Genomic DNA, 55,660 nt, shown 5'->3' with positions numbered 1-55,660 from the left:
CTTTCACCTTGGTCCTTGGATTGTGCAGATAGTCGCGCAGATGCGCCTCATCCCAGACGAGTCCACCCTTGCCGGCATCGATCATCGCCGGTGAGTAGCTGAAGTCGGCATGAGTGCCTGCCGTTCGTCCGAACAGATGGTTGAGCGATGGCCCAACCTTGTTGGTGTCGCTGTCGGCCACATGACAGACGGCGCATTTCTTGAAGACGGTGGCTCCGGCGGCCGCATCGCCCTCTTGCGAAAGGGCAGCGAACGGACAGAGCATCGTTGTCGAAAAGGCAAGGGCAACAACAAGAATTCGCATGACACTTCCTCAATATCGCCGGGCGCAGGCAAGGAAGGCTATCGTCAATCTGTCGTTTTGGCGGTGCTTGCTTCTCTTAAGTTGGCGCCACGGCGGTTGATACTTGCGACACGACGACGGTACGCCTCGCTTTGTGGAAGTCAACCGGCGCAGCCGGCCGGTTTGCCGGATGCGCCTAAATTTTCGCCATGTCGCTGCCGGCGCTCAGACGCGATTGCCGTCGGCGTTGAAGAAGTGCAGCCGCTCGACCGGCAGGCGTACGGGCAGCGAGCCGGAAACGTTGAGGAACCGGCGGTCGTTGGTAAACGCCTTGAAGCCGGCACGGCCGAAGGAGAGGTGCAGGATGATGCCGAAGCCCGTCGGTTCGACCAGGTCGACATTGGCTTTCAGCGCATCCGGGCCTTCGACGCCGATCTCGACATGCTCCGGCCGGATGCCGAGCGTCGCCCTGGCGCCGTCCGTCAAGGCAGGATGCGGCTGGGCCGGAACGATGATGCCGCCTTCGGTCTCGAAGCGCGGGGCGGTGCCGTTGCGATAGGTTCCCTCGAAGAAGTTCATCCCTGGCGACCCAATGAAGCCGGCCACGAAGAGATTGGCCGGGCGGTCATAGAGATCAAGAGGGCTTCCGACCTGCTGGACGAAGCCGCCGTTCATGGCGACGATCCGGTCGGCGAGCGTCATCGCCTCGATCTGGTCGTGGGTGACGTAAATCGAGGTGGCGCCCAAGTCCTTGTGCAGCTTCTTGATCTCGGCGCGCATCTGTTCGCGGAGGCGCGCGTCGAGGTTGGAGAGCGGCTCATCGAAGAGAAACGCCTTGGGTTCGCGCACGATGGCCCGGCCCATGGCGACGCGCTGGCGCTGTCCGCCCGAAAGTGCACGGGGGCGGCGTTCGAGCAGCGGGTCGAGACCGAGCTTGGCGGCAGCGCCCGAGACGACGCTTGCGATCTTTTCCTTGGCGACCTTCCTCAGCCTCAGGCTGTAGCTCATATTCTTGGCGACCGACATGTGCGGATAGAGCGCGTAGGACTGAAACACCATGGCGATGTCGCGGTCCTTCGGGGCCAGTTCGTTGACGCGTTTTCCGGCGATGCGGATTTCGCCCGAGGTCACGCTTTCGAGCCCGGCGATCATGCGCAGAAGCGTGGACTTGCCGCAGCCTGACGGGCCGACGAGCACGACGAATTCGCCGTCGCCGATCTTCAGGTCGACATCGTGCAGGACCGGGTGGATGCCGTAGGATTTCTGGATATTGGCGATATCGATGGAAGCCATGAGAACAATCCTCAGCCTTTGACCGCGCCGGCCGTGAGGCCCTGGACGAGATAGCGTTGAATGAGCAGGAAGAAGAGGCAGGCGGGGATGAGCGCGAGCACGCCGGCGGCCATCATCTGCCCGAAGTCGACGGAGAACTTCGACACGAAGGACAGAAGCCCGACGGGGAACGTCGCCTGATCGTTGCCGGAGATCAGCATCAGCGAGAACAGTAGCTCGCTCCACGCTGCGGTGAAGACGAAGCCGAGCGTTGCGGCAATGCCGGGCAGCGTCAGCGGCAGGATGATCTGGCGGAAGGCGACGAATTGAGTGGCGCCGTCGATCATCGCGGCCTCCTCCAGATCCTTCGGGATGCCGTCGAAGAAGGACTGCATCAGGAAGGTGGCAAACGGCACGTTGAAGGCGGTGTAGACGATGACGAGCCCGGTCAGGCTGTTGGTCAGCCCGAGCGGCGAGAGGATCTTGAAGATCGGCGCCACCAGCATCACCAGCGGGAACATCTGCGTCAGGAGCATCAGCGCCACCAGCCAGTACTTGCCGCGGAAATTGAAGCGCGACAGGGCGTAGCCCGAGAGCGAGGCGAGGATGGTGACGATGACGGCGGTGGAACCCGAGACGATCAGGCTGTTCTTGAAGAACACCGGAAAGGCGCTGTGGCGGAGCACGAAATCGAAGTGCTCAAGACTGGCGCGCGACGGCCACATTCGAATGCCTTCGGAGTAGAGCAGATCGTTGGGCGTGACGGCGACCTTCAGCAGCCAGTAGAGCGGGAAGAGCGCAAACGCGATATAGGCAAGGATTGCCAGCCGGTGCGCGATCATGAGGAAAAGAGGTTTGACGCGCATCGGTTCAATCCTTGCTCAGGAGCCATTGCCGCAGGATGACGATCAGCATCGAATAGGCGAGCAGCAGCGCCAGGAGCACGAGCGCGATCGCCGAGGCGTAACCGAAATCCAGCCGCTTGAAGGCCTGGGTGAAGATGTAGCTGGCGACGATCTGGGTGCGGTCGGCCGGTCCGCCATTGGTCATGACGATGATGAGATCGGCGAAGTTGGAGATCCAGACGGTGCGCAAGAGGATGGTGATGGCGATCGTCGGTGCAAGGAAGGGGAGGGTGATCGACAGGAAACGTTGCACTGGGCCGGCGCCGTCGATGCTGGCGGCCTCGTAGAGGTCGCGGGGGATCGCCTGAAGGGCGGCCAGAAGCGTGATCGCGAAGAAGGGTATGCCCCACCAGACATTGGCGATGATCGGCCCCCACATGGCAAGCTGCGGGTCGGACAGGATGTTGTTCGGCTCGCTCATGATGCCGAGGCCGAAGAGCCAGTGCGGCAGGGGGCCGACGACCGGATTGAACAGCCAGGCCCAGTTGAGGCCGGCGAGGAAACTCGGCACCGCCCACGGGAGGAAGACGAGCGCCTGGGCGAGGCCGCGGCCGTAGAAGGGCTTGTCGAGCAGCAATGCGAGGATCAGACCGAAAACGAACTGGAAGAAGACCGAGGCACCGGTCCACCAGAGCGTATTGCGCAACGCCCGATAGAAGGCCTGGTCCTCGGACAGCGCCCGGAAATGATCAAGACCGATATAGGCGCCGGAGAACGGGTTCAGGAGCTGGATATCGCGGAAGGCGTAGGAGACGCCGAGCACCAGCGGCACCAGCATCACGGTGACGATCAGGATCAGCGCCGGCGCGCTATAGAGATAGGGTGCGGCGCCATCGGCGATGCGCTTCTTCAGCGGCGTCCTGCTTGCCGGCAGGCCGCTTTGGCGGGCGACATAGGCCATCGATCGAAATTTCCCCTGTGCGGCCGCCGGTTTTTCGGGCGTGCCTCGATTCTAGGTCGGAGCGGGAAGGGCGGAGACCGCGCACACTTCATTCCGCTCAAAGAGTTATGAGGGCCGGCGGCGGCGAACCGCCGCCGGCCAAAAGCTTACTTCTTGCTGGCGAGGAACTTCTGCTGTGCCTTGGTGAGGTAGTCGGCCCACTGGTCGGCGAGTTGCTGCGGCGTGATATCGCCGAGCAAGGCTTCCTGGGTCGTCTTGATGGCAAGCGAGTCCTTGAAGAAGGCGAATTCCTCGAGGTAGGTCGGCATCACAGTCAGGACGACGTCCTTGTCGGCAAGTTCGTCGAACCAGCCCTTGAACTGCGCGCTGGCATAGAAGGGATCCTTCTCGGCCGACTTGTGTACCGGAAGCGCCCCAGTGCGTTTGTTCCACTCGATGTTGCCTTCCGGCCCTTCGAGCGTCTCGATCAGCTTCCAGGAGAGGTCCTTGTTCTGGCTTGCCGACAGCATCGACCAGCCGGCAAAGCCGATGGTTGTGAAAGCCTTGCCGCTCGGGCCCTTCGGCATGGTGGTGACGCCGAAGTCTTCCGATTTCATGCGCTCGGCAATCGCGATCAGAGCATCCGGGTCCTGGTCGAGGAAGGCGCAGGTGCCGCTGTAGAAACCGGCGACGATTTCATTGAAGCCCCAGTTGACGCTGTCCTTCGGCGCCAGCCCCTTCTTGTAGAGATCGATCACCCAGGTGAGGCCCTTGACCCAGCCTTCGCTGTTCATGGTCGAGGTGCCGTCCTCATTGAAGAAGGTGTTGCTGCCGGCCATGGTGGCGCCGAACATCACCCAGCCGTTGAGTCCACCCGGGCCGCCGCGCAGGCAGTAGCCGGACTTGCCCGGAAGCTTCGAGACGGCTTCCGACGCCTTGACGAAATCGTCCATGGTCTTTGGCGGCTCGTTGACGCCGGCTTCCGACAAGAGCTTCTTGTTGTAGAACATGGCGCGCAGGTAGAAGCCGTAGGGCAGCATGTAGGCGGTGTCGTTGACGTCGCGGCCGAGTTCGAGCGCGCGTTCCGTCAGGCCGCCGGTGTGTTCCCACTTGGCGAGGTAGGGCTCGAGGCTTTCGAGCATGCCGTTGTTGGCATAGAGCGACAGCCAGGTGTCGGGCATTTCCATCACGTCAGGCAGTTCGCCGGCCGAAACCATGGTCGCGAACTTCTGGAAGGCTTCGCCCCAGGGCAGGGAGATGATCTCGACCGTCGTGCCGGGGTTGGCGGCCTCGAACTTGGCGACGATCGACTTCAGCGTCTCGGTGCGCTCGGGGCTGGTGATGACCTCGACGAGCTTCAGTTTGGTGTCGGCGAGCGCGCTTCCGGCCATGAGGCTGGCGAGAAGCGTGGCAGTGATCAGTTTCTTCATTTCTGTTCCCTCTTTTCTTCGTTGGTTTTGGTTCAAAGTGGGCGGACCGGGATCCTGATCCCGCTCCAGTCAGTCAGTCGAAGCGACGGCGAGCGCCGCTTCGAGATCGCTCCAGAGGGCCTCCGTTCCCTCCAGACCGACATGGAGCCGTACCGATCGCGGCGAGATGCCGAAGGCGGCCGCGGAATTGGGCTGGGCTTTCTGCGACAGCACGACTTCGCCCGGCACGATGAGGCTTTCATGCCCGCCCCAGGACACGCCGAGCTTGAAGAGTTCGAGATGGTCCGCGAAGCGCCTGACGTCGACGCCCTCGCGGAAGATGAAGGAGAAGAGGCCGGAGGTGCCGGAAAGGCCCGGCGGCAATGTGTTGCCAAGGCCGGGGTGGCAGACGGTCTCGACCAGCGGGTGAGCCTGCAGGCGGCGCGCGACTTCAAGCGCCGAGCGCTCGTGCGACTTCATCCGGATCGGCAAGGTACGCAGACCGCGGATCAAGAGCCAGGCGTCGAAGGGCGAAAGCTTGCCGCCGAGATAGGGATAGGCTTCGGAACGGATGCGGCCGATCAGTTCCTTTGATCCGGTGACGACGCCGGCGACGACGTCCGAGTGGCCGCCGAGATATTTCGAGGCCGAATGGATGACGAGATCGACGCCGAGCGAGATCGGCTGCTGGAAGATCGGGCTCGCCCAGCTGTTGTCGATCGCGGTGATGATGCCCTGGTCCTTCGCCAGGCGGGCAAGGGAAGCGACGTCGTGGGTGTCCATTACCCAACTCGTCGGGCTTTCCATGTAGAAGAGCTTGGCGCCGGGCAGCGCCTTGGCGACCGCTTCCTCGTCGCGGCCGTCGACATAGGTCACTTCGATCTTCATGCGCTTCAGATGCGTGCCGAACAGGCGGAAGGCATCGGGATAGACATGGTTGACGGCAACGATCCGGTCGCCCGGCTCGACGAAGGAAAGCACGGTCGAGGAGATCGCCGACATGCCGCTCGCAAAACCGATCGCGTCCTCGCCGCCTTCGAGTTTCGCCAGCATCTCCTCGAACATGCGCACAGTCGGGTTGAGGCCGCGGGTATAGATCGGCCGCACGCGCTCGCCCCGGTAGGAGGCGACCATGTCGTCATAGTCCTTGAAGGTGAAGAGCGAGGTCTGCACGATCGGCGGCACGACGGCGTCGAAGGCGTGGCCTTCGTCATGCGCGACGATCAGCGAGGCGTGGTCGAACGGATCGAGGCCGTTGGTCATTTGGACATTTCCTTGATGTCTTCCTCGACGATCGCGAGGATTTTCAGCGTTTCTTCGCGCGCGGTCTCAGGGTCCTGAGCAGCGATCGCGTTGAAGAGGGTGCGGTGGAACGGGAAGGAGCGACGGGCAAAATCCGTTCGGTCGAAAGGATGGTCCCAAAAGCGCTCGAAGGCCTCGCGCATTTGTTCGAGCAGCTGGCGAAAGAGCGGATTGTGGGTGGCGTCGTAGATCGCCAGATGAAAGGCCAGGTCTTCCGGCCCCGACGTGCCCTTGGCGATATGCACGCGCTCCATTTCGTTGAGCCTGATTTCGATGACCTTCAGGTCGTCTTCGGTGCGCCGGCGGGCGGCGACCATGTTGGCTTCGACTTCGATGCCGCGGCGCACTTCGAGCGTCATCAACAGCACGTCGCGCAGGTGCGCCGCGTCGAGTGTGAGCGGCATATGGACGGTCGCGCCGGAGATCGTGCGCAAGAGATAGGTGCCGCTGCCCTTGCGCGCCTCGACGACGCCGAGTGCCTGGAAGTGGCGAATGACCTCACGGATCGTGGAGCGGCCGACGGCCAGCGCCGTCATCAGCTCGCGCTCGGCCGGCAGGCGTTCGCCGGGTTTCAGGCCCGATTGTTCGATGTAGTCAGCCAACGCGGCAATCACCTGCTGAGCCCGGTCGGCCGGGGGCAGGGGCATCAGTGCCGCTCTTGCCGGTTCATTCATTCGGCTCCCTCCCCAGAGGCCAAATTGGTCTGACATCTCACCAATATGATCAAGCCAGTTGGGGTCGTCAAGCAAGAACTGATAGACGCACAACTGTTGACCCCGCCCGCCTCAGGCGTAGACAAGGGAGGCAAGGAGCTCTGGTGATGATGAAATCGGAATATCAGTTCGTGGTCGCAGCCGTGCTCGGCGCGTTCTTCGTCATGGTGGCGGCTGCGGGGGATGCCGAGGCTCAGATGCGGACGCGGAAGGGCGAGTATTACGAGGGGATCCAGCGCAGGCCCTATGGCTATTACTGGATCTGGCCACCAGTCGAGCAGCAGCAGCCCGTCTACAAGAAGCAACCCGGCAAGAAGGGGAGCGAGCTCGCGAAGCCGCGCAAGCGGCCGGTTCTATAGCCGCAGGGCCCGACGAAGAGCGCAAAGAGAAGCGGCGCCCTGGAGCGCCGCAACTTTGATCAGGCCTTCGCGACGTGAACGTCGCGGGGGAGTAAGGAGAGAACCTCCGGCCCATCCTCCCGGAGGATAACGATATCCTCGAGCCGGATGCCGAAGCGGCCGGGGAGATAGATGCCAGGCTCGATCGAGAAGACCATGCCTTCTTCGAGCACGGTTTCCGAGGTCGCGGTGATATAGGGCGGCTCGTGGCCGTCGATGCCCATGCCGTGGCCGGTGCGGTGGACGAAGTACTCGCCATAACCGGCGTCCGAAATCACCTTGCGGGCAGCAGCATCAACCTCCTTGGCGAGCACGCCCGGGCGAGCCGCCTTCAGTGCCGCCTGGACGGCCCTTTCGACGATCGTGTGGATCTGCCCGTAGCCTTCGGGCGCGCGGCCGACGATCGCCATGCGCGTAATGTCGCTCGGGAAGCCCTGCTTGCGGCCGCCGATGTCGATAACGACGGCATCGCCTTCCTCGATCACCCGCTCGCTGGCGGAGTGATGCGGGAAGGCGCCGTTGCCGCCGGCGCCGACGATCCAGAAGGCCGGTGCGGCACCTTCCGAGGCGAAGTGCCCGCGGATCTCGGCGGCCAGTTCCTTCTCGGTCATGCCCGGGCGGATCTTGGAGAATGCCGCCTGCATGGCGCGATCGGCGATGCCGGCATTCATCTTCAGAAGCGCGTACTCGCTCTTGTCCTTGCGCATGCGGAGTGCGCCGAGCGTCGCCGGGGTGAATTCGCGCGCGGTATCGGCGGGCAGCGCATCGATCAGCAGCAGCGCAAAATCGGCGCGCATGGTTTCGTCGAGCACGACGCGACCGGGCTTTGCGGCGCCGACATCGGCAAGCGCTGCGGTCAGGGCGTCGCTCGGGCCAACGTCATCGGCCCAGTTGTGGAAGGCGATGTCGGTGTGCTCGCGCGTGCCTTCGGCGTTGAGCGCCGGCATCAGGAACGCTTCCTTCTCCGGGCCGATGAGCAGTAGGCACGGGCGTTCGTCGGGATGCGGATGGTAGCCGATCAGCCAATCCATATGCGATCCCGGCGCCAACGCGACGAGGCCGACATTGCTTTCGGCCATCGTGCGGCGGAGTGCTGCAAAACGGCTCTTGGTGAGTTCCTTCATGGTGTTTCCAATTCTGGCTTGAGAAATCAGATGCCACAGCCGGTCATGCGGCCGTGGCCGAAGGTGAGGGGGAAAGGAGCACCGGAGATCGGCGCGTCGTCGGCTACGGGGAATGCTTGAGGCCCGCGCCTGTCTTGCGGCGGGACTTGGATCTTTGGCTCTTCAAGCGGACACCTCCCCCCTCGAATGCACGAACATGAGGCCGGGAGGCTGGTCGCTTCCCGTCGCTATGCGTCTGTATTTGCACGACTTTGGTGCTGTGGCTGAGCGTTGTCAATATGGAATTTTAGTCACACTAAAATTTATGACGGCATCGCCTCAGGCAGCCAATCGCAGCAACCGTGCAACCGCCTGCTGGTCGAAGCCGCCGATACCCTCACGGATGTCGGCAGCGACCGCGTCGGCAGCAGCGTTCTCATCGCGGCGCCTCAGCGCCTCGATTGCCTCGCGGTGGCGGTCGACCACGTAAAGTTCGGTCACGTGTTCCATGGCGATGCCGAGGATCGGGCCGAGCTGTAGCCAGACGCTCTCGATCAGCGGCACGGCGACCGCATCGGGATTGGCCGTGTAGATCATCCGGTGAAACGCCTGGTTGGCGATCAGCGCCGCCACCTTGTCACCCCGACGGATCTCCGTCTCGATGCTGTCGTCGATCGCCGTGATCTTCTCGATCTGACGTTCGGAAAGATGAGCGACGGCCCGGCGAGCCGCATGGCTTTCGAGCGCAATGCGCAACGAGATCAGTTCTTCGAAGCGGGCGGGCGTGATGTGCGGAACCACGATGCGGCGGTTTTCGAGGAACTGCAGCGCGCCGATCGAGGTCAGCTGTCTAAGCGCCTCGCGCACCGGGGTCGGGCTGCTTTCAAGCGCCTCGGCCAGGCCGCGGATGGTGACGGAGGTGCCGGGTCGGAACGCGCCGACCATGATCGCCTGGCGCAGCCGGTGAAAGGCATAGTCATGCGTGGTCATGCCGTCGGGGCGCGCAAGTGGCGGTAAGACAAGGGGTTTCAAGTGCGCATGTCCTTTTGCCCGAATTGCGATGGCTTTCTCATCAGCGAGAGCGGTGTTTGGCAAACGCCTGCATACACTTTTCCGCGTCCCGCTCTACGTCAAACGCCTGATAGCACTGCCGCTGCTTGACTCCAATTCCCGAATTATGTCAACTTTCTGAAAATGTGATCACAAAAAGAGATTTGCGATATGTCGCTCGACGCGGAAGATCCCAGCGCATTCAAGGCATGGCTCGAGCAGAACGGGCCGATCGAAAGCATCCAGGCCGTCGTCTGCGACCTCAACGGCATCATGCGAGGCAAACGCGTGCCGGTGGAGCAGGCGGGCAAGGTGCTCGGCGGCGGCATCCGCATGCCGCTCTCGATTGTCGGTGTCGACGTATGGGGCGAGGACATCATCAACAGCGAGCAGGTGTTTGCGAGCGGCGACCGCGACGGCATCTGCGGTGTCACCGGCCGCGGCGCGCTGCCGGTGAACTGGACCTCGCGGCCGAGCGCGCTGGTGCCGCTCTGGCTGCAGCTTGAGGACGGCAAGCCGTTTCTCGCCGATCCGCGCCAGGCCCTTGCGGCGGTCGTGCGGGAGTACAAGGAGCTCGGCCTTCGCCCCGTCGTCGCGACCGAGTTGGAGTTTTACCTGATCGACCCGGAGCCGGACAGCGCAGTGCCGCCGATCTCGCCCTATACCGGCAAGCGTCTCGATTCCGATGCGATCCTCTCAATCGACGAACTCGACGATTTCGGCGAGTTCTTTTCCGACGTCTACAAGGAATGCGCCCGGCAGAACGTGCCGGCGGATGCGGCGATCGCCGAGAACGGCATCGGCCAGTTCGAAATCAACCTGCTCCACACCGACGACCCGCTGAAGGCGGCCGACGACGCGATCTTCTTCAAGCGCATTGTCAAGGGCGTGGCGCGCAAGCATGGGCTCGCCGCGACCTTCATGGCCAAGCCCTATGGCACCCGTTCCGGCAATGGCATGCATATCCATTTCAGCCTGCTCGACGAGGAGGGCAACAACGTCTTCAACGACGGCAGCGACGAGGGCTCGCCGATGCTGAAGAACGCCGTCGCCGGTCTACTGCGCGGCATGGCCGAGACGACGCTGCTGTTTGCGCCGCATTTCAATTCCTACCGGCGACTGCGGCCGGATACGCACGCGCCAACCGCCGTCTGCTGGGGTTACGAGAACCGCACCTCGGCCATCCGTATTCCCGGCGGCAATCCTGCCGCGCGGCGTATCGAGCACCGCGTCGCCGGTGCCGACTCCAATCCTTATCTCGTCATCGCCGCGATCCTCGGTGCTGCCCTGGTCGGCATCCGCAACAAATGGAAGCCGCCGGCGCCGGTTTCGGGTCGGGCCTATGCAGCGGAGAAATTGCCCAAAATTCCCTCGGAATGGGGGCAAGCGGTCGACAGCTTCGAGGCAGGACCGATTGCCGCCGAAATCTTCGATCCCGTGCTGCGCTCGATGCTGATCGCCTGCAAACGCCAGGAAATCGCGGGCTTTGCCGAGCAGGTCACGGACTACGAATTCAGCGCCTATCTGGAAATCGTCTGATGCTTACCAAACAGAAATCCTATGCCGGTGACGGCAGCTACCCGACCAGCTACTACGCCGCCTCCCGCAACATCATCCGCACGCCGGTCCGGCTGCAGGGCCGGGTCGAGGCCGATGTCTGCGTCGTCGGCGCCGGCTATTCCGGTATGTCGACGGCGATCCACCTTGCCGAAAAAGGCTACAAGGTCGTCGTCATCGAGGGCGCGCAGGTCGGCTGGGGCGCTTCGGGCCGCAACGGCGGTCAGGTGGTCAACGGCCTCAATGCCAGTCTCGCGACCATCCAGCGCTGCTACGGCGAGGATGCGGCGCGCTTCATCGGCGGGCTGGTGCAGGAGGGCGGCAAGATCATCCGCCGCCTCGTCAGCCAGTACCAGATCGAATGCGACCTGAAGCCGGGCAATATCTACGCCGCCTATACGCCGGCGCATATGAAGGAGCTCGAAGCCAAGCAGGCGCTCTGGCGCAAATATGGCATGGACGATCACCAGTTGCTCGACCGTGACGCGCTCGCCAAGCTCGTCAAGTCGGATGCCTATTGCGGCGGCATGCTGGACACGACCGGCGGCCACATGCATCCGCTCAATTTGGTACTCGGCGAGGCCCGTGCCTTCGAAAGCATTGGCGGCACGATCTACGAACAGTCGCCGGTGACACGTGTCGACCACGAGGCGGCGCGGCCGACCGTCTATACTGAAGGCGGCGAGGTTTCGGCGCGCATCGTCGTTCTCTGCGGCAATGCCTATCTCGGCGACGCCGTGCCGAAGCTCGTCTCGCGCGTCATGCCGGTTTCGACGCAGATGATCACCACGGCACCGCTCGGCGAAGAGCTTGCCCATTCGCTGATCCCGAGCGACATGTGCGTCGAGGACGTGCGCTACATCCTCGACTACTTCAGGCTCTCGGCCGACAAGCGCATGATCTTCGGTGGCGGTACCGTCTATGGCGGAACCGATCCGGCCGATGTCGTCGCCAAGCTGAAGCCCAATCTCGAAAAGGTGTTCCCCGCGCTCAAGGGCGTGAAGATCGACTATGCCTGGAGCGGCAATTTCGCGCTCTCCTTCACCCGCGTGCCGCAGATGGGCCGGATCGGCAGCAACACCTATTTCGCCCATGGCTATAGCGGCCACGGCGTTACCGGTTCGCACCTCTTCGGCCGCACGCTCGCCGAGGCGATCGACGGCGACACCACGCGTTATGACGTCTTCGAGAAGCTGCCCTGGTATCCGTTCCCGGGCGGGCGCATGTTCCGGGCGCAGTATTCCACCATCGGTTCCTGGTGGTACCAGTTCAAGGACGCGGCCGGGCTCTAGGAACAATCCGCGCGCAGCGGCGTTTTGGCCGGGCGGACCGCCGTCTCGGCGGCGGTCAGCGGTCGATCTCGCGTCGAATGTGTTTCCGTCCTGATTAGCGATGCGATAGTATCGACCTTCTGCGGCAGGGGTCCGCCATCTCAAAGTGGGCCTTTGCGTCTCTGCCCTGTGACCGCCCGCATCTGGCGCTTGCTGAATCGGTCACCAAGGATCGCCCGCCTGTCGCTGCGGGCAAGCAAACGGGGAGCCTATCGCTCCCGATTGATTTCCTGGGAGACCTCGCGATGTTCGTGCGCTTTGGCTATGAAATCGGCATTCGTTGCCCGCAGCCGACCCCGATGATGACCTATCTTTCCGTCGTGCCGGAACGGCGCTCATGCCTGCGGCGCGAGCATGGTCCAGTCTCTTCGCCGATCGTGAAGATGGAGCAGATCACTGATCCGCATGGCAACACCTGCTTCCGGATGACTGTGCCCGAGGGCGATTTCAAGCTCTGCTATGATGCGGTGATAGAGGATGACGGCAGGCTCGACGCCACGGACCCATTGGCGGATGCGGTGCCGGTCGAGAACCTGCCCGCCGAGTGGCTGCCTTATCTTGCAGCCAGCCGCTACTGCGAAACGGACCGGCTTGGCGCGCTTGCCTGGCGTCTGTTCGGCGATGTGCCAGCCGGCTGGGAGCGCGTCCAGGCGATTTGCGATTATGTCCATGAACGCCTCGTTTTCAGCTACGGCTATGCGCAGGCGATGCGCACGGCACTCGAGGCGCATGAGGATCGCGTCGGTGTCAGCCGCGACTACGCCCATCTGGCGATCACCCTCTGTCGCTGCATGAACATGCCGGCGCGCTACGTGAACGGCTATATGGCCGATATCCCCGCGAGCGAACATCCTGCGCCGATGGATTTCAATGCCTGGTTCGAGGTCTATCTCGGCGATCGCTGGCATACGTTCGACGCCAAGAACAACCAGCGGCGGGCGGGGCGCATCGCGGTTGCCCGCGGCCGTGATGCCGCCGACATTCCGCTGATCCAGACCTTCGGCAAACATGAGCTCACCGCTTTCACCGTCTGGACCTGCGTCGAAACGGATAGCGCGCTCAAAGGCTCGCATCGCGCCTCCGACGTTTCGCTGCTCACCCCATGGTTCAGCGAAACCTGGGCGAAGCATCTTCAGGACCGCGACCGCAACCGCCATTGATGAGCGCGATGGCGGCGAACCGATTTTTTACGATTTATGCGATTTGCGGAATTTAATATCTACAAACTCTATGGAAAATATAGGAGAACAAGACAGTCGATGGGCCGTGGCCCTCGCAGGAACGGAGAGACGCGATGAACGCAGCGAAACCGATGATCCAGTCCCGCTACGCACTCTACGGGACCACACCGCAACGCCGCTCACATGTTCATCTCGTTCCGCACGCAATTGCCATCGTTGCCGCCTTCTCTTTCGTCAGCGCCGTCGTGGTCGGCGCCTTCTGACGGCAGCCTCAGCTTTGCCGTGACAGATGCTCGTGCACGGCAAGCCACTCTCCTGACGATTTCCGCTCGAACACGATCGTTTCCCGTTCGTCCGCGGTTGCGGGCTCTCCATTGAATTCCAGTTCGGTCTCGACCCGGTGGGTGAAGACCGCGACATTGCCCACCGTCTGCACATTTCGCTCGCTCGACCGGCAGGCGCGCACGCGAAAACCGTCCCGTTCCTCCCAAAGCGACCACTCGGCCTCGTACTCCGCCCTGCTTTTCAGCGGTCGGTCGAGCGTGTGGAAGATGAAGGTCGCATCCGGCGCGAACGCGGAGAAATAGGCTGTCCGGTCATGCCTGGCGAAAGCGGCAACCAGCCGGTCGGCGGCCTGAAGCACCGACTGTTCGAGATTTTTCATGGGGTTCCCTCTTTATCCGGAAGCAGACTGCTCCGGTGGTCTTCGTGATGGTCAGCGCACTGCAATGAGCGTCGCCAGCGGGCGGTTCTGCCGTGAGACGCGCGCTTTGAGATCGTCGAGCGACATGGTTTCGCGCTTCGCGAACTCGGTGAACATCATGTTGAGATTGTTGAAGAACATCTCGCCGACCGCCTCGGCATCGACATCAAGTGCGACGACGCCCTTGGCCTGAAGTTTGCGGATCAGCGTCGAAACCTGCTCGCATAGCCGACGATCGAGTTCGGTGTAGCGCTTGCTGAACGGGCTCTCCGGCTGCTGGATGGCGATCGCCATGGCGGTGCGCCACATCTCCTTGCTGAGATAGTGGAGCGAGTGATCGTAGTATTCGCCGATCAGCGCATCGAGTGCGCCCATGACGGAGGCGGGCGGGTTGTCGACGATCGATCCGCCGCCGGCGAGCACCTCCTCGACTTCCATCGATACGGTGGCGAGCAGGATGTCGCCCTTGTTTTCATAGTAGTTGTAGAAGGTTCCGACCGAAATTTCAGCGCGCTCGGCAATGTCCTCGATGCGTGCGCTGTCGTAGCCGACTTCGCGAAAAAGCGCGGCGGCGGCGTCGAGAATTCGCCTGTTGCGATCCGCCTTTTGCCGTGCGCGCAGCCCTGTCATTCCAGTGTTTCCCCGAATTATGAATTGGTTCAAAATTGAGATTGACTTAAAAAATGAATTCATTCAATCTTTTTTTGAAGACGCCGAAACGAGCGTCAAAACAAGAGGGCAACAGCATGATGCAGTCAGTTCGTGACGGTGCGCGCCTGCGCCGTTTTTTCTCCTCCACGGCCGCAATCGCGATCGCCGCTCTGTCGACGGTCGCGGCCCCCGCGCCGGTCTTTGCCCAGGAAGAGCTCAATGCGCTCGTCTGGTGCGACCACACCGATCCGGCGCTTCTTGAGCCGTTCGAGAAGGCCAATGACGTGAAGGTCAACGTCAAGGTTTATGAGGGTACCGGGGCAGGGCTCTCGATCCTCGACCAGTCGCAACCGGGCGACTGGGACGTGCTCGTGATCGACGGCGTCGACGTGCACCGGGCCATCGACCTCGATCTGCTTGCCGAAATGCCGGCCGATGCGTTGCCGACCGCCGACATCTTCCCGGAAGTGCGCATGGAGGCCAACAACACCAAGGACGGCAAGACCTACGCCGTCACCGAGAAGTTCGGCTACAACACGATTTCCTACGACAAGACCAAGGTCGACCCGAAGGACATGCAGGACCTTTCGGTTATCTGGTCGGATAAATACAAGGGCCGCATAGCGCTCTACGACTACTATCTGCCGATGATCGGTCTCGTCGGGCTTGGCCTCGGCAAGAAGACCGCCGATCTGAGTGACGCGGACATGCCGGCGATCAAGGAAAAGCTCGCGGCAATGCGGGCCGTTTCCAAGCAGGTGAGCGACGTCGTCTCCTCGCAGACCGCGCTTGCGACCGGCGAAGTCGACATTCTCGTCGGCGGCGGCGAATGGATCACCGCTGTTCTCTCGGCCGACAAGCCCAGCCTCGACTGGACCATCCCCGAGCAGGGCGCTGTGCGCTGGGCGCAGTCGATCGGCGTGATGAAGGATTCGACCAAGCAGGATCTGGCGCTGAAGTTCGTACAGTACATCGTGAGCCCCGAGGGCCAGGCGCGGCTTGCGACCTCATCCTGCTATTGGGCGATGCCGGCCAATGCCAAGGCGGGTGAACACCTGACCGACCAGCAGAAGGCGGCACTGCGCTTCAATGAGCAGGCCGAATATCTGAAGAAGACGCAGCTCTATCCGATCCCGTCGGCCGAGCTCGACCAGCAGTTCCAGGACGCCTGGACGGAAATGCTGCAGCAGTAATGAAAGCAGCGGGCGCGATGTGTCGCGCTCGCCCTTCTTCTTCGCTCGCCGAAATCCTTTGATCTGGGACGGTAATGGCAGACACCGCTTTGACATCAGCGACAGCGCTTGAAGACGCCGACCGGCGCAAGGCCTGGGGCTTCGTTGCTCCAGCGCTTCTGTGGACCGTCGCCTTCTTCGTCGTGCCCTTCGCCTTCATGGCGGCGATGAGCCTCTGGAAGCGGGAAGGGCGGGACATCGTCCATGCCTGGAACTTCGACAACTACGTCCGCTTCTTCTCCGAAAACGCGCTGTTCCGGGGGCTCGTCAACTCGCTCGAGATCACCGTTATCGTCACGGTGATCTCGGTGCTGCTCGCCTATCCGCTCGCCTGGATCATCGCCGAGCGCGTGCCGAAGCGGCTGCAGCGCATGGCGCTGATCCTGGCGATCCTGCCGTTCTGGACCTCCTATGTGGTGCGCTCCTATTCCTGGCTGCTGGTGTTATCGAAGAACGGTGTAATCAATCAGGTCTTCATGAGCATCGGCCTTATCTCCGAGCCGCTGGAGCTGGCGAGCACGCGCACGGCCACGGTCATCGGTTTCGTGCACTTCTTCGTCATGCTTTTGACGCTGACGATCTATTCCAACCTGATCCAGCTTTCGCCAAACTACCGCCGCGCGGCCGCAGACCTCGGCGCCAATGCCTTCCAGACCTTCTGGCATGTGGTGCTGCCCTTGACGCTGCCCGGTATCATGACCGGCGCCTTCCTTACCTTCGTGCTTTGCATCGGCGACTATGTCACGCCGCAGATCCTCGGCGGCAACAACGAGCTGGTGCTGCCGCAGATCATCATGCTGCAGCTCGGGCGCCGGGCGGATTTCCCGATGGCAGCGGCGCTGTCGATCGTGCTGATGCTCGCCGTCACCGTCGCCTATCTCGCCTGCGCTCGCTGGCTGAAGATCGAGAGGGCCTGACGATGCTGCGCCAGATCTCCGCAAGCGTGCTCTCCTGGACCTATCTCGTCCTCGTCTATGCCTTCATCTTCCTGCCGGTTGCCGTATTGGTGCTGTTCTCGTTCCAGGATGGTCGCCTGCCGGTGCCGCCGTTCAACGGCTTTTCGCTGCAATGGTACGAGGCGGTTTTCGCCGACCGCAAGCTGATGGCAGCGCTTGGTAACTCGATGGTCGTGGCGCTCGTCTCCTCGGTCATCTCCGTGCTGCTCGGCTTTCTCGCAGCCTATGCGCTCGCGCGCTACAAGCTGCCCGGCTCGGCGCTGCAAAGGGGACTGCTGATCGCGCCGATGACGGTCAGCTACCTGATCATCGCGCTTGGCCTTTTGTCGCTCATGAACGCGCTGCATATCCCGCTGTCGCTGATGACGGTCGGCATCGGCCATGTGGTGATCAACCTGCCGCTCTGCTTTGCCATCATCTATGCCTCGATGGGGGATCATCACATCAACATCGAGCGGGCTGCGCGCGATCTCGGCGCCAACGATTTCAAAGTGATGGCGCTGGTGACGGCGCCGATGCTGATGCCGTCGATCCTTGCTGCCTTCTTCCTTTCCGTCACCTTCAGCTGGGACGAGTTCATCATCGCCTTCCTGCTGTCGCGCTTCGACGTGACGCTGCCCGTCGAGATCTGGAGCATGCTGCGCTCCGGCCTCAACCCCAAGACCAATGCCATCGGCTCGCTGGTGTTCTTAGCCTCTGTCGCCGTGCTCCTCATCCTTGAGCTTTCCCTGTTCGGAAGGACGAAAAAACAATGACCGCTCCTGTCTCGATCGAAAACGTCAGCAAGATCTTCGGTGCCTTCACGGCCCTGGATAACGTTTCCCTCGATATCCGGGCTGGCGAGTTCATCGTGCTGCTCGGGCCGTCCGGCTGCGGCAAGACCACGCTTCTGTCGCTCCTTGGTGGCTTTCAGTCGCCAAGCGCGGGGCGCGTGACGATCGCCGGGCAGGACATGACCTATGTGGCGCCGGCCAAGCGTCCGACGACGACGATGTTCCAGGACTATGCGCTGTTTCCACACATGCGCCTTGTCGACAATGTCGGTTTTGGCCTCAGGATGCGCGGCCTTGCCAAGGCCGAGCGGGACGAAAAGGCGCTCGGTTTCCTCGATCTCGTCGGTCTGAAGGCTTCCGCCGGCAAGCGGCCGCACGAGCTCTCGGGCGGCCAGCGCCAGCGCGTGGCGCTCGCCCGCGCGCTTGCCGTCGACCCGGATGTGCTGCTTCTCGACGAACCGCTCGGCGCGCTCGACCTGAAACTGCGCCGCCAGATGCAGGACGAGCTGAAGGCGATCCAAAAGCGCGTCGGCACGACCTTCGTGCACGTCACCCACGACCAGGAAGAGGCGATGGCGATCGCCGACCGGATCGTGGTGATGAACCAGGGCCGTATCGAGGATTTTGGCCCGCCATCGGAGGTCTATATGCGCCCGCGCTCGCTGTTTTCGGCGGGCTTCATGGGCGAGGTCAATTTCGTTTCCGGCCGTGTGGCGGCGGCGGACGCCAGCTCCGCCCGTGTCGAAACCCCGCTCGGCAGCCTGGCGCTGCCGACCGGCAACTTTACCGCATCGTCGCCGAAGGCCGGCGACCGGATTACGCTCACCATCCGGCCGGAACACTTCCGCGCTGACGACAAGGCAGAGGGTCCGACAGTGGCGCTTGGTGAGGCGCGGGTTGCCGGCAGCGCTTTCTTCGGCACGCATTACCGCTGCCACCTGCAGCCCTGTGCGGCGGATACGAGGGCGCTGGTCGCGCACCTGCCGCAATCGGCAAGCGTGCGCGAGGGCGAGATTGTGCCGCTTGCCGTGCGCACCGCCGACGTCGTAGCCTTGCCCGCCACGGGTGGACATGCGTAGCATGATGCAGAGAATTGCACCTCAGGACTGGTACCGGGCGAGGCGGCTCGACGACGGCGTCACCGCTATCGATGAGCCCTATATCCAGGAATTCTACCGCTGCAACATCTGGCATGTGCGCGGCCGCGACCGCGATATGCTCGTCGATAGCGGCATGGGTGTCGTGTCGCTCCGGCAATGGGTGCCCGTCGTCACCGAACGCGCCTTGGACGCCGTCGCCAGCCACACCCACTTCGACCATATCGGCTGCCATCACGAGTTCGAGTGCCGCTGCGTGCATTCGGCCGAGGCGGAACTTCTGGCGCATCCGACGCGCAAGAACACGCTCGCCGACCCCTACGTCGCCGACGAGATCTTCGACGCGCTGCCGCCCGAGCCCTACGCCTCCACCACCTATGCGGTGAAGGCGGCGCCGGCGACGCGGCTGCTCGAAGACGGCGACCATATCGATCTCGGCGACCGCGTCTTCGAGGTGATCCACACGCCCGGCCATTCGCCCGGCGGGATTGCGCTCTTCGAGGCGAAGACCGGGATCCTGTTCTCCGGCGACATCCTCTACGATGGCCCGCTGATCGAGGACACTTATCATTCCAACGCCGACGACTATCTGGCGTCGATGGAACGGCTGCTGAAGATACCCGCGCGTATCGTTCACGGCGGACATTTTCCGAGCTTTTCGGGTGAGCGTTACCGAGCGCTAATCCTTGAATGGCTTGCTGAAAAACAAAAGACAAACTGACGGGAAGGAGGAGCGAATGCTCGACAAACGCAAGTTCTACATCAACGGCAGCTGGGTGGATCCCATCGTCGCCAACGACCTCGAGGTCCTGAACCCGGCAACGGAAAAGCCGGTTGCGGTGATCTCCATGGGTACGGCCGCGGACATCGACCGGGCCGTTGCTGCGGCCAAGAAGGCCTTTGCGACCTATAGCCGGACGAGCGTCGAGGAGCGCCTGGTGCTGCTTGAAAAGCTGCTTGCCGTCTACAAGCGCCGCTATGACGAGATGGTCGACACCATCACCATGGAACTCGGCGCGCCGAAGACTATGACCCGTGAGCAGCAGGCCGATGTCGGCGTCGGCCACCTGCAGGGCTTCATCGATGCGCTGAAGCGCCTGAAGACCCGCGACCGGCTGCCGAACGGCGACGTGATCCTGCGCGAGCCGATCGGCGTCTGCGGCCTGATCACGCCCTGGAACTGGCCGATCAACCAGATCGCGCTGAAGGTGGTGCCGGCGCTCGCGACCGGCTCGACCTGCGTATTGAAGCCGAGCGAGTTCACGCCGCTCAATGCCATGCTTTACGCTGAAATGGTGCATGAGGCGGGCTTCCCGGCCGGCGTCTTCAACCTCGTCAACGGCGACGGCATCAACGCCGGTGCCGCGCTGTCGAAGCATCCCGACATTGACATGATGTCGTTCACCGGCTCGACCCGCGCCGGCATCGCCGTCAGCAAGGATGCCGCCGAAACGGTCAAGCGCGTGACGCTGGAGCTCGGTGGCAAGTCGCCGAACATCGTCTTTGCCGACGCCGATCTCGAAGACCGCGTCACCGGCAGCGTGCTCGAATGCTTCAACAATTCCGGCCAGTCCTGCGACGCGCCGACCCGCATGCTGGTGGAGCGTAGCGTCTATGATCAGGTGGTTGAGATCGCCAAGCGCGTCGGCCGCGAGGCGAAAGTCGGAGACCCGACGCAAGAGGGCGGCCATATCGGACCGCTCGTCAGCCACATCCAGTTCGGCCGGGTGCAGGCGCTGATCAAAGCAGGCATTGCCGACGGCGCGCGGCTGCTCGTCGGCGGTGCCGGCAAGCCGGAGGGCTTCGAGACCGGCTACTTCGTCAAGCCGACGATCTTTGCCGACGTCAACAACGAGATGCGCATCGCCCGCGAGGAAGTCTTCGGTCCGGTGCTGGCGATCATTCCCTTCGACACCGAGGAGGAGGCGATCGCGATTGCCAACGACACCAACTACGGCCTTGCCGCCTATGTGCAGACGGGCAACCCGGAGCGGGCCGAGCGCGTCGCCGGACGCCTGCGCGCCGGCATGGTGCACATCAATGGCGGGCCGCACCGCTACGGCAGCCCGTTCGGCGGCTACAAGCAGTCCGGCAACGGTCGCGAAGGCGGCATGTTCGGCCTTGAGGACTTCCTCGAAGTGAAGACCGTTCACGTTCCCGACGCTGCCTGAATACAGCGCTACGTCCTTGAACGACGGCCGTCGCAATCTGCGGCGGCCGTTTTTTCTTTCAGGCTTCGGCGCTTGCAGGGCTGTCACCGGTCGTCCGCATCTGGTAGCTCGTCGGCTTACCGCCCCAGACGACCGCGCCCTTCCGGATGCCTCCCGTGACCCAAGCTTCCCATTCCCATAATCGCGTTGCCATGGCTGCCCTTCTCATTGGCGGCGCTGCGATCGGCGGCTCGCCGATCTTCGTGCGGCTATCGGAAGTCGGGCCGATGGCGACCGCCTTCTGGCGCGTGGCGCTGGCCTTGATCCCGCTTCTCGCCTGGACCTGGTTTCGTCCCGAGGGCGCCGGGGGGCGGCGACCGGAAAAGCTCTCGGAATATGCGCTTCTGGTCCTGCCGGGCGTGTTTCTCGCGATCGATCTCGGTGCCTGGCACTATGCGTTGACCAAGACATCGGTCGCCAACGCCACGCTGCTTGCCAATCTCGCGCCCGTCTTCGTGACGCTCACGAGCTGGCTTTTGTTTCGCTCGCGCGTCAGCGCCGTCTTCGCCCTCGGCCTCGCAACGGCAGTCGCGGGCGTGGTGATCCTCAAGGGCGGCCCGATGGCGCTGGGTGACGGCAATCTGCTCGGCGATGGCGTGGCCGTCGTCGCGGCGATGTTCTACGCCGGCTATATTCTGGCGATCGGGCAGCTGCGCAGCCTGTTCAGCACCGTGCGCATCATGATCTGGAGCACGGCTTCGGCTGCGATCTGCATGCTGCCGATGGCCGTCCTGTTCGAGCCGTCGCTGTTGCCGCCGACCGCCTTCGGCTGGGCGATGCTTTTCGGGCTCGCCTTCGTCAGCCATGCCGGCGGGCAGGTGGCGATCACCTACGCACTCGCCTATCTGCCGCCCGCATTTTCGTCGCTGACCCTGCTGTTGCAGCCGGTCGTGGCGGCGATCCTCGCCTGGCTCCTGCTTGCCGAGCCGGTCGGGCTGATGCAGGCGATCGGCGGGGCGATCGTGCTTGTCGGCATTTTGATCGCGCGGCGCGGATAACGCCGCGCGATTACGTTGCGATCAGAGACCGGGTGGCGTGAAGTTCGCCAGCCGCTCTTCAAGCTTGCGGATCGTTTCGGCGTCGGCATTGGCGAAGGCAAAGCGCAGGTAGTTCTCCTGGCCTTCGCCGAAATAGTCGCCGGGCAGGCAGACGACGCCGGCGAGCTTGGCCAGCTTCTCGGCGATGAACTGCGAATCGATATCCGGGTAGGGGTGGCGGACATAGGCGAAATAGGCGCCGACCGCCTGCAGCTTCCACTTCGGCAGGCGGCTCATGACGTCGCGCAGCGCATCGGCTCGTGCCGCGATTTCGGCGCGGTTCGTCTGACGCCAGTCGGCAAGAGCCGGAATTGCCTTCGCGACCGCGGCCTGGGCTGAGCGCGGCGCGCAGATCTGCAGGTTGTCCATGATCTTCGTCACCTGCTCGATGACGGCAGGGCCGGCGGTGATCGCGCCCAGGCGATGGCCCGGGATGCAGAAAGACTTGGAAAAGCTGTAGAGGCCGATGAAGCTATCCTGCCAGCCTTCGGTGGCCAGCAGGCCATGGGGCGCTGCGGAGGCATCGGGCAGGAAGTCGCGATAGGTTTCGTCGAGGATCAGCCAGACGCCCTTGGCACGGCAGGCCTCGTAGATACGGGCGAGCAGCTCCGGCGGGTAGACGGCGCCGGTCGGATTGTTGGGCGAGACCAGCGCGAGCGCCCGGATGCCGGGGTGAAGTGCCGCGGCAATTGCATCGACCTCCGGCAGGAAGCCGGCGCCGGCATCGCAAGGTACGAGCTCGACATTGATGCCGAGCATCGACAGCGTCGTTTCCTGGTTGAAGTAATAGGGGTTGGTCATCAGGATCGTATCGCCCGCGCCGGCAATGGCCATTGCCGTGCAGATGAAGGCCTGGTTGCAGCCCGAGGTGATGTGGATGTTGTCCGCGGTGACCGCGGCACCATAGAGGCCGGCGACATGCGCCGCATAGGCCTCACGCAGCTCCGCTTCGCCCTCGATCGCGCCGTAGCCGGTGTAAGCGGTTGAGGCTGCAGCCTCACCGAGCCAGGCCAGCATGTCCGGATGGGCGGGATAGCCGGGCACTGCCTGCGACAGGTCGATCAGCGGGCCACGGGAGCCGTCGTAGGATTTCGCCCAGGCCAGCACCGAGGGCACGGGCGGCGGCGAGAGCTTTTCGACGAGCGGGTTGAAATGCGGCATGATGGGTGTTCCTGTGGGTTAGGCCTTGGCTTTGCGTTTCTGCGGACGATCGGTGCGGCGAGCACGGCTCGGCGCCGAAACCGGCTGAAAACCGTTCTTCTCCGATTTACGATCTGTCGGCTCGGATTTCGAGGTGCGGCTGCGAATAATCGTGCGCGCCGATGTCTGCAGTTCCGGCATCGGGTCGCTTTCGAGTGTTTCGAACATCCAGTCGATGAAGATGCGCACGATCGGTGCCGCCAGCACCTCGTTGCGGCAGGCGACGAAGAAGGCGTCGTTGGCGGGCACCGTCAGGTCGAAAGGGGCGATCAGTTCGCCGCGCGCGATCAGGCTGCCGGCGGTAATCGTATCGCCGAGCGCGACGCCCTGGTTGTGCAGGGCCGCCTCGGTCGAAAGCCGTGCGTCACTCATGAAATGCTGCTGGCCGCGCTGCAGGTCGCTGGCATCCGCCGCCGCAAGCCAGGTGTTCCATTCGCGGCCATCGTCGCCATGCAGCATGACGTGGTCGCGCAGGTCGCGAACCGAGCGCAGTGGCCGCATGTTGAGCAGGGTCGGGCTGACGACAGGGAAAAGTTCGAGACGGCTCCAGAGCTTGGCCCAGGCGCCGGACCAGTTGCCGTCGCCATAGATCAGGCAGACGTCGACGTCGGGCGAGTGGAGATACGCCTCGTCGTTAGAGGCGATCAGCGTCAGACGCACGTCCGGATACTGCTCGGTGAAAAGATGCAGCCGCGGGATCAGCCAGAAGGAAAGCAGCGCCGGGACGCAGGTGATGCGCAGTTCGCCGCTCGTCGTCGGCCGCGTCATCGCTGCGGTCGCCGCGGCGATTTCGGCAAAGGCGTGGGTGACGGCCGGCAGCAGCAATGCCCCCTGCGGCGTCAGCTTCAGCCGCTTGCCGCCGCGCTCGAACAGCGCCGCCTTGACCGAAAGTTCGAGCGCGCGGATCTGATGGCTGATCGCACCGTGGGTGACGTTGAGTTCACGCGCCGCGGCCGAAACGGAGCCCCGCCGCGCTGTCGCTTCGAAGGCGCGCAAGGGGTTGAGGGGAGGCAGGCGGCTGGACAAATCGGGGCGTTCCGGCGGTTGCTGTGATGTGAATTTTTCTCACACGAAACGCTATAACAATGTCAATTGATTTTCTAGGGGAATTGCCGCCTAATATTCATCAACAAAGGCGAAAACGCCTGGGGAACATGAACGCGCCGGACGAGCCGGCCCCTTCCGCAGACAGATATCTGTGGCGCCTTCGCGCGCATGCCTCAGGCTATGGAAGACGGAGGATTGAATCGATGGCCTGGAACGACAACAAGCTTGCCGAACTGAAGGCAAAGTATGGCGAAAGCCATGGCGGCGAGCTGTTCGACCCGACCTTCCGCAAGGTCGCCGACAAGATCTTCAACAAGAGCGGCACACGTCTCGCGCCCTATTCCGGCATCCCGACTTTCCTGACGGCGCCGCACATGCCTGTTGACGCGGAGAACCCGGATTTCGGCAATCTGCAGGTGGCGATCGTCGGCATTCCCATGGATCTTGGCGTCACCAACCGTCCGGGCTCGCGCTTTGGACCGCGGGCGCTGCGCTCGATCGAGCGTATCGGCCCTTATAACCACGTGCTCGGCTGCACGCCGGTTCAAGAACTCCGCGTCGCGGATATCGGCGACGTGCCGTTCCAGAGCCGCTACCGGCTGGAACTCAGCCATGAGGACATCGAGAAGCGCATCAACCAGATCGTCGATGCCGGCGTGCTGCCGCTGTCGGTCGGCGGCGACCACTCGATCACCCACCCGATCCTGAAAGCGGTCGGCAAAAAGCGCCCGGTCGGTATGATCCACATCGACGCGCATTGCGACACCGGCGGCGCCTACGACCTCACCAAGTTCCACCATGGCGGTCCGTTCCGCAACGCGGTGCTCGACGGCGTGCTCGACCCGACCCGCGTCGTGCAGATCGGCATCCGCGGTTCGGCCGAATATCTCTGGGAGTTCTCCTACGAGTCCGGCATGACCGTCATCCATGCGGAGGAAGTGACCGGTCTCGGCATTCCCGCGATCATCGAGAAAGCGAAGAAGATCGTCGGCGACGGCCCGACCTATCTGTCCTTCGACATCGACAGCCTCGATCCATCCTTCGCGCCGGGTACCGGCACGCCGGAAGTCGGCGGTCTGACGACCCGCGAAGTGCTGGAATTGATCCGTGGCCTCAAGGGCATCAACCTCGTCGGCGGCGACGTCGTCGAAGTGGCGCCGCAATATGACTCGACCACCAACACGGCCCATGCGGGCGCGCAGGTGCTCTTCGAAATCCTGAGCCTCATGGTCTTCAGCCCGGCGATCACGGGCAAGTCCGCCTGAGGCCTGACTAAGGGTTCGTCGGCTGCCGGACCGGAAACGGCGGCCGACCACCAGACTGCACAATCACAAAGCTTCCGGGTAGGGGAATTACCATGACGATCCATGCAAAACTGAAGACAGCCTTCGCCGCCGCCCTGATGCTCGGGGCCGCCGCCGGCATCGCCAAGGCCGACGCGCTTGCCGATATCAAGTCCGCCGGCCAGATCAATGTCGGCATCTTCTCCGACTTCCCGCCGTTCTCCTCGGCCAGCGCCGACATGAGCATCAAGGGCTATGACGTCGACGTCGCGCAGCAGATCGCCGATGATCTCGGCGTCAAGCTCAACCTCGTCAGCGTCACAGGGCAGAACCGCATTCCTTATCTCAACGACAAGCGCGTCGACATCCTGATGAGCGTCGGCTTCTCCAAGGAGCGCGCCGAGGTGATCGATTTTGCCGCGGCTTACGCGCCTTACTACATCGCCGTCATCGGCCCGGCGGAACTGAAGGTTGCCGGCAAGGAAGACCTTGCCGAGAAGACCATCGCCGTCAATCGCGGCACGCTGGAAGACACCTCGCTTACCGAGGCGGCCCCGGCCAATGCCGACATCCAGCGCTTCGACAACTACAATGCTGTGATCCAGGCCTTCATCTCCGGCCAGACGCAACTGATGGTCGTCGGCAACGACGTCGGCGCCCAGGTGCTGGCCCGCCAGGAAGCGTTGAAACCGGAGCAGAAGTTCCAGCTTCTGACCTCGCCGTCGCATATCGGTCTCAACAAGAGCGAGGAAGGCCTGAAGAAGGCGGTCAACGACTCCGTTGCCAAAATGCTCTCGGACGGCAAGTTGAACGCGAGCTCGGAGGCCTGGCTGAAGACGCCGCTCAACCCCGACAACCTCAAGGACTAACAAGCTCGGTGGCCGCGGGGGGCAATCCCCTCGCGGCCCGCTTGAGGAAAGGTTGCGACGATGGGCTACGGCCTCAGCTTCGGTTGGCTCAAGGACGCCGCGGGCGCAATCGCCCATGGCGCGGCCATGACCGTGTTCCTGATCGCCTGCACCACGGTGCTCGGCATCCTGATCAGCATTCTCTTCGCCGCCGCCCGCCGCAGCCGCTATGGCGTCTTGCGCAAGGCGGTGGCCGTCTATGTCGAAGTCGTCAGGAACACGCCGTTCCTGGTGCAGCTGTTCTTCATCTATTTCGGCCTGCCGAGCCTCGGCATCCGGCTCGACCCGATCGTCGCGGCAATCGTCGCCATGACGCTGAATATGGCGGCCTATACGACCGAGATCGTCGGTGCGGGTCTCGATGCTGTGCCGAAGGGGCAGAGCGAGGCGGCGTTTGCGCTCGGGCTTAAGCCCCGCCAGGTCTTCGTCAAGATCATCCTGCCGCAGGCGCTGAAGGTGATTTTCCCGGCGCTCACCAGCCAGGTGATCATCATGATGCTGGAATCGGCGGTCGTCTCGCAGATCGCGGTGCGGGAGTTGGCGCATGAGGCGGACCTGCTGCAGGCGCGCACTTTCCGCTCATTCGAGACCTATTTCGTCGTCACGCTGATCTATCTCGGCCTGTCGATGGCGCTTCGGCGGCTGTTCGTCGCCGGCGGGCGCCGCGTGCTTGGAGCGGGCGTGTCATGATCGAGTTCACCTTCTGGGACATCCTGCGCAACCTGATCTTCGCTACGCGGTGGACGATCCTGCTGTCGATCGTCGCTTTTGCCGGCGGCGCAGCAGTGGGGCTTGCCGTCCTTGCAGCGCGCATTTCCGAGCGCCGTTGGGCGCGGCGCTTCGGCTCCGGCTACATCGCGCTCTTCCAGGGAACACCGCTCCTGATGCAGCTGTTCCTGATGTTCTTCGGCCTGCCGATGCTCGGTTTCCGCATCGAGCCGTGGACGGCGGCAGCCCTCGGATTGACCTTCTATGCCAGTGCCTATCTCGCCGAGATCTGGCGTGGCGGGGTCGAGGCACTGCCGCGCGGGCAGTGGGATGCCGGCGCGAGCCTCGGGCTGCACCGGTTGCAGGAACTGCGGCTCGTCATCCTGCCGCAGGCCTTCGCCATCACCCGGCCGGCCGCCGTCGGCTTCCTCGTGCAGCTCATCAAGAGCACGGCGCTGACCTCGATCATCGGCTTCGAAGAGCTTCTCAGAACCGCGAATGCGATCAATAATGCAACCTTCGAACCTTTCACGGTCTATGGGCTGGTCGCGGTGATCTTCTTCGTGCTGTGTTATCCGCTGACACAATATTCGCGCATGCTGGAGCGCAAAACAGCCGCGCACTGAGACTGAAAATGTGCAAGAAATCAAACAGAACAGGGAACAAGGCGGATCACCGCCGAAACAAAGGAGAACGCGAATGATCACCACTTCCATCAAGCGCCGCACGCTGCTCGGCGCCGGCCTTGCCGGTGCCTCCATGTTGGCGATGCCGTCGATCCTGCGCGCGCAGGACAAGTCGCTGAAGGTCGGCGTCTATGGCGGCTACTTCAAGGATTCGTTCGACAAGAACATCTTCCCGGAATTCACCAAAGCGACCGGCATTGCCGTCGAGTCGATCGCGGAACCGACCGGTGAAGCCTGGCTCGTCCAGCTCGAACAGGCCGCCCGCGCCGGCCAGGCCCCAGCCGACGTTTCGATGATGTCGCAGGTCGCGATGCTGAAGGGCCAGTCGACCGATCTCTGGACGCCGCTCGATACCGCCAAGATCAAGAATGCCTCGAACCTGCTTGATCGCTTCGTCAACAAGTATCCGGACGGACGCATTGCCGGCATCGGCGCGGTTTCCTGGTACATCACGCTGGTGACCAACACCGACGTCTACAAGGAAGCGCCGACCTCCTGGACCGCCTTCTGGGATCCGGCGAACGCCGACAAGCTCGGCCTGCTCGCGCTCGTCTCCAACTCGTTCCTGCTCGAAGTGACGGCCAAGACGTTCTTCGGCGGCACCAATGCGCTCGACACCGAAGAAGGCCTTCTCAAGGCGTTCGACAAGCTTGCCGAAGTGAAGCCCAACGTTCGCCTGTGGTACCGCGACGAGGCGCAGTTCGAGCAGTCGCTGAAGTCGGGCGAAATCCCGATGGGCCAGTACTATCACGACGTCACCGGCCTTGCTGCTGCCGACGGTCACCCGGTCCGCTCCACCTTCCCGAAGGAAGGCGGCATTCAGGATTCCGGTTGCTGGGCACTGTCGCGTGCCTCGCAGAAGTCCGAGGAAGCCCATATCTTCATCGACTACATGTGCCAACCCTCGATCCAGGCGACGCTGTCGCGCAAGGTCGGAACGTCCCCGACCGTCAAGCGCGAGGTTACGGATCTGACCGACAAGGAATTCGCAGCCGTCTCGTCGGATATCGAGCCGATCATTCCGCGCTACGATCTCTACCAGACCAAGTCGGATTGGCTGAACCAGAAGTGGACCGAGCTGATCGTCGGCTGATCCGGCCAGCTCCCCGGCCTCCGGGGCGAGCCACAAGCATAACGACGGGGAGGGGCCTTGCAGCCGCTCCCCGCCTGAAACCCTCCCATGAGGCGGAGGGGACCATCCTCGCGGAGAAACAATGTCCGGACTTGCCCTTCAAAACGTCGTCAAGGAATTCGGAGCCTTCAGGGCCGTCAACAATGTCGATCTGACGGTGCCGCACGGCACCTTCGTCTGCATGCTCGGACCATCTGGCTGCGGCAAGACCACGCTGCTGCGCATGATCGCCGGGCTTGATCTGCCGACCGGCGGCGCGATCCGGCTCGACGGCGAGGACATCACCCGGGTTCCTACGCACAAGCGCAACCTCGGCATGGTGTTCCAGTCGCTGGCGCTGTTTCCGCACCTGACCGTCGGCGAAAACATCGCCTACCCCCTGCGCATCCGCGGTGCGGCAAAAGAAGACCAGAAGAAGCGCGTCGACGAGCTTCTGTCGATGATCCATCTCTCGGGCTATGCCGACCGGCCGGTCGCCAAGCTGTCCGGCGGCCAGCGCCAGCGCGTGGCGATCGCCCGCGCCCTGTCGATCTCGCCGAAACTGTTCCTGCTCGACGAACCGCTTTCGGCACTCGACGCGAAGCTGCGCGAGGCGATGCAGGTAGAACTGCGCCAGCTGCAGCAGAAGCTGGGCATCACCACCATCGTCGTTACCCACGACCAGCGCGAAGCGATGACCATGGCCGACACCGTCGTCGTCATGAGCGGCGGCGAGATCCGCCAGGCTGCGTCGCCGATCGAAATCTATCGCCGCCCGGCCGACAGCTTTGTCGCCGACTTCATCGGCCAGACCAACCTGCTCGAGGTACAGGCCGACAGCGCCGGCCGCGCGGAAGTCCTCGGTCATGTCGTCCCCGGCCTCGCCCTGCCTGCGGGCGCCAACAAGGGCACGCTGTCGGTTCGCCCGGAAGACGTGCACCTGACGGCGCCCGGCGCCGGGGCGCTCACCGGCAAGGTCACCTTCGTGCGCGATCTCGGCGGCACGATCGAAACCTTCGTCGATATCGCGGGACACCAGATTGTCGCCGTCTCGACGCCGCGCGCCCGGCCCGACGTTTCCGTCGGCCAGGAAGTCGGCATCGCGCTCACTCCGGATGTCTGCGTGGTGCTGAAGAAATGAGACGCGAACCGCCCCAAACCCTTGGCGACTACCTGCCGCTCCTCTTTCCGGCGGCCATGCTGACGATCTTCTTCGTCGTGCCCTTCGGCACGATGATCGCCGTCAGCTTCTTCCAGCGCCAGCAGGGCGGCTTCTACACGCCGGCCTTCGTCTTCGACAATTACGCCCGCTTCCTCTCGGTCTTTTTCGGCGGTGTGCTCGGCTTTTCGCTGATGCTCGCCGTCATCGTGGCGATCTGCTGCGTCGTGCTCGCCTTGCCCTTCACCTACATGCTGACGCGCATGGCGCGGAAGGTACAGGTCGTGTGGCTGGTGGCGCTGCTGTCGATCCTGTCGCTCTCGGAAGTCATCATCGGCTTTGCCTGGTCGACGCTGTTTTCGCGCACCGCAGGGATCACCAACATCCTCGTTGCGCTCGGCATCATGGAGCAGGCCAAGGCCTTGACGCCGAGCTTCGGCGCGGTCTTGACCGGTATGGTCTATCAGGCCTTCCCCTATACGGTGCTGGTGCTTTTCCCGGCGCTCGTGCGCCTCGATCCGACGCTGACGGAAGCCGCCCGCACGCTCGGCGCATCACCGCTCAAGGCCTTCTTCACCGTGGTCGTGCCGGCGCTGCGCAACACCATCACCGCCACCTTGATCATGGTCTTCATCTTCGCGCTCGGCTCCTATCTGTTGCCGCAGCTGCTCGGCCGGCCGCAGCACTGGACGCTGTCGGTGCTGATCACCGACCAGGCGATCTACCAGTCGAACATGCCGTTCGCCGCCGCCATGGCCGTGTTCCTCGTGCTGGTCACGCTCGGCCTCGTGGCGCTCACCGTGATTGCCGGACGCAAGGGAGAAGCGGCATGACCTCGATCTTCCGCAAGGCCTACTTCTTCCTGATCGGCCTGTTCCTGTCGCTGCCGCTGATCGTCGTTGCCGGCGTCTCGGTCAACCAGAAGCAGACGCTCGCCTTCCCGCCGCAGGGCTTTTCGCTCTCCTGGTATGGCGAGATCTTCCTCAATCCGGAATGGCGCAACGCGCTCTTTGCCTCGGTGACGCTGGCGGTGCTTTCGGCAGCGCTTGCGGTGGCGATCGCTCTGCCGCTCTCCTGGTTCCTGTGGCGGCGCATTGCACCCTGGGCGAACATTTTCCAGCTTCTCGGTGTCGCGCCGTTCACGCTGCCGCCTGTCATCACCGCGCTCGGCATGCTCACCTTCTGGGCGACCGTGGGCTTCTACGGCCAGCCGTGGACGGCCGTCGTCAGCCACGCAATCTTCTTCGTGACGCTGCCGCTGGTGACGTTGTCGCTCGGTTTCACCTCGATCGACCGCTCGCTGGTCGAGGCCGCCTCGACCATGGGGGCGGATGAGCGCACGATCTTCCGCACCGTCGTGCTGCCGCTGATCCTGCCCTATATCGTGTCGGGCTACGCCTTCGCCTTCGTGCTGTCGCTCAACGAATACATCGTTGCCTACATGACGGTCGGCTTCACGGTGGAAACGCTGCCGATCAAGATCTTCAATGCGCTGCGCTACGGCTATACGCCGACCATGGCGTCGGTGACGGTACTCTTCGTCACGACCGCCGCGGTGATCTTCAGCCTCGTTGCCCGTTTCGGCGACCTGCCGAAGCTGCTTGGCGCCATGTCGTCGGATGGAAAATGATGAAGCTCGCCGCCCTCCAGATGCAATCGGCGGCGGGTGACGTCGCCGCCAATCTTGACCGCATTGCCCGTGCCGCGGCGGAAGCTGCAGGACAAGGGGCGACGCTGCTTTTGACGCCCGAACTCGGCGTCACCGGCTATGGCGCCGGCGAGGCGTTGACAGCGCTCGCCGAGGCGCCGGATGGCGCGATCGTTCAGCGCCTCAAGGCGATTTCCGCTGAGACGGGCATTGCGCTCATCGCCGGCTTTGCCGAGCGCGACGGCGACGACGTCTATAACAGCGCCGTCTATGTCGATGGCGATGCCGCGCCGGTCGTCTACCGCAAGTCCCATCTCTACGGCGACTATGAGCGTTCGATTTTCCGCGCGCCGGAGCCGTCGACGCGGCTCTTCACACATCGTGGCGTCACCTGCGGCATGCTGATCTGCTACGACGTCGAGTTTCCGGAGAATGTGCGGCGGCTGGCGCTCGCCGGCGCCGAGGCCGTGCTGGTGCCGACGGCGCTGCCGGCGGGCTGGTCCGGCGATTTCATCGCCGAGCACATGATCCAGACGCGCGCCTTCGAGAACCAGGTGTTCGTCGCCTACATCAACCATTGTGGTTCGGACCCGCTGTTCTCCTTCGCCGGGCTGTCGCGCATTGCAGCACCCGACGGGCAGTTGCTCGCCAAGGCGGGGTCTGGGCAGGAAGCCGTGCTCCTCGTCGACATCGACCCCAAGGCCTACGCAATCTCCCGCCTTGAAAACACCTATCTCGGCGATCTCAATCGCCGCTGAGGGCGCGCTGATTGCTGTTGCGTCTCAGCGATGGCAGCGCGGACGGGCCGTTTGTTGTTTACCTGAGGAGAACGTTCTGTTCTCTATTGGTCCACTGTCGGAAACGATGCGGCATCCCATATTGGGCTCAACAGCAATGCCAACGCATTGGAGGCAATCATGAGCTTGCAACTGACTGGGATCCATCACCTGACGGCGATCACCGCCAACGCACCGGAAAACCTGCGCTTCTACACCGAGACGCTCGGGCTGCGGCTGGTCAAGAAAACCGTCAACCAGGACGACACCACCGCCTATCACCTCTTCTATGCCGACGGGCGCGCCACGCCCGGCACGGACTTGACCTTCTTCGACTGGCCGGTCGGGCCGGAAGGGCGCGGCACGCACAGCATTTCGCGCACGGGTCTGAGGGTCGGCAGCGCCGAAACCGTTCGCTGGTGGAAGGACCGCTTCGACGAACTCAAGGTCACGAGTGGAGAGGTCACCGAGATCGATGGCCGCACCGCGCTTGATTTCGAGGATGCCGAAGGCCAACGTTTCCGGCTGGTCGACGACGGCGGGCTTGCGCCCTCGCACCCCTGGGAAAAGAGCCCGGTGCCGGCCTCGCGCCAGATCAAGGGCCTCGGACCGATCACCATCAGCGTGCCTGACATCACGAACACCGAACTCGTCCTGACGCATGTGATGAACATGAGCAAGGCCCGCACCTATCCGTCGCCGGACGGCGAGGGGGAAGTCAACGTCTTCACCATGGGCGAGGGCGGTCCTGCGGCCGAACTGCACGTGGCCGTCCAACCGGGATTGCCGATCGCGCGTCAGGGCGCCGGTGCCGTGCACCACGTCGCCTTCCGGGCGCCTGATAATGCGGCGCTGACGGAATGGACGGAACGGCTTAACGGCTTCCGTCTGCCGTCGAGCGGCGAGGTCGAACGCTATTATTTCCGCTCGCTCTATTTCCGCGAGCCGAACGGCGTCCTCTTCGAGATCGCGACCGATGGTCCCGGTTTTGCCGTCGACGAGCCGATGGAAACGCTCGGTGAGAGCCTGTCTCTGCCGCCGTTCCTGGAGCCGAAGCGCGCGCAGATCGAGGCCCGGCTGAAGCCGCTCGTCTAACGGTCTGATCCCAACGAAAAGCCGGGGCTCGTCCCCGGCTTTTTTGTCTCTATCCCTCTGATCCCGTTGGACATCGGTTCCGCGCGGACCCATCATGACAGCTGTTGCGTTACCTATGTCGATGGCATCCCGCCTCGCGCTTCGAGGCGCGCCCGCAAGGACTTGGAAAAGGACCAGACCTCATGACAAAAATCCTCGGCATTTCCGGGAGCCTGCGCAAGGCGTCGTTCAACACCGGCCTGATGCGGGCGGCCGCGGAAAACCTGCCTGGTGGCGTCGAATTCGACACCGCGACGCTGCACGGAATTCCGCTCTATGACGGCGATGTCGAAAAGGAGAGCGGCATTCCGGACGCCGTGACGGCGCTGAAGCAAAAGGTGATGGCTGCCGACGGCGTCATCCTGTTCACGCCGGAATACAACAACTCCATCCCCGGCGTGTTCAAGAACGCGATCGACTGGATGAGCCGGCCTTCTGCCGATATCGCCAAGGTGTTTCGCGGTCGGCCCTTTGCGCTTGCCGGCAGCTCGCCCGGCAATTTCGGCACCATCCTTAGCCAGAACGCCTGGCTGCCCGTCATGCGCACGCTCGGCGCCGAGCTCTGGTCCGGCAAGCGCCTGATGCTGCCCAAGGCGGATACGCTTTTCGATGAGGCGGGGACGCTGACGGATACGGACGCCCGCGACCGGCTCGCCGCCTTCGTCAAGGCATTTGCGGATTTTGCCGGCGCTGAGGGAGCGCGGTAGGCTGCCGACACAGTGAGGCGCTAAGGCTGCCCCGGACATCGCGGACAGGACTGGGTATGGATGCTCGGGCAAAGCCCGAGCATGAGGGTGAGGGAGCGAGCGCTGTTGGATTTCTCGAAAGCGTTCGCCGAAACGACCTGGGGAACGCTTAGAGGCCCTTATCCTGCAGCCATTGCTGGATAGCCGCGATATCTGGCGCGCCGATCTCGTGGCCCATGTCGAGGTCGACCGCAGTCAGATCCGCGCGCGTGCGGACGAGCTCTTCTCTGAGGCGTGGAGCGAAGTCGCCGTAGCTGTCGTGCTTGCCGGTGAGGAGCAGCACCTTCGTACCCGAGAGATCCGGCGGCGGCACGTCGTCGAGGACGAGCATCGAGCGCATCAGTACGACATTGCGCACGAGCCCCGGATGCAACAGCATCAGGGCCACCAGAAGATTGGCGCCGTTGGAGTAGCCGATGAAAACCGTCTTCTCCAGATCGATGCGGTAGCCGTCGCGGGCACCCTCGACGAAGGCAGCAAAGGCCTCGGCTTCCGACCGCACGTCCTTCTGGTCGAAGGTCGTCGGCGAATAGCGCCGGAACCAGCGCGGCGTTCCCTCCTCGTTCGACCGGCCGCGAATGCCGACAAGCGTCGCCTGCCTGTCGACCTGATGGGCGAGGTGGAGAAGCTGCGTTTCGTTGGCGCCGCTGCCGTGCAAGAGCATGAAGGTGCGGTCATCCAGTACGTCAGGGTGATAGAAGCGGTGCACGAAGGGCAGGTCGCGCTCGGTCAGCCGCGGTTCTCCCGGCAGAGCGAACTGCGGCATGGCCAGCAGCATTTCTTCGCGCGCGGCGCTGAAATGCGCCGGTACGAAGAGTTCGGTGCCGAGTGTTTCCTTCGGTTCGTCGACGGTGAAGCCGGGCACGTCGCTGGCCAGTTCGTAGAGCGACCCACCGGGTTCGCGGACGTAGAGCGAATAGAAGTATTTGCGGTCATGCGCATTGATCGCGCCCGCGCCATCCCGTTGCAGGTCCTCGTGCACCCGTTCCACGGCGGCTCGGTCGGGTGCACGGAAGGCGATGTGATCGATCGTTCCGGTTCCGGGCGCAGACGTCCAGAAGCCGCTTGCATTGCGCACGTCGATGGTGTCGCCGGAGGCGGAGGTGAGCCGACGGATCGCGTCGGTTGCGCCAGTTTCCGTATAGCCGAAGTGGGACGTCAGGAAGCGAACGGATTCCTCCGGCTTTTCCGTGAGGATCGTGGCGCCACGCAGGCGGCGGATGGCGTCTTCCGCCGGGATATCGCGCGTGCTCCAGGGGGCCGCACCCGAAACCGTCTCGGTGCCGACGAGCTTGACGATGACACCGTCCGGATCCTTGAGCCGCAGCACCGGCTCACCGAACTCCTGCGCTGGCCCTGATGTGGCGATGTTGAACTGCAGCGCGCGGGTCAGCCAGAAGCCGATACTCTCCGGCCGGATGGCAAACGCGATTTCGCTCGGCTGGCCATGGCCCACGCGGCCGCGGCCGCCGTCTTCCCACATCAGGAAGGTCACGAGCGAACCCGGCGAACCCTCGGCGTCGCCGTAAAAAAGGTGCAGCTGGTTGGCGTCCTCATAGCCGCCCGTCCGCTTGACCAGGCGCAAGCCAAGAAAGCCGACATAGAAGTCGACGTTTGCCTGGACCTTCCGGGCAATCAGGGTGATGTGATGGATGCCGCTCGTCATTCTTAGTCCCTCATTATCGTCGTCCCACAAAACACGATGTGTCCGGCCAGCACCAGAAGGGTCGCCGAGAACGCAGCGTCAACGTAGGAGGATCAATCGCCATCCTTGTCGAGGAATGCCTTGAAGGCATCGGCATATTTCGGATGCCAGCGCGACAGCGGCGGCCGGTTCTCGACGATGTCGCCGGCGGCCCACAGGATACGCCGTTCGTCGGTCGCGCGTGACACGTCGTTATCAGGGCAGAGGATGTAGAAATCCCCGCGCGCCAGGCTCTCCATCATGAAGCCGACCGTCTGTTCCGACGTCCAGGCGCCGGCGGGCTTTTCCGTGCGGCCGCCAGCCGTCAGCCCGGTGTAGACGAAACCGGGGATCAGCAGGTGCGCGTGGACCTGGCTTCCGGCGGTGTTGCGCAGCTCGTGCTCCAGCGCCTCGGTAAAGACCTTCACGGCCGCCTTGGAGACGTTGTAAGCCGGGTCGCCGGGCGGCGTGGTGATGCCCTGTTTCGAGCCGGTGTTGATGATGACGGCCGGTTTGCCGTGGGCGATCATCCGGGATGCAAAGACGCGCGAACCGTTGATGACGCCCCAGAGATTGACCCCGAGCGTCGCCTCCCAGGCGGCCATGGGGCCGAGGATCGCGCTGCCGGGCTGAATGCCGGCATTGTTCATGAGTACATGCACGTCGCCGAGCCGCTGATGAACCTCCCGCTCGAGCGCTTCCAGCGTGTCGAGCCGCGAGACGTCTGTCGCGATGGCCGTGACGTGCCGCGCCCCGCCGGGCGAGGCGGCTGCGACTTCGGCGGCCGCCTTCTCCAGCTTGTCGCCCGCGAGGTCGGTGAGCACGACGTACATGCCGAGCGTCGCGAAGTGTCTGGCAGCCGCAAGGCCGATGCCGGAAGCAGCACCGGTAACGACGGCGACATTGCCGGGGGCGAAGGCAGGGTGGGACATGGTGAAGCTCCTGTGGCGGGGTCGAGTGCAAGAGATAGGGCGCCAAGGGCTGGCTGTCCATGATCATGGCAACGATGGCGCTTCGGAAAACCAAGTGTTTTCAGGGTTGTATCTTGTCACCTGCGATGCCGGCGCTACTTGCAGTTTTGGACGCAAAAGCCTGAACGAACGCATGCGGTGGATGGAACGATGAACGAAATGACAGCCCGCAACGAAAAGCGCACCCCTTGCGAAAGCTGTCCCTTGCGCAAGCTCGATCATTTTCGTGCCTTTACCGGCGAAGAACTTGCCTTCGTTTCGCAGTTCAAGACTGGCGAACTGGCGGTCGATGGTGGCGCGACCATACTCGTCGAAGGCGCGCACAGTGCGCACCTTTTCACCGTGCTTTCCGGCTGGGGCTTCCGCTACAAAATGCTCGATGACGGCCGCCGCCAGATCCTCAACTATGTGATGCCCGGCGATCTGATCGGACTGCAGGGCAGCCTGATGGGGGAGATGCAGCATTCGATCGAAGCGCTGTCGCCCGTCACTCTGTGCGTCTTCGAGCGCGGCAAGCTCAACCGCCTGTTCGAGAACTACCCTGAGCTTGCCTATGATCTCACCTGGATCGCTGCACGCGAGGAGCGCATTCTGGATGAAAACCTCTTGAGCATCGGCCGCCGATCCGCGCTGGAGCGGGCGGCCTATCTCATCGCCTTCCTCTATCAGCGCGCGGAGGTACTCGACCTCTTCAGCAACAGCCGCGTCGCCATTCCGATCAGCCAGCAGCATGTAGCCGACACGCTCGGCCTTTCGATCGTTCACACCAACAAGACGTTGAAGAAACTTGCCGAACGGGGCCTGATCCGCTGGGCGGAGAAGGGCTGCAATGTCCGCGACATCGACGGCCTGCTTGCGGTTTCAGGCTGGGAAGGGCTCCGCGAACCCAAGCGGCCGTTCATCTGACGTGCCCAGTCGAAGCCGATCGATGCGGCGCCGGGGCCGCATCGATGTCAAGGTGGGGGAGATCAGGCGGCAACGGTCGCCCGCAGCATCCACAGAGCCTTTTCATGGAAGTTGAGGCGATCGGTCAGCATGTCCGTCGTGACCAGGTCGCCGTTTTCATCGGCCTTGGTGCCGGCCTCGCGTATGCGTCGCGCCGCCGCTTCGTGATCGGTGATCAGGTCTGCCACCATCTCGGCCGCCGTCGTGTGGTTGACCGAGGCGGCGCTGGGGGCGAAGGTTTTTGCTTCGGCGAGCTTCGCCGGCGCCAGGTGGCCAAGGGCGCGAATGCGCTCGGCAATGATGTCGGTTGCCTTGAACAGCGCGTTGTAGTGCTCTTCGGTCAGTTCGTGCAGCGGCTTGAACAGGGGCCCGACCACGTTCCAGTGGTAGATGTGGCTCTTGATCACCAGCTTGTAGGTATCGGCAAGGATATCGGAAAGCGCGGTTGCCATCTGCTGGCGATAGGCCTTCGTCAGGCCGATGTCGAATTCTTCGTCCCTGACCTTGGGCTTCAGCACGGCGGCAGTCTGTTTCATTCTTCTGCTCCAGTTCTGTCTTGGAATGTCGAGCGGAGGCGGCCGAGGCCACGCCGCATGAACTGAACGCCGCGACGAAAGGGTTGTTCCCGATCCCGTCATGACGCTCACATGTCTTTTTTAAATGCCAGGTCAGGCCATTGGAGCCTAAGCTCAGTCGTTGCCGTTGCCTCAGTGGAGGTTCCGGGACTCTGGACGGCATTCCGCCTGGAAATGCGCCTGCAGCGACGATGACTGCCGTCGCTGTGCGTGAAAAATGGAGTGCATTGACATGGCCGAGCTTTCACCGTCCGTCCGGACGGTCCTCGTTCTCGAGGACAACTTCATCATCGCCATGGACGTCGAGGAAATCCTCGCTTCTCTCGGAATATTGCAGGTTACGATCGCCGGAAATGCGAACCAGGCATTGGAGCTGCTGGCGCTCCAGGCCTTCGATTTTGCGATCCTCGACGTCAATCTCGGCGATCACACGAGTTTCGTGGTTGCCGATGCCATGCTTGCCCGCGGAATGCCGTTCGGCTTCACCAGCGGCTACGGCGATGCCGAGCACTTCCCGACCTATCTCAGGCACGTTCCGCGGATCGACAAACCCTTTAACGAGAAATCGATCGGCCAGCTGATCGCCGCTGGGATCCAGACGAGAGAGGCTTAGGAACCGGCTCAGCCCTTGCGCGACCTGCTCAGGGCTTGCCGCGCGATACGAACCAGGGATTGGCGAAGTCGCTGTCGTCCTTCTGGTTGCGCTTGCCGTAGGTAAGCGGCGTGCCATCCATCGTCAGCGTTTCGCCACCGGCGGCCCTCAGGATCGCGTCGCCAGCGGCGGTGTCCCATTCCATCGTCCGGCTGAAGCGGGGATAGACGTCGGCCACGCCTTCGGCGAGCAGGCAGAATTTCAAGGACGAGCCGACCGTCCGGTAATCGGCGATGCCGTGTTTTTCGAGGTAGTCGATCGTCTCGGCGCTGTTGTGCCAGCGGCTGGCGAGCCCCACCATGCGATCCCCGCAGCTGCGGCAGCCGATGATCGTTTCTTCGGTCAGGCGAAAGCTGCCATCAATAACCGACTTTACCGCCTTGCCATGGTGTGCCGCATAGAGGATTCCAAGCGCCGGGGCGTAGACGACGCCCGCGACGGGCGCGCCGTTTTCGATCAGCGCGATGTTGACGGTGAAGTCGTCGTTGCGGCTGATGAATTCCTTGGTGCCGTCGAGCGGATCGACAAGGAAAAACGACTTGCCGGAAATCTCCGGCACGAAGCCGGCGGACACCGCTTCCTCGGCGACCACGGGGATGTCCGGAAAGGCGGAGGCGAGGTCTGCCAGGATGATGCGTTCGGCCGTCGTGTCGGCATCGGTGACCGGCGAGCAGTCAGGCTTGTGCGTGACCTCCGGCCCGGCATTGTAGATGTCGAGAATGGCCCGACCCGCCGTTATTGCCGATTGTTGCAGTATCTCCAGCATTCGCCCTGTCTTTCGGTCCGTCATCAGGCCCATAGCATATTGAGAGGAAGATTATAGCCATGCTTTTGACATGGCAGGCGGCTCTTTACGCGTGGTCGCAACTGATCTGCGGGGCGGAGCATCTCAAGCTTTTTGCAATTGCGAGAGGCTTTGCGTCTTTGCTTCCGCGTTCCGGCTGTGCAAATGTGCCGGCGCAACTGAACTGGATGCCTTCATGCGTTATTCCGCCTTCTCGCTTGTCAGGAACGCCCTTTCCGGAAACCTGAACTGGAAACCGCATTGGCGCCAGCCACAGCCGAAATCCCACTATGACGTGATCATCGTCGGCGGCGGCGGCCATGGGCTCTCGACCGCCTATTATCTCGCCAAGGAATTCGGCGTGAAGAACGTCGCGGTCCTGGAAAAGGGCTATCTCGGCTCGGGTAATGTCGGCCGCAACACGACGATCGTGCGCTCCAACTACATGCTGCCCGGCAACGAACCCTTCTACGAGTTCTCGATGAAGCTCTGGGAGGGGCTGGAGCAGGATCTCAACTACAATGTGATGCTGTCGCAGCGCGGCGTCATCATGCTCTACCACAGCGACGGCCAGCGCGATGCCTATGTGCGCCGCGGCAATGCCATGTGGATGGAAGGTGTGGCAGCGGAGCTCATCGAGCGTGAGCAGTTGAAGAAGATGATCCCCTTCCTCAACTACGATCACGCCCGCTATCCGATCCTCGGTGGCCTGCTGCAGCGCCGCGCCGGTACCGCGCGGCATGATGCGGTCGCTTGGGGCTATGCCCGCGGCGCCGACCAGCATGGTGTCGACATCATCGAGCATTGCGAAGTGACCGGCATTCGCCGCGAAAACGGTGTCGTCACCGGCGTCGAAACGACCAAGGGGTTCATCGGCTGCGGCAAGCTGGCGCTGGCGGCGGCCGGCAACACCTCGCGCGTCGGCGAAATGGCGGATCTGAAGCTGCCGCTGGAAAGCCATGTGCTGCAGGCCTTCGTGACCGAGGGGCTGAAGCCCTGCATCGATCACGTGATCGTCTATGGTGGCGGCCACTTCTACATCTCGCAATCGGACAAGGGCGGCCTCGTCTTCGGCGCCGAGATCGACGGCTATTCGTCCTATGCCCAGCGCGGCAATCTGGCGACCGCCGAGCACGTGATGGAGGAGGGGGTGACGATGATCCCCGGCCTGTCGCGCGTTCGGGTGCTGCGCGCCTGGGGGGGCGTCATGGACATGAGCATGGACGGCTCGCCGATCATCGACCGCACCTCGATCGACAATCTCTACTTGAACTGCGGCTGGTGCTACGGCGGTTTCAAGGCGACGCCGGCTTCCGGCTACTGCTTCGCCCACCTGATCGCCAAGAACGACACCCATCCGGTGGCGCGCGCCTTGAGGCTCGATCGCTTCGCCCGCGGCTATGCCGTCGACGAGGCCGGCGCCGGCCCGCAGCCCAACCTTCACTGACAGGACACGGCCGGCCCGCCGGCTCGTATGGAATGAACAGGAAGCCGGAGTGCGGCTTCAGGACACGGAAGACGATGGCAAGCCTGATTACCTGCCCGCATTGCGGGGTCCGACCGAAGGAAGAATTCGTGATCCGCGGCGACGCCTCGCGCGGCCGTCCCGAGCCGATGGATTCGGACGAGGCCTGGCATGATTACGTCTATGTGCGCGCCAACCCGCGTGGGCGCACGTTGGAGCATTGGCATCACATCGCCGGCTGTCGCCGCTTCCTGGTGGTCGAGCGCGATACGGCCACCCACGAGGTCTATTCCGTCGTCGATGCGGCCGAGTTTGCGCGGAGGGCAGCGCGATGACCAGTTATCGTCTTTCCTCCGGCGGTCTCGTCGATCGCAGCAAAACGTTGAGCTTCACCTTCGACGGCCGGCCGCTGCGCGGATTTTCCGGCGATACGCTCGCCTCCGCACTTCTTGCCAATGACCAGCTGCTCGTCGGCCGCAGCTTCAAATACCACCGGCCGCGCGGCATCGTCAGCGCCGGGCCCTCCGAACCCAACGCGCTCGTCACCCTCGGCTCTGGTGCTCGCACCGATGCCAACACCAAGGCGACCGTCGCCGAGCTCTATGGCGGGCTGACTGCCAAAAGCCAGAACCGCTGGCCGTCTCTCGGCTTCGATGTCGGGGCGGTCAACGGCGTCCTTTCGCCGTTCCTCGGCGCCGGCTTCTACTACAAGACCTTCATGTGGCCGAAGCAGTTCTGGGAGCGCGTCTACGAACCCTTCATCCGCCGCGCCGCCGGCCTCGGCCGGGCGGTGCTGGAGCGCGACCCCGAGAGCTACGAGAAGTCCTGGGCGTTCTGCGACCTGCTCGTCGTCGGTGCCGGTCCCGCCGGCCTGATGGCAGCACTGACGGCCGGCCGCGCCGGCCTTCGGGTCATCGTCGCCGACGAGGATTTCCGGCTCGGCGGCTCCCTGCTTGCGACCGGCGAGACCGTCGACGGCGCGCCGGCATCGGTCTTTGCCGACCGCACCGTCGCCGAACTGCAAGCGCTGCCCAATGTCACGCTGCTTTCGCGCACCACTGTCTTCGGCTGGTATGACGACAACGTCTTCGGCGCGGTTGAACGCGTGCAGAAACACGTCGCTGAACCGTCTTCGAAGCTCGTGAGCGAGCGTGTCTGGCGCATCGTTGCCAAGCGCGCGCTGATGGCAACCGGTGCCGAGGAACGCCCGCTGGTGTTCGGCGGCAATGATAGGCCCGGCGTGATGATGGCGGGAGCCATGACCACCTATGCCGAGCGCTATGGTGTGGCCGCCGGCAAGCAGATCACGATCTTTACCAGCGGCAGCGCCGGGTACCGCACGGCGCGGGCCCTTGCGTCCAAGGGCGTCGCCATCGCGGCGATCGTCGACGCCCGAGCGGAATCCGCCGATCAGGCGCCTGATGGCATCCGGGTCATCCGCTCGGCTTCCGTCGTCGACACCAAGGGCAGGCAGCGCCTCAAGGGCATCGTCGTCGAACGCTCCGGCTTCGAGGAACTGATCGCCTGCGATGCGCTGGGGATGTCCGGTGGCTGGAGCCCGGTCGTGCATCTTGCCTGCCAGCGCGGCGCAAGACCGGTCTGGTCGGAGGAATTGAAGGCCTTCGTCGCACCTGATGTCGGTGGCGGGCTGCGTCCCGTGGGCGCTGCAAACGGTGTCTACACGCTCTCGGGCTGCCTGTCCGATGGTGCGGAGAAGGCCGCAGCGATTGCGGCCGACCTCGGTTTCAGCGCCAGCTCGGCCGCAGCACCGGTCGTCGATGGCGAAGAGGCCACGTCCTTTTCAGCGCTCTGGTATGTGCCGGGCGCCAAATCGAAGGCCTTTGTCGATTTCCAGAACGACGTGCATGCGAAGGATCTCGGCCTGGCGCTGCGCGAAGGTTTCGGCCATGTCGAGCACGCCAAGCGCTACACGACCAGCGGCATGGCGACCGATCAGGGCAAGCTTTCCAACATCAATGCCGTCGGCATCCTTGCCGGCATGCGCGGCGTCAGCCCGGCAGAGGTCGGCACCACCACCTTCAGGCCGTTCTACACCCCGGTCTCCTTCGGTGCACTTGCCGGCACGGCGCGCGATGAGCATGCAGCACCGGCGCGCAAGTCGCCGCTGCATGGCTGGGCGATGAAAAATGGCGCGACCTTCGTCGAGGCCGGGCTCTGGCATCGTTCCGCCTGGTTCCCGCGCGCCGGCGAAAAGACCTGGCGCGACAGCGTCGATCGCGAAGTCTTGAACGTGCGGGCCAATGTCGGCCTCTGTGACGTCTCGACCCTCGGCAAGATCGAGGTCTTAGGCCCCGACGCTGCGGAGTTCCTCAACCGTCTCTATTGCAACCCGGTCCTGAAGCTGCCGATCGGCAAGGCGCGTTACGGCCTGATGCTGCGCGAAGACGGTTTCGTCTTCGACGACGGTACGGTCAGCCGCTTCGACGAGGAGCATTTCTTCGTCACCACGACGACGGCGATGGCCGGTCCCGTCATGGCGCACCTGGAATATTGCGCCCAGACGCTCTGGCCGGAACTCGAAGTCCGCTTCACCTCGTCGACCGACCAATGGGCGCAGATGGCGATCGCTGGTCCGAAAGCGCGCGCGGTGCTGCAGCAGATCGTCGATGGCGATATTTCCGATGGCGCGTTTCCGTTCCTGTCCGCCCGCAAGATCGTCCTGAAAAGCGGCGTGTCGGCGCGGCTCTTCCGCATTTCCTTCTCCGGGGAGCTGGCTTTCGAACTGGCGGTGCCGGCAGGTTATGGCGAGGCGGTGGCCGACCAGATCATGGAGGCCGGCCGGCCGCATGAAATCTGTGCCTATGGCGTCGAAGCCTTGAACGTGCTGCGGCTGGAGAAGGGTCTGCTGACGCATGCCGAATTCGACGGTCGCGTGACGCCAGACGATGCCGGCCTCGGCCGAATGCTCTCGATGCAGAAGACCGACTTCATCGGCAAGCGCCTGTCGACGCGCTACGGCCTGACGGCGGCGGATCGCATGCAGCTCGTTGGTCTGAAGCCCGTCGATGCCGACAAGGACATGCGGGCCGGAGCGCATCTTCTGAAGGAGGGGACCAAGCCCTCGACGCTGAACGATCAGGGTTGGGTCAGCTCGGCCGGTTTCTCGCCGGTCCTGGGGCACGCCATCGCGCTCGCCTTCCTGAAATCCGGGCGCGAACGCTATGGCGAGAAGGTCGTGGTGTTCGACAAGCTGCGTGATCAGGAGATCGTCGCCGAGGTCTGCGACCCGGTCTTCGTCGATCCGCAAAATGCAAAGCTGAAGGCCTGAGGAGGCGGTGATGGTTCGCGACTACAACAACCGCCACGCACTGGAGCAGAAACTTCGATCGGCACCCACGTCGCCGGCGGCCGACCACCTGATGGTCGGGCATTGGCGCACGATGGCGACGGTTCTTGCGCGCGCCGGCCGGGAGGAGACCGTGCGTGAGGCGATCGCCGCACAGTCCGACTTGTCCATGCGGTTTTCGGCACCGGGGGAATGGCTTGTCGTCTCCGAGGTGGAAGCGCCGAGCGGGCTCGTACGTTGGCTCGAAGAGCTTTGCGACGGCGGTGCCTATGTTGTCGACCAAAGCGATGGGCGCGTCGTCTTCCGGATCGCCGGCCCGAACGTGCGCAGCATCCTCGTCAAGGGCATCGGCCTTGATCTTCATCCCTCAGCCTTCACGGTTGGCGGCAGCACCAATGCGCTGTGCGGTCACATCCCGGTCAATCTCGCCCGGACGGACGAGGACACGTTCGAGCTGATCGTGCCGCGGAGCTATGCGGTATCGCTCTTCGATGACCTGATGAAGATGGGGCGGGCCTTCGATCTCACCGCCGCCTTCTCGGATTGAAACGGCCCCTTCAACAGGTCGAAATCAAATGCGGCATGAAATGCCGCAAACAGGTCGCCCATCCACCAACAAACGGCGGAAATGGACAAGCGTCCTTCGCAGCCGTGTCTTTATCGGCGCCGTCTTTCTGACTAGGCTTTCATCATTCGCCGCTTGCACTTCTGTCTCTGAAGCAAGCGGTCGCCGTGCCTGAGTTTCTTCCTGACAATTTGGCCATGCCTCCGACAGGAGCATGGGGAGACGGAGTGTACGCATGAAAAGCCATGCCAAGGTCGTCGTTATCGGAGGCGGTGTCGTCGGTTGTTCGGTGCTCTATCACCTGACGAAATTCGGCTGGACCGACGCCGTGCTGCTCGAACGATCGGAACTCACCTCCGGCTCCACCTGGCACGCGGCCGGTGGCATGCACACGATCAACGGTGACCCGAACGTCGCCAAGCTGCAGAAATATACGGTCGAGCTCTACAAGGAGATCGAGGCGTATTCCGGCCACGATGTCGGCCTGCACATGACCTCCGGCATGATGCTCGCCGCCACCAAGGAACGTTTCGACTGGATGAAATCGATCCTTGCCAAGGGCCGCTACATGGGGCTCGAAGCCGAGCTTTTGACACCCAGGGAAGCGCACGACCTGATGCCGCTGCTCGATCCCGACCAATTCGTCGGCGCGGTGTTCGATCCGGTCGAGGGGCATCTCGATCCCTATGGCACGACGCATGCCTATGCCAAATCGGCGAAGAAGAACGGTGCGGAGATCTATCTGCACACCAAGGTCGAGGACCTGGTGCAGCGGGACGACGGTTGCTGGCGGGTGATCACCAACCAGGGCGAAATTGTCGCCGAACACGTCGTCAACGCCGCCGGCCTCTGGGCCCGCGAGGTGGGGCGCATGGTGGGGCTGGAGCTGCCTGTGCTCGCTATGGAGCACATGTATCTCATCACCGAGGACATGCCCGAGGTCATCGAGTTCAACCAGACGCGCGGCAAGGAGCTGATGCACTGTGTCGATTTCGACGGCGAGATTTATCTCCGCCAGGAGCGGAACGGCATGCTGATGGGCACCTATGAGAAGGCGTGTCGTCCGTGGTCGCCCGTCACGACGCCCTGGGACTTCGGCCATGAACTTCTCGCCGAGGACATCGACCGTATCTCGCCCGAACTCGAGGTCGGCTTCCGGCACTTCCCGGCCTTCAACAAGGCCGGCATCAAGAAGATCATCAACGGTCCTTTCACCTTCTCGCCGGACGGTAACCCGCTGGTCGGCCCGGTGCGGGGCTTGAGGAATTTCTGGTCGGCCTGCGCCGTCATGGCCGGATTCAGCCAGGGTGGCGGCGTCGGCCTGGCGCTTGCCAACTGGATGATCCATGGCGACCCCGGCTTCGACGTCTTTGCCATGGACGTTTCGCGCTACGGCGATTTCGCCACGCTTGCCTATACCAATGCCAAGGTGCGCGAGAACTACTCGCGTCGCTTCTCGATCCGTTATCCGAACGAGGAGCTGCCGGCGGCAAGGCCTCTGTTGACGACGCCGATCTACGACCGGCTGAAGGCTGCGGGCGCCGTCTTCGGCGCGTCCTACGGGCTTGAAACGCCGCTGTGGTTTGCACCCGAAGGCGTGAAGGACGCCTTCTCGTGGCGCCGTTCGACCGACTTTGAGACGGTGGGCGCGGAGGCCCGGGCCGTGCGCGAAGGCGTCGGCCTGATGGAGACATCGGGCTTTGCCAAATATGCGATCACCGGCAAGGGCGCTGAAGCCTGGCTCGACCGCATGCTTGCCTGCCGCATCCCTGAGGTCGGGCGCATGGCATTGGCACCGATGCTGAAGGAGGACGGCAAGCTGATCGGCGACTTCACCCTTGCCAAGCTCGAAGAGGGGGATTTCCTGCTTGTTGGATCCGGCATAGCCGAGGACTACCACATGCGCTGGTTCGAGGCGCATCTGCCGGCGGACGGCTCGGTGACGCTGAAGGCGTTGAAGCTGGAGCTGGCCGGCCTGTCGATCGCCGGGCCGAAGGCGCGCGATGTGCTTGAAAGCCTGACCCATCTCGATGTCTCCGACGCCGATTTCCCGTTCATGGACATCCGCCGGATGGATCTCGGCATGGCGCCCGCGCTCGTCGGCCGCGTCAGCTACACCGGCGATCTCGGCTACGAGATCTGGATGAAACCGGAGTACCAGCGTTATCTCTTCGAACTGCTGATGGAGAAGGGGGCGGCTTCCGGGATCCGTTTGTTCGGCCTGAGGGCGCTGAATGCATTGCGCGTCGAAAAATCCTTCGGCAGCTGGGCGCGCGAATATCGTCCGCTCTATGGCCCGGTCGAGGCTGGGCTCGGCCGTTTCGTCGCGACCGGCAAGGATGCGGATTTCATTGGCAAGGCGGCGGCCTTGAAGGAGAAGGCGGATGGCGGCGCGATGCGGCTGCGGACCTTCGTGCTCGATGCGAGGGATGCGGACGTCATCGGCGACGAGCCCATCTATCTCGACGGTGTCGTGCGCGGCTGGGTGACATCGGGCGGCTATGCGCATGCAAGTGGGGTTTCGGTCGCCATGGGCTACGTGCCCAAGGAGATCGCCGACCGAAGCGATGGCTGGTCGATCGAACTCTTGGGTGAGATCCTGCCGGCCCGTCTTCAGCCGCATCCGCTGTTCGATTCGAACGGTCAGCGCATGCGCGCCTAAGCATTCGAGGTGTAATGCAGACCGAAGTGGCTGTCGAAGCTTCATAGAATACCCGACGCTTTTACGACTAAAGTTGATGCTTTCGCGGGCGAAAGCTGCGAAAGATTTGATTTTTCTGGCTGTAAAAGCGTCAAATCGATTTTATCGAGGAAGTTTTTGGCGAAGTCGCGTTTTTTAGCTTTCCTTTTCGTTTGAAAGAGGTATGGAATCGAGCAAACACAGCGCTCAACAATGAGCTCAAAAAACAAGAGACCGGACCGTAATGGATCTGGTCCAGGGGAAGATTGATGGAGTATTTCGTCCAGCAGCTCGTCAACGGGCTGACTCTTGGGTCTATTTATGGTATGATCGCAATCGGTTATACCATGGTCTACGGCATCATTGGCATGATCAACTTCGCCCACGGCGATATCTTCATGCTCGGCGGCTTTGCTGCTTTGATTGTCTTTCTTATTCTCACAACATTCATCGGGGGCGTCCCGGTTGTACTTGCTCTCCTGCTGATGATGATCGTCGGCATGCTGACCGCAGGTCTCTGGAACTGGACGATCGAGAAAGTGGCCTATCGGCCGCTGCGCGGTTCGTTCCGGCTTGCGCCGCTGATCACGGCGATCGGCATGTCGATTGCGTTGTCGAACTTCATCCAGGTGACGCAGGGCCCGCGCAACAAGCCGATCCCGCCGCTCGTCTCCTCGGTCTACGAAGTCTTCGGCATCACCATCTCGCTGAAGCAGATCATCATCATCGTCATCACGGCGGCTCTGCTTTCGATCTTCTGGTACATCGTCAACAAGACGCCGCTCGGCCGCGCCCAGCGCGCGACCGAACAGGACCGGAAGATGGCGGCGCTGCTGGGTGTTGACGTCGACCGCACCATCTCGGTGACCTTCATCATGGGCGCAGCACTCGCTGCCGTCGCCGGCACGATGTATCTGATGTATTATGGCGTCGTCGTCTTCACCGACGGTTTCGTGCCTGGCGTCAAAGCGTTCACCGCGGCCGTTCTCGGCGGCATCGGATCGCTGCCGGGCGCCGTTCTCGGCGGACTGTTGATCGGGCTCATCGAGTCCCTCTGGTCGGCCTATTTCACCATCGACTACAAGGACGTCGCGACCTTCTCCATTCTCGCCATCGTCCTGATCTTCAAGCCGTCTGGCATTCTCGGACGACCGGAAGTCGAGAAGGTATAATTCCATGGCAAACATTGCTTCTACGACTGCAAGCGCCGGCACTGACGTGACGGCGCGGGCCCTGCGCGAGGCTGTCTTCGCGGGCCTGATTTCGCTCGGCCTTTTCGTGCTGTTCGTCGGTCTCAAGTCCGACCAGAACATCCGCAACGAGCTGATCCTCAACCAGCGCTGGGGACTGCTGGCGATCTTCGTGATTGTCGCTGCCGTCGGCCGCTTCCTGATGGTTGCCTATGTCCAGCCGGCCATGGCTCGGCGCAAGGCCGCCAAGGCCGAGGCCGACGATGCGGTGAAGGAGGAGACCTTCTTCAGCCGCAACTTCTCCAAGCTCGCGATTGCGTTCCTGCTCATCTATCCGCCGCTCGTCGTCGCGATCTTCGGCGTCCAGGGCTCGCTGAAGTGGGTCGACAATTTCGGCATCCAGATCCTGATCTACGTGATGCTGGCCTGGGGGCTCAACATCGTCGTCGGCCTCGCTGGCCTGCTGGACTTGGGTTACGTCGCCTTCTACGCGGTCGGCGCCTATTCCTACGCCCTGCTGTCGACCTATTTCGGCCTGTCCTTCTGGGTTCTTCTTCCGGTCGCCGGCATTCTCGCCGCCTTCTGGGGCATGATTCTCGGCTTCCCGGTCTTGCGTCTTCGCGGTGACTATCTGGCGATCGTGACGCTCGCCTTCGGTGAAATCATCCGACTGGTGTTGATCAACTGGACCGAAGTGACGAAGGGTACCTTCGGCGTCTCCGGTATCGCCAAGGCGACGCTGTTCGGCATCAAGTTCGATGCCTCGAAGGACGGTTTTGCAGCAATGATGGGCCTGCCGATGTCGTCGGCCTATTACAAGATCTTCCTGTTCTATCTGATCCTGGCACTTGCGCTGCTCACGGCTTATGTGACGATCCGGCTGCGCCGCATGCCGATCGGCCGCGCCTGGGAAGCGTTGCGCGAGGACGAGATCGCCTGCCGCTCGCTCGGTATCAACACGGTGACGACCAAGCTCACCGCATTTGCGACGGGCGCCATGTTCGGCGGTATCGCCGGCTCGTTCTTCGCGGTGCGCCAGGGCTTCGTGTCGCCCGAATCCTTCGTCTTCCTGGAATCCGCGGTCATTCTCGCGATCGTGGTTCTCGGCGGCATGGGCTCGCTTACCGGCATCGCAGTCGCTGCGGCCGTCATGATCGGCGGCACCGAAATCCTGCGTGAGCTTTCCTTCCTGAAGATGGTCTTCGGACCGGACTTCACACCTGAACTCTACCGTATGCTGATCTTTGGCCTGGCCATGGTCGTCGTCATGGTCTGGAAGCCGCGCGGCTTCGTCGGATCACGCGAACCGACAGCCTTCCTGCACGAACGCAAGGCAGTCTCCGGCAGCTTCACCAAGGAAGGGCACGGTTGATGGCCCGCGAGACAACGACAATGACAAAAGACCCCATTCTCAAGGTTGAGCACCTGTCGATGCGCTTCGGCGGTCTCATGGCCATCAACGACTTCTCCTTCGAAGCCTATCGCGGTGACATCACCGCGCTGATCGGCCCGAACGGAGCGGGCAAGACCACGGTGTTCAACTGCATCACCGGCTTCTACAAGCCGACGATGGGCATGATCACGATGAAGCAGAAGGCCGGCAAGGAATACCTGCTGGAGCGTCTGCCCGACTTCGAGATCACCAAGCTCGCCAAGGTAGCGCGTACCTTCCAGAACATCCGGATGTTCTCCGGTCTGACGGTGCTCGAAAACCTGCTCGTCGCGCAGCACAACAAGCTGATGCAGGCATCCGGCTACACCTTCCTCGGTCTGCTCGGCTTCCCGGCCTATCGCCAGGCGTCGCACGAGGCGATCGAACTTGCCAAGCACTGGCTGGAAAAGGCGTCGCTGATCGACCGTGCGGACGATCCGGCCGGCGATCTCTCCTATGGCGCCCAGCGCCGTCTCGAGATCGCGCGTGCCATGTGCACCGGGCCCGAGCTTCTCTGCCTGGACGAGCCGGCCGCCGGTCTCAATCCGCGCGAGTCTCTGGCGCTCAACGAATTGCTGAAAAGCATTCGCGCCGATACCGGCACGTCGATTCTTTTGATCGAACACGACATGTCCGTGGTCATGGAGATCTCCGACCACGTGGTGGTCCTGGAATATGGACAGAAGATTTCCGACGGCACACCGGATTTCGTGAAGAACGATCCGAGGGTCATTGCGGCCTATCTGGGTGTCGAGGATGAAGAGGTTGAAGAGGTGATCGAACAAATCGAGGAAATCGAAGGCGGGCAGGGGGGCACCCACTGATGACGGCGCCACTTCTCCAAGTCAAAGCCGTCGAGACCTACTACGGCAACATCCGGGCGCTCAGCGGGGTCGATGTCGAAGTTCACCGTGGTGAAATCGTCTGCCTGATCGGTGCCAACGGTGCCGGCAAGTCGACGCTGATGATGACCATCTGCGGCAGCCCGCAGGCGCGCACCGGTTCGGTCTTCTTCGAAGGCCAGGACATCACCCGCATGCCGACGCACGAGATCGCCCGGCTGCGCATTGCGCAATCGCCTGAGGGTCGGCGCATCTTCCCGCGCATGACCGTGTTCGAAAATCTGCAGATGGGCGCCAGCCTCGACAACCTGAAGCACTTCGACCAGGACGTGGAAAAGGTGTTTACGCTTTTCCCGCGCCTGAAGGAGCGCCAGGCGCAGCGCGGCGGCACGCTTTCGGGCGGTGAGCAGCAGATGCTGTCGATCGGCCGCGCGCTGATGGCCCGGCCGAAGCTTTTGCTTCTCGACGAGCCGTCGCTCGGTCTCGCACCGCTGATCGTCAAGGGCATCTTCGAAGCGATCAAGAAACTCAACAAGGAGGAGGGGCTGACGGTCTTCCTCGTCGAGCAGAACGCCTTCGGCGCGCTCAAGCTTTCGGACCGCGGCTACGTGATGGTGAACGGCCGGGTGACGATGAGCGGTTCCGGCAAGGAACTCCTCGCCAATCCGGAAGTGCGCGCGGCCTATCTCGAAGGCGGCCGTCATTGACCGGCCGCATCTGGAGCAAGTGACATGCAGGGAATTCTCTACGAAGAAGTGTCGATCTGGCAGTTTCTTTTCATAAGCTGCGTGCTCGGCGGCTGGACCGCCTGGCGCACGGGCAAGAGCGTGGCTGAAAGCTGGGAAGGCATGCCGCGGCTCATCCTCTACGTGGCGTTGCTGGGACTGGGCATCCGTTTCGTCCACCATGCGCTGTTCGAAGGCACCATGTTCAGCCTGCAATACTATATCGTGGACACGATCGTACTTTTGTTGTTTGCTACCGCAGGTTTCCGGTACTACCGGACCAAGCAAATGACCAATAACTACTATTGGCTCTATGAGAAGGCTTCGCCTTTCTCCTGGAAAGCCAAATAAAGGGAACAGCGCGCGCCGGCCGCCGCGGCCGGTGCGAAAGAAACACCGGCGCAACTATGGTGGGCATTGCGCAGGTTGGTAACGAGACCCGCTCGAATAATTGGGAGTAACAAGATGAAAAAGTCTCTTCTGTCGGCGGTCGCGCTGACGGCTATGGTTGCCTTCAGCGGCAGCGCCTGGGCTGATATTCTCGTTGGTGTCGCCGGCCCGCTGACTGGCCCGAACGCCGCTTTCGGTGCACAGCTCCAGAAAGGTGCAGAGCAGGCCGCCGCTGACATCAATGCCGCTGGCGGTATCAATGGGGAACAGATCAAGGTTGTGCTCGGCGACGACGTTTCGGATGCCAAGCAGGGCGTTTCGGTCGCCAACAAGTTCGTTGCTGACGGTGTGAAGTTCGTTGTCGGTCACTTCAACTCGGGCGTGTCCATCCCGGCTTCTGAAGTTTACGCCGAAAACGGTATCCTGCAGGTAACCCCGGCCTCCACCAACCCGCAGTTCACCGAGCGCGGTCTCTGGAACACGTTCCGTACCTGCGGCCGTGACGACCAGCAGGGTGCGGTTGCCGGTGCCTACCTCGCTGCCAACTTCAAGGACGCGAAGATCGCCGTCATTCACGACAAGACCCCCTATGGTCAGGGCCTTGCCGACGAAACCAAGAAGTCGATGAACGAAGCCGGCCTCACCGAAGCCCTCTATGAAGGCATCAACACCGGCGACAAGGACTTCTCGGCTCTGATCGCCAAGATGAAGGAAGCCGGCGTTTCGATCGTCTACTACGGCGGTCTGCACACCGAAGCCGGCCTGATCATGCGCCAGATGAAGGACCAGGGCCTCAAGGCTACCCTGATGTCGGGCGACGGTATCGTTTCGAACGAACTGGCCTCGATCGCCGGCGACGCCGTTGACGGCACGCTGATGACGTTCGCTCCGGATCCGCGCAAGAACCCGGCTGCCAAGGACCTCGTCGAGAAGTTCCGCTCTGCCGGCTTCGAACCGGAAGCCTACACGCTCTACGCCTACGCCGCTCTCCAGGTCATCGCCGAAGCTGCCAAGGCTTCCGGTGGCAACGACCCGCAGGCAGTTGCCGAAGCCATCAAGGCAAAGGGTCCGTTCAAGACCGCAATCGGCGAACTCGGCTATGACGAAAAGGGCGACATCACGCGTCCGGACTACGTCATGTACACCTGGAAGAAGGGTGACGACGGCAAGTACAACTACTTCCAGAACGAGTAGTTCTGATTTCGGACCTTGTGTCCGAGTGGTTGGGGCCCGGCGAGCAATCGCCGGGCTTTTCTTTTGGTGATGCTCGGCGCAGCGGTCTATTATTTCAATAGCGTGTCTCTGAGCGACGAGACTTCGGCGCGCAGTCGCTCGAGATCGTCGGGGCCGAGCTTTGTCGCTTCGCCAAGGTTGCGGGGTACGTCGATTGCCTTCTGCCGCAGCGCCTTGCCCATCTCGGTCAATTGTACCCGGACCTGCCGCTCGTCCGCCTTATCGCGCACGCGGGCGATGTAGCCGGCGGCCTCCAGGCGCTTCAGCATCGGGGTCAAAGTGCTCGATTCCAGGAAGAGCCGCTCGCCGAGGCTGCCGACCGTCTGGTCGTCCTTTTCCCACAACAGCACCATCACCAGATATTGCGGATAGGTGAGATCGAGCTCTTCCAGCAGCGGCTTGTAGATGCGCGTGAAGGCGTGGTTTGCGGAATAGACCGCAAAGCACAGGAAACTATCGAGCGCCAGCATTGCCTCATCGCCCTTGGGATCGGTGTCAATCATCGCTTTCTCCTGTCATGCTCTCAAAATAAATCGTTCACGATATAATCGCAAGACATTGACTATAGCGCGGCTACGGTATAAATATTGTGCACGATCTAATCGGTAGCGACATAAATCCACATAAGTCGCGCACGATTTAAACGCTAAGTATTTAACAGCGGTGTGACCGCAGGGAAGAAGGAGCGTTTCCATGAGCAAGGCAATCAGCAAGACCGAAGCCAACGGCATCTCCCGCCGCACGGTTCTCTCGGCCGCCTTTGGCGCTGCCGCCACCGCAGCCGCGGTCAATGCCATGAACACGTCGGCCAAGGCCGCATCCACCACCGCAGCAACCGCCGGCGCCTCCGGCACTAAGGGAGAAAACACCATGGGCAGCCGCATCATCACCCGCGATGGCGTCGAGATCTATTACAAGGACTGGGGTCCGAAGGATGGCCCGGTCGTCGTGCTCAGCCACGGCGCATCATCACCCGCGATGGCGTCGAGATCTATTACAAGGACTGGGGTCCGAAGGATGGCCCGGTCGTCGTGCTCAGCCACGGCTGGCCGCTGTCGTCCGACAGCTGGGAGGCGCAGGCCTTCCACCTTGCCGCCAACGGCTTCCGCGTCGTCACCCATGACCGCCGCGGCCACGGCCGCTCGTCGCAGCCGTGGGACGGCAACGACATGGACCACTATGCCGACGACCTCGCGGATCTGATCAACGCGCTCGATCTCAAGGGTGTCTTCCTTGCCGGGTTTTCGACTGGCGGCGGCGAAATCAGCCGCTATATCGGCCGCCACGGCACCAGCCGGATCGCCAGGGCCGGTTTGATCTCGGCCGTGCCGCCGCTGATGGTCAAGACCGACAGGAACCCCGGCGGCCTGCCGAAGGAAGTCTTCGACGGCCTGCAGGCGGCAAGCCTGAAGGATCGCTCGAAGCTCTACCGCGACATCGCGTCCGGTCCGTTCTTCGGCTTCAACCGCCCGGGCGCGATCGCCTCTCAGGGCATGATCGACAGTTTCTGGCTGCAGGGCATGATGGGGGGACACAAGAACACTTATGACTCGATCGTCGCCTTCTCGCAGACCGACTTTACCGAGGACCTGAAGAAGTTCGACGTGCCGACCTTGATCATCCATGGCGACGACGATCAGATCGTGCCGATCGATGCGGCTGCACGGGCCTCGAAGACGCTGGTGCCGCATGCGGAGCTCAAGGTCTATGCCGGCGCACCGCACGGCATTACCGACACCCACAAGGACCAGCTCAACGCCGACCTGCTCGC

At 62.9% G+C, this 55,660-nt stretch carries 57 protein-coding genes (2 of these 57 cut by a window edge); 37 read left to right on the top strand and 20 right to left on the bottom strand.

Going from position 1 to position 55,660, the window contains the following annotated elements:
• The 7 genes from ASD01_RS15150 to ASD01_RS15120 form a co-directional block, all read right to left on the bottom strand.
• Positions 1-304: the 5' portion of a c-type cytochrome gene (locus ASD01_RS15150; RefSeq protein ID WP_034798911.1), read on the bottom strand. The gene continues 83 nt to the left of window position 1, outside the view; 304 of the gene's 387 nt are visible here — the first part of the coding sequence; the start codon lies at positions 302-304; the stop codon falls past the left edge of the window.
• A gap of 204 nt (positions 305-508) precedes the next feature.
• Positions 509-1,576 carry an ABC transporter ATP-binding protein gene (locus ASD01_RS15145; RefSeq protein ID WP_034798909.1) on the bottom strand — a complete coding sequence of 356 codons (1,068 nt, stop codon included), beginning with the start codon at positions 1,574-1,576 and terminating at the stop codon, positions 509-511.
• 11 nt (positions 1,577-1,587) lie between these two features.
• The gene (locus ASD01_RS15140) at positions 1,588-2,421 is read right to left on the bottom strand and encodes a carbohydrate ABC transporter permease (protein WP_034798907.1); all 834 of its coding nucleotides are present in this window, start codon (positions 2,419-2,421) and stop codon (positions 1,588-1,590) included.
• Positions 2,422-2,425: 4 nt separating this feature from the next.
• Positions 2,426-3,361, bottom strand: a complete 936-nt coding sequence (locus ASD01_RS15135) for a carbohydrate ABC transporter permease (protein ID WP_051659467.1) — start codon at positions 3,359-3,361, stop codon at positions 2,426-2,428.
• A 146-nt stretch (positions 3,362-3,507) separates the two neighbouring features.
• Positions 3,508-4,770 (bottom strand): ABC transporter substrate-binding protein, encoded by a 1,263-nt coding sequence (locus ASD01_RS15130; protein ID WP_034798905.1) that lies wholly within the window; start codon positions 4,768-4,770, stop codon positions 3,508-3,510.
• Between the two features lie 69 nt (positions 4,771-4,839).
• Positions 4,840-6,012, bottom strand: coding sequence for a PLP-dependent transferase (locus ASD01_RS15125; protein ID WP_034798903.1), 1,173 nt, complete (start codon positions 6,010-6,012; stop codon positions 4,840-4,842).
• Positions 6,009-6,725 carry a FadR/GntR family transcriptional regulator gene (locus tag ASD01_RS15120; RefSeq protein ID WP_034798900.1) on the bottom strand — a complete coding sequence of 239 codons (717 nt, stop codon included), beginning with the start codon at positions 6,723-6,725 and terminating at the stop codon, positions 6,009-6,011. Before ASD01_RS15120 ends, ASD01_RS15125 begins: the two co-directional genes overlap by 4 nt.
• A gap of 146 nt (positions 6,726-6,871) precedes the next feature.
• Between ASD01_RS15120 and ASD01_RS15115 the strand changes: the two genes are divergently transcribed.
• Positions 6,872-7,123, top strand: coding sequence for a hypothetical protein (locus tag ASD01_RS15115; protein ID WP_034798899.1), 252 nt, complete (start codon positions 6,872-6,874; stop codon positions 7,121-7,123).
• 59 nt (positions 7,124-7,182) lie between these two features.
• Here ASD01_RS15115 and ASD01_RS15110 read toward each other — a convergent pair whose 3' ends face one another.
• On the bottom strand, positions 7,183-8,286 hold the full coding sequence (locus ASD01_RS15110) for a M24 family metallopeptidase (protein WP_082584633.1): 1,104 nt from the start codon (positions 8,284-8,286) through the stop codon (positions 7,183-7,185).
• 318 nt (positions 8,287-8,604) lie between these two features.
• Positions 8,605-9,297 (bottom strand): GntR family transcriptional regulator, encoded by a 693-nt coding sequence (locus ASD01_RS15105; protein ID WP_034798895.1) that lies wholly within the window; start codon positions 9,295-9,297, stop codon positions 8,605-8,607.
• 189 nt (positions 9,298-9,486) lie between these two features.
• Here ASD01_RS15105 and ASD01_RS15100 point away from each other — a divergent pair, with 189 nt between their 5' ends.
• From ASD01_RS15100 to ASD01_RS36190, 4 genes are all read left to right on the top strand, one after another.
• Positions 9,487-10,854, top strand: a complete 1,368-nt coding sequence (locus ASD01_RS15100) for a glutamine synthetase family protein (protein WP_034798892.1) — start codon at positions 9,487-9,489, stop codon at positions 10,852-10,854.
• The gene (locus ASD01_RS15095) at positions 10,851-12,164 is read left to right on the top strand and encodes an NAD(P)/FAD-dependent oxidoreductase (RefSeq protein WP_060644124.1); all 1,314 of its coding nucleotides are present in this window, start codon (positions 10,851-10,853) and stop codon (positions 12,162-12,164) included. The genes ASD01_RS15100 and ASD01_RS15095 overlap by 4 nt, the downstream gene beginning before the upstream one ends.
• Positions 12,165-12,448: 284 nt before the next feature.
• A complete protein-coding gene (locus ASD01_RS15090) occupies positions 12,449-13,363 on the top strand; it encodes a transglutaminase-like domain-containing protein (RefSeq protein ID WP_034798891.1) in 915 nt (304 codons plus the stop codon).
• Between the two features lie 134 nt (positions 13,364-13,497).
• Positions 13,498-13,647, top strand: coding sequence for a hypothetical protein (locus ASD01_RS36190; RefSeq protein WP_034798890.1), 150 nt, complete (start codon positions 13,498-13,500; stop codon positions 13,645-13,647).
• An 8-nt stretch (positions 13,648-13,655) separates the two neighbouring features.
• Here ASD01_RS36190 and ASD01_RS15085 read toward each other — a convergent pair whose 3' ends face one another.
• Together ASD01_RS15085 and ASD01_RS15080 are read right to left on the bottom strand one after the other, a co-directional pair.
• Complete coding sequence (locus ASD01_RS15085) at positions 13,656-14,048, bottom strand: YybH family protein (RefSeq protein ID WP_034798887.1); 393 nt, start codon at positions 14,046-14,048, stop codon at positions 13,656-13,658.
• A gap of 51 nt (positions 14,049-14,099) precedes the next feature.
• Complete coding sequence (locus tag ASD01_RS15080; protein WP_034798885.1) at positions 14,100-14,717, bottom strand: TetR/AcrR family transcriptional regulator; 618 nt, start codon at positions 14,715-14,717, stop codon at positions 14,100-14,102.
• Between the two features lie 119 nt (positions 14,718-14,836).
• Between ASD01_RS15080 and ASD01_RS15075 the strand changes: the two genes are divergently transcribed.
• The 6 genes from ASD01_RS15075 to ASD01_RS15050 all read left to right on the top strand — a co-directional run bounded on the left by ASD01_RS15075 (position 14,837) and on the right by ASD01_RS15050 (position 20,967).
• Positions 14,837-15,931 carry an ABC transporter substrate-binding protein gene (locus ASD01_RS15075; protein ID WP_034798957.1) on the top strand — a complete coding sequence of 365 codons (1,095 nt, stop codon included), beginning with the start codon at positions 14,837-14,839 and terminating at the stop codon, positions 15,929-15,931.
• Positions 15,932-16,005: 74 nt separating this feature from the next.
• Positions 16,006-16,887 (top strand): ABC transporter permease, encoded by an 882-nt coding sequence (locus ASD01_RS15070; protein ID WP_034798883.1) that lies wholly within the window; start codon positions 16,006-16,008, stop codon positions 16,885-16,887.
• 2 nt (positions 16,888-16,889) lie between these two features.
• Positions 16,890-17,681, top strand: a complete 792-nt coding sequence (locus tag ASD01_RS15065) for an ABC transporter permease (protein ID WP_034798882.1) — start codon at positions 16,890-16,892, stop codon at positions 17,679-17,681.
• Positions 17,678-18,778 (top strand): ABC transporter ATP-binding protein, encoded by a 1,101-nt coding sequence (locus ASD01_RS15060; RefSeq protein ID WP_060644113.1) that lies wholly within the window; start codon positions 17,678-17,680, stop codon positions 18,776-18,778. The genes ASD01_RS15065 and ASD01_RS15060 overlap by 4 nt, the downstream gene beginning before the upstream one ends.
• A gap of 4 nt (positions 18,779-18,782) precedes the next feature.
• Positions 18,783-19,517 carry an MBL fold metallo-hydrolase gene (locus ASD01_RS15055; RefSeq protein WP_034798954.1) on the top strand — a complete coding sequence of 245 codons (735 nt, stop codon included), beginning with the start codon at positions 18,783-18,785 and terminating at the stop codon, positions 19,515-19,517.
• Between the two features lie 16 nt (positions 19,518-19,533).
• On the top strand, positions 19,534-20,967 hold the full coding sequence (locus ASD01_RS15050) for an aldehyde dehydrogenase family protein (RefSeq protein WP_060644112.1): 1,434 nt from the start codon (positions 19,534-19,536) through the stop codon (positions 20,965-20,967).
• Between the two features lie 58 nt (positions 20,968-21,025).
• Here the strand turns inward: ASD01_RS15050 and ASD01_RS37250 are convergent, their stop codons facing one another.
• Positions 21,026-21,160 (bottom strand): hypothetical protein, encoded by a 135-nt coding sequence (locus ASD01_RS37250; protein WP_256385289.1) that lies wholly within the window; start codon positions 21,158-21,160, stop codon positions 21,026-21,028.
• Between ASD01_RS37250 and ASD01_RS15045 the strand changes: the two genes are divergently transcribed.
• The gene (locus ASD01_RS15045) at positions 21,114-22,004 is read left to right on the top strand and encodes a DMT family transporter (RefSeq protein WP_371273173.1); all 891 of its coding nucleotides are present in this window, start codon (positions 21,114-21,116) and stop codon (positions 22,002-22,004) included. The genes ASD01_RS37250 and ASD01_RS15045 overlap by 47 nt on opposite strands.
• A gap of 21 nt (positions 22,005-22,025) precedes the next feature.
• On the opposite strand, the gene ASD01_RS15040 is transcribed toward ASD01_RS15045, so the two are convergent.
• Positions 22,026-23,204 (bottom strand): aminotransferase, encoded by a 1,179-nt coding sequence (locus tag ASD01_RS15040; RefSeq protein WP_034798874.1) that lies wholly within the window; start codon positions 23,202-23,204, stop codon positions 22,026-22,028.
• Positions 23,205-23,222: 18 nt separating this feature from the next.
• Positions 23,223-24,269 carry a LysR substrate-binding domain-containing protein gene (locus ASD01_RS15035; protein ID WP_034798872.1) on the bottom strand — a complete coding sequence of 349 codons (1,047 nt, stop codon included), beginning with the start codon at positions 24,267-24,269 and terminating at the stop codon, positions 23,223-23,225.
• Between the two features lie 224 nt (positions 24,270-24,493).
• Between ASD01_RS15035 and speB the strand changes: the two genes are divergently transcribed.
• From speB to ASD01_RS14980, 11 genes are all read left to right on the top strand, one after another.
• Positions 24,494-25,555: an agmatinase gene (gene speB / locus ASD01_RS15030; RefSeq protein WP_034798870.1), complete on the top strand. Its 1,062-nt coding sequence runs from the start codon at positions 24,494-24,496 to the stop codon at positions 25,553-25,555.
• 92 nt (positions 25,556-25,647) lie between these two features.
• On the top strand, positions 25,648-26,442 hold the full coding sequence (locus ASD01_RS15025) for a transporter substrate-binding domain-containing protein (RefSeq protein ID WP_034798868.1): 795 nt from the start codon (positions 25,648-25,650) through the stop codon (positions 26,440-26,442).
• Positions 26,443-26,502: 60 nt separating this feature from the next.
• A complete protein-coding gene (locus ASD01_RS15020) occupies positions 26,503-27,171 on the top strand; it encodes an amino acid ABC transporter permease (RefSeq protein ID WP_034798866.1) in 669 nt (222 codons plus the stop codon).
• Positions 27,168-27,815, top strand: a complete 648-nt coding sequence (locus ASD01_RS15015) for an amino acid ABC transporter permease (protein ID WP_034798864.1) — start codon at positions 27,168-27,170, stop codon at positions 27,813-27,815. Before ASD01_RS15020 ends, ASD01_RS15015 begins: the two co-directional genes overlap by 4 nt.
• 73 nt (positions 27,816-27,888) lie before the next feature.
• The gene (locus ASD01_RS15010; protein WP_034798862.1) at positions 27,889-28,968 is read left to right on the top strand and encodes an ABC transporter substrate-binding protein; all 1,080 of its coding nucleotides are present in this window, start codon (positions 27,889-27,891) and stop codon (positions 28,966-28,968) included.
• Positions 28,969-29,089: 121 nt separating this feature from the next.
• Entirely contained in the window at positions 29,090-30,127 is a 1,038-nt protein-coding gene (locus tag ASD01_RS15005; RefSeq protein WP_034798860.1) for an ABC transporter ATP-binding protein, read from the top strand.
• Positions 30,124-30,978 carry an ABC transporter permease gene (locus ASD01_RS15000; protein WP_034798859.1) on the top strand — a complete coding sequence of 285 codons (855 nt, stop codon included), beginning with the start codon at positions 30,124-30,126 and terminating at the stop codon, positions 30,976-30,978. The genes ASD01_RS15005 and ASD01_RS15000 overlap by 4 nt, the downstream gene beginning before the upstream one ends.
• Positions 30,975-31,775, top strand: coding sequence for an ABC transporter permease (locus ASD01_RS14995; RefSeq protein ID WP_034798857.1), 801 nt, complete (start codon positions 30,975-30,977; stop codon positions 31,773-31,775). The genes ASD01_RS15000 and ASD01_RS14995 overlap by 4 nt, the downstream gene beginning before the upstream one ends.
• On the top strand, positions 31,772-32,551 hold the full coding sequence (locus ASD01_RS14990) for a carbon-nitrogen hydrolase family protein (protein ID WP_034798855.1): 780 nt from the start codon (positions 31,772-31,774) through the stop codon (positions 32,549-32,551). The genes ASD01_RS14995 and ASD01_RS14990 overlap by 4 nt, the downstream gene beginning before the upstream one ends.
• Positions 32,552-32,710: 159 nt before the next feature.
• Positions 32,711-33,664 (top strand): ring-cleaving dioxygenase, encoded by a 954-nt coding sequence (locus tag ASD01_RS14985; protein ID WP_060644111.1) that lies wholly within the window; start codon positions 32,711-32,713, stop codon positions 33,662-33,664.
• Between the two features lie 182 nt (positions 33,665-33,846).
• Complete coding sequence (locus ASD01_RS14980) at positions 33,847-34,410, top strand: NADPH-dependent FMN reductase (protein ID WP_034798852.1); 564 nt, start codon at positions 33,847-33,849, stop codon at positions 34,408-34,410.
• Between the two features lie 148 nt (positions 34,411-34,558).
• Here the strand turns inward: ASD01_RS14980 and ASD01_RS14975 are convergent, their stop codons facing one another.
• A complete protein-coding gene (locus ASD01_RS14975; protein ID WP_034798850.1) occupies positions 34,559-36,115 on the bottom strand; it encodes a VOC family protein in 1,557 nt (518 codons plus the stop codon).
• A gap of 92 nt (positions 36,116-36,207) precedes the next feature.
• Complete coding sequence (locus ASD01_RS14970; RefSeq protein ID WP_034798849.1) at positions 36,208-37,065, bottom strand: SDR family NAD(P)-dependent oxidoreductase; 858 nt, start codon at positions 37,063-37,065, stop codon at positions 36,208-36,210.
• A 189-nt stretch (positions 37,066-37,254) separates the two neighbouring features.
• On the opposite strand from ASD01_RS14970, the gene ASD01_RS14965 reads away from it, so the two are divergent.
• Positions 37,255-38,010 (top strand): Crp/Fnr family transcriptional regulator, encoded by a 756-nt coding sequence (locus ASD01_RS14965; protein WP_034798848.1) that lies wholly within the window; start codon positions 37,255-37,257, stop codon positions 38,008-38,010.
• Between the two features lie 62 nt (positions 38,011-38,072).
• On the opposite strand, the gene ASD01_RS14960 is transcribed toward ASD01_RS14965, so the two are convergent.
• Positions 38,073-38,585 (bottom strand): Dps family protein, encoded by a 513-nt coding sequence (locus ASD01_RS14960; RefSeq protein WP_034798847.1) that lies wholly within the window; start codon positions 38,583-38,585, stop codon positions 38,073-38,075.
• 265 nt (positions 38,586-38,850) lie between these two features.
• On the opposite strand from ASD01_RS14960, the gene ASD01_RS14955 reads away from it, so the two are divergent.
• A complete protein-coding gene (locus tag ASD01_RS14955; protein WP_034798951.1) occupies positions 38,851-39,237 on the top strand; it encodes a response regulator in 387 nt (128 codons plus the stop codon).
• Between the two features lie 28 nt (positions 39,238-39,265).
• On the opposite strand, the gene cysQ is transcribed toward ASD01_RS14955, so the two are convergent.
• Entirely contained in the window at positions 39,266-40,042 is a 777-nt protein-coding gene (gene cysQ / locus ASD01_RS14950) for a 3'(2'),5'-bisphosphate nucleotidase CysQ (protein ID WP_034798846.1), read from the bottom strand.
• A 214-nt stretch (positions 40,043-40,256) separates the two neighbouring features.
• Between cysQ and ASD01_RS14945 the strand changes: the two genes are divergently transcribed.
• From ASD01_RS14945 to ASD01_RS14895, 11 genes are all read left to right on the top strand, one after another.
• Positions 40,257-41,507: a sarcosine oxidase subunit beta family protein gene (locus ASD01_RS14945; RefSeq protein ID WP_034798844.1), complete on the top strand. Its 1,251-nt coding sequence runs from the start codon at positions 40,257-40,259 to the stop codon at positions 41,505-41,507.
• A 74-nt stretch (positions 41,508-41,581) separates the two neighbouring features.
• Positions 41,582-41,860 carry a sarcosine oxidase subunit delta gene (locus ASD01_RS14940; RefSeq protein WP_034798842.1) on the top strand — a complete coding sequence of 93 codons (279 nt, stop codon included), beginning with the start codon at positions 41,582-41,584 and terminating at the stop codon, positions 41,858-41,860.
• The gene (locus ASD01_RS14935; protein WP_034798840.1) at positions 41,857-44,814 is read left to right on the top strand and encodes a sarcosine oxidase subunit alpha family protein; all 2,958 of its coding nucleotides are present in this window, start codon (positions 41,857-41,859) and stop codon (positions 44,812-44,814) included. The genes ASD01_RS14940 and ASD01_RS14935 overlap by 4 nt, the downstream gene beginning before the upstream one ends.
• Before the next feature lie 10 nt (positions 44,815-44,824).
• Positions 44,825-45,379 carry a sarcosine oxidase subunit gamma gene (locus ASD01_RS14930; RefSeq protein WP_060528929.1) on the top strand — a complete coding sequence of 185 codons (555 nt, stop codon included), beginning with the start codon at positions 44,825-44,827 and terminating at the stop codon, positions 45,377-45,379.
• A 253-nt stretch (positions 45,380-45,632) separates the two neighbouring features.
• Positions 45,633-48,059: a GcvT family protein gene (locus ASD01_RS14925; protein ID WP_034798835.1), complete on the top strand. Its 2,427-nt coding sequence runs from the start codon at positions 45,633-45,635 to the stop codon at positions 48,057-48,059.
• Between the two features lie 287 nt (positions 48,060-48,346).
• Positions 48,347-49,249, top strand: coding sequence for a branched-chain amino acid ABC transporter permease (locus tag ASD01_RS14920; RefSeq protein ID WP_034798833.1), 903 nt, complete (start codon positions 48,347-48,349; stop codon positions 49,247-49,249).
• A 4-nt stretch (positions 49,250-49,253) separates the two neighbouring features.
• Positions 49,254-50,639, top strand: a complete 1,386-nt coding sequence (gene livM, locus ASD01_RS14915; protein WP_034798831.1) for a high-affinity branched-chain amino acid ABC transporter permease LivM — start codon at positions 49,254-49,256, stop codon at positions 50,637-50,639.
• Positions 50,639-51,523 (top strand): ABC transporter ATP-binding protein, encoded by an 885-nt coding sequence (locus ASD01_RS14910; RefSeq protein WP_034798829.1) that lies wholly within the window; start codon positions 50,639-50,641, stop codon positions 51,521-51,523. The genes livM and ASD01_RS14910 overlap by 1 nt, the downstream gene beginning before the upstream one ends.
• On the top strand, positions 51,523-52,248 hold the full coding sequence (locus ASD01_RS14905; RefSeq protein ID WP_034798827.1) for an ABC transporter ATP-binding protein: 726 nt from the start codon (positions 51,523-51,525) through the stop codon (positions 52,246-52,248). Before ASD01_RS14910 ends, ASD01_RS14905 begins: the two co-directional genes overlap by 1 nt.
• Before the next feature lie 24 nt (positions 52,249-52,272).
• Positions 52,273-52,617 (top strand): DUF6867 family protein, encoded by a 345-nt coding sequence (locus ASD01_RS14900; RefSeq protein ID WP_034798825.1) that lies wholly within the window; start codon positions 52,273-52,275, stop codon positions 52,615-52,617.
• Between the two features lie 114 nt (positions 52,618-52,731).
• Entirely contained in the window at positions 52,732-53,850 is a 1,119-nt protein-coding gene (locus ASD01_RS14895) for a branched-chain amino acid ABC transporter substrate-binding protein (protein WP_034798823.1), read from the top strand.
• Positions 53,851-53,939: 89 nt separating this feature from the next.
• Here ASD01_RS14895 and ASD01_RS14890 read toward each other — a convergent pair whose 3' ends face one another.
• Together ASD01_RS14890 and ASD01_RS35995 are read right to left on the bottom strand one after the other, a co-directional pair.
• Positions 53,940-54,392, bottom strand: coding sequence for a MarR family winged helix-turn-helix transcriptional regulator (locus tag ASD01_RS14890; protein ID WP_034798821.1), 453 nt, complete (start codon positions 54,390-54,392; stop codon positions 53,940-53,942).
• 12 nt (positions 54,393-54,404) lie between these two features.
• Complete coding sequence (locus ASD01_RS35995) at positions 54,405-54,761, bottom strand: hypothetical protein (RefSeq protein WP_060528927.1); 357 nt, start codon at positions 54,759-54,761, stop codon at positions 54,405-54,407.
• A gap of 48 nt (positions 54,762-54,809) precedes the next feature.
• Between ASD01_RS35995 and ASD01_RS14880 the strand changes: the two genes are divergently transcribed.
• Positions 54,810-55,660 carry the 5' portion of an alpha/beta fold hydrolase gene (locus tag ASD01_RS14880; RefSeq protein ID WP_162250992.1) on the top strand. Its footprint extends 16 nt past the window's final position, so 851 of the gene's 867 nt are visible here — the first part of the coding sequence; it begins with the start codon at positions 54,810-54,812; its stop codon lies off the right edge, out of view.

Source organism: Ensifer sp. Root423 (assembly GCF_001426275.1).
Taxonomy (GTDB): domain Bacteria; phylum Pseudomonadota; class Alphaproteobacteria; order Rhizobiales; family Rhizobiaceae; genus Ensifer; species Ensifer adhaerens.
Note: the sequence above shows the minus strand (reverse complement) of the source record. Positions and strands in the feature narration are given on the sequence as shown.

Coding starts and splice junctions, on each gene's coding strand:
- ASD01_RS15080 (WP_034798885.1), bottom strand. CDS start 14,717: ATGACAGGGCTGCGCGCACGGCAAAAGGCGGATCGCAACAGGCGAATT.
- ASD01_RS14930 (WP_060528929.1), top strand. CDS start 44,825: ATGGTTCGCGACTACAACAACCGCCACGCACTGGAGCAGAAACTTCGA.
- cysQ (WP_034798846.1), bottom strand. CDS start 40,042: ATGCTGGAGATACTGCAACAATCGGCAATAACGGCGGGTCGGGCCATT.
- ASD01_RS15090 (WP_034798891.1), top strand. CDS start 12,449: ATGTTCGTGCGCTTTGGCTATGAAATCGGCATTCGTTGCCCGCAGCCG.
- ASD01_RS15050 (WP_060644112.1), top strand. CDS start 19,534: ATGCTCGACAAACGCAAGTTCTACATCAACGGCAGCTGGGTGGATCCC.
- ASD01_RS14945 (WP_034798844.1), top strand. CDS start 40,257: ATGCGTTATTCCGCCTTCTCGCTTGTCAGGAACGCCCTTTCCGGAAAC.
- ASD01_RS14990 (WP_034798855.1), top strand. CDS start 31,772: ATGATGAAGCTCGCCGCCCTCCAGATGCAATCGGCGGCGGGTGACGTC.
- ASD01_RS15070 (WP_034798883.1), top strand. CDS start 16,006: ATGGCAGACACCGCTTTGACATCAGCGACAGCGCTTGAAGACGCCGAC.
- ASD01_RS15110 (WP_082584633.1), bottom strand. CDS start 8,286: ATGAAGGAACTCACCAAGAGCCGTTTTGCAGCACTCCGCCGCACGATG.
- ASD01_RS15085 (WP_034798887.1), bottom strand. CDS start 14,048: ATGAAAAATCTCGAACAGTCGGTGCTTCAGGCCGCCGACCGGCTGGTT.
- ASD01_RS36190 (WP_034798890.1), top strand. CDS start 13,498: ATGAACGCAGCGAAACCGATGATCCAGTCCCGCTACGCACTCTACGGG.
- ASD01_RS15010 (WP_034798862.1), top strand. CDS start 27,889: ATGATCACCACTTCCATCAAGCGCCGCACGCTGCTCGGCGCCGGCCTT.
- ASD01_RS14975 (WP_034798850.1), bottom strand. CDS start 36,115: ATGACGAGCGGCATCCATCACATCACCCTGATTGCCCGGAAGGTCCAG.
- ASD01_RS14890 (WP_034798821.1), bottom strand. CDS start 54,392: ATGATTGACACCGATCCCAAGGGCGATGAGGCAATGCTGGCGCTCGAT.
- ASD01_RS15005 (WP_034798860.1), top strand. CDS start 29,090: ATGTCCGGACTTGCCCTTCAAAACGTCGTCAAGGAATTCGGAGCCTTC.
- ASD01_RS35995 (WP_060528927.1), bottom strand. CDS start 54,761: ATGGTGTTTTCTCCCTTAGTGCCGGAGGCGCCGGCGGTTGCTGCGGTG.
- ASD01_RS15020 (WP_034798866.1), top strand. CDS start 26,503: ATGGGCTACGGCCTCAGCTTCGGTTGGCTCAAGGACGCCGCGGGCGCA.
- ASD01_RS14985 (WP_060644111.1), top strand. CDS start 32,711: ATGAGCTTGCAACTGACTGGGATCCATCACCTGACGGCGATCACCGCC.
- ASD01_RS15075 (WP_034798957.1), top strand. CDS start 14,837: ATGCAGTCAGTTCGTGACGGTGCGCGCCTGCGCCGTTTTTTCTCCTCC.
- ASD01_RS15140 (WP_034798907.1), bottom strand. CDS start 2,421: ATGCGCGTCAAACCTCTTTTCCTCATGATCGCGCACCGGCTGGCAATC.
- ASD01_RS14910 (WP_034798829.1), top strand. CDS start 50,639: ATGGCCCGCGAGACAACGACAATGACAAAAGACCCCATTCTCAAGGTT.
- ASD01_RS14925 (WP_034798835.1), top strand. CDS start 45,633: ATGAAAAGCCATGCCAAGGTCGTCGTTATCGGAGGCGGTGTCGTCGGT.
- ASD01_RS15115 (WP_034798899.1), top strand. CDS start 6,872: ATGATGAAATCGGAATATCAGTTCGTGGTCGCAGCCGTGCTCGGCGCG.
- ASD01_RS15055 (WP_034798954.1), top strand. CDS start 18,783: ATGCAGAGAATTGCACCTCAGGACTGGTACCGGGCGAGGCGGCTCGAC.
- ASD01_RS15025 (WP_034798868.1), top strand. CDS start 25,648: ATGACGATCCATGCAAAACTGAAGACAGCCTTCGCCGCCGCCCTGATG.
- ASD01_RS15000 (WP_034798859.1), top strand. CDS start 30,124: ATGAGACGCGAACCGCCCCAAACCCTTGGCGACTACCTGCCGCTCCTC.
- ASD01_RS14940 (WP_034798842.1), top strand. CDS start 41,582: ATGGCAAGCCTGATTACCTGCCCGCATTGCGGGGTCCGACCGAAGGAA.
- ASD01_RS14965 (WP_034798848.1), top strand. CDS start 37,255: ATGAACGAAATGACAGCCCGCAACGAAAAGCGCACCCCTTGCGAAAGC.
- ASD01_RS15040 (WP_034798874.1), bottom strand. CDS start 23,204: ATGCCGCATTTCAACCCGCTCGTCGAAAAGCTCTCGCCGCCGCCCGTG.
- ASD01_RS14920 (WP_034798833.1), top strand. CDS start 48,347: ATGGAGTATTTCGTCCAGCAGCTCGTCAACGGGCTGACTCTTGGGTCT.
- ASD01_RS14935 (WP_034798840.1), top strand. CDS start 41,857: ATGACCAGTTATCGTCTTTCCTCCGGCGGTCTCGTCGATCGCAGCAAA.
- ASD01_RS15145 (WP_034798909.1), bottom strand. CDS start 1,576: ATGGCTTCCATCGATATCGCCAATATCCAGAAATCCTACGGCATCCAC.
- ASD01_RS15060 (WP_060644113.1), top strand. CDS start 17,678: ATGACCGCTCCTGTCTCGATCGAAAACGTCAGCAAGATCTTCGGTGCC.
- ASD01_RS14900 (WP_034798825.1), top strand. CDS start 52,273: ATGCAGGGAATTCTCTACGAAGAAGTGTCGATCTGGCAGTTTCTTTTC.
- ASD01_RS14905 (WP_034798827.1), top strand. CDS start 51,523: ATGACGGCGCCACTTCTCCAAGTCAAAGCCGTCGAGACCTACTACGGC.
- ASD01_RS15135 (WP_051659467.1), bottom strand. CDS start 3,361: ATGGCCTATGTCGCCCGCCAAAGCGGCCTGCCGGCAAGCAGGACGCCG.
- ASD01_RS15015 (WP_034798864.1), top strand. CDS start 27,168: ATGATCGAGTTCACCTTCTGGGACATCCTGCGCAACCTGATCTTCGCT.
- ASD01_RS14970 (WP_034798849.1), bottom strand. CDS start 37,065: ATGTCCCACCCTGCCTTCGCCCCCGGCAATGTCGCCGTCGTTACCGGT.
- ASD01_RS15125 (WP_034798903.1), bottom strand. CDS start 6,012: ATGACCAACGGCCTCGATCCGTTCGACCACGCCTCGCTGATCGTCGCG.
- ASD01_RS14980 (WP_034798852.1), top strand. CDS start 33,847: ATGACAAAAATCCTCGGCATTTCCGGGAGCCTGCGCAAGGCGTCGTTC.
- ASD01_RS37250 (WP_256385289.1), bottom strand. CDS start 21,160: ATGGCAACGCGATTATGGGAATGGGAAGCTTGGGTCACGGGAGGCATC.
- livM (WP_034798831.1), top strand. CDS start 49,254: ATGGCAAACATTGCTTCTACGACTGCAAGCGCCGGCACTGACGTGACG.
- ASD01_RS15100 (WP_034798892.1), top strand. CDS start 9,487: ATGTCGCTCGACGCGGAAGATCCCAGCGCATTCAAGGCATGGCTCGAG.
- speB (WP_034798870.1), top strand. CDS start 24,494: ATGGCCTGGAACGACAACAAGCTTGCCGAACTGAAGGCAAAGTATGGC.
- ASD01_RS15130 (WP_034798905.1), bottom strand. CDS start 4,770: ATGAAGAAACTGATCACTGCCACGCTTCTCGCCAGCCTCATGGCCGGA.
- ASD01_RS15120 (WP_034798900.1), bottom strand. CDS start 6,725: ATGAATGAACCGGCAAGAGCGGCACTGATGCCCCTGCCCCCGGCCGAC.
- ASD01_RS15045 (WP_371273173.1), top strand. CDS start 21,114: ATGCCTCCCGTGACCCAAGCTTCCCATTCCCATAATCGCGTTGCCATG.
- ASD01_RS14895 (WP_034798823.1), top strand. CDS start 52,732: ATGAAAAAGTCTCTTCTGTCGGCGGTCGCGCTGACGGCTATGGTTGCC.
- ASD01_RS14995 (WP_034798857.1), top strand. CDS start 30,975: ATGACCTCGATCTTCCGCAAGGCCTACTTCTTCCTGATCGGCCTGTTC.
- ASD01_RS15065 (WP_034798882.1), top strand. CDS start 16,890: ATGCTGCGCCAGATCTCCGCAAGCGTGCTCTCCTGGACCTATCTCGTC.
- ASD01_RS14960 (WP_034798847.1), bottom strand. CDS start 38,585: ATGAAACAGACTGCCGCCGTGCTGAAGCCCAAGGTCAGGGACGAAGAA.